The 57,671-nt window shown below is 50.7% G+C and carries 44 protein-coding genes (1 of these 44 running past the window's edge); 40 read left to right on the top strand and 4 right to left on the bottom strand.

Going from position 1 to position 57,671, the window contains the following annotated elements; genetic code table 11:
• The 23 genes from BLQ59_RS07100 to BLQ59_RS06990 all read left to right on the top strand — a co-directional run.
• A protein-coding gene (locus BLQ59_RS07100; RefSeq protein WP_074572180.1) for a transglycosylase domain-containing protein crosses the window boundary here: on the top strand, positions 1 to 931 show its 3' end. It extends 1,175 nt beyond the left edge of the window; the window shows 931 of its 2,106 coding nt (coding positions 1,176-2,106); its start codon lies beyond the left edge, outside the window; the stop codon is at positions 929 to 931.
• A 26-nt stretch (positions 932 to 957) separates the two neighbouring features.
• Positions 958 to 2,166 (top strand): tyrosine--tRNA ligase, encoded by a 1,209-nt coding sequence (gene tyrS / locus BLQ59_RS07095; protein WP_074572179.1) that lies wholly within the window; start codon positions 958 to 960, stop codon positions 2,164 to 2,166.
• Positions 2,167 to 2,544: 378 nt separating this feature from the next.
• Positions 2,545 to 2,994 (top strand): CAP domain-containing protein, encoded by a 450-nt coding sequence (locus BLQ59_RS07090; RefSeq protein ID WP_074572178.1) that lies wholly within the window; start codon positions 2,545 to 2,547, stop codon positions 2,992 to 2,994.
• 104 nt (positions 2,995 to 3,098) lie between these two features.
• On the top strand, positions 3,099 to 4,802 hold the full coding sequence (locus tag BLQ59_RS07085; RefSeq protein ID WP_074572177.1) for a ShlB/FhaC/HecB family hemolysin secretion/activation protein: 1,704 nt from the start codon (positions 3,099 to 3,101) through the stop codon (positions 4,800 to 4,802).
• 15 nt (positions 4,803 to 4,817) lie between these two features.
• Entirely contained in the window at positions 4,818 to 9,542 is a 4,725-nt protein-coding gene (locus tag BLQ59_RS15600) for a two-partner secretion domain-containing protein (protein WP_081342487.1), read from the top strand.
• Between the two features lie 99 nt (positions 9,543 to 9,641).
• Positions 9,642 to 10,370 carry a hypothetical protein gene (locus tag BLQ59_RS07070; protein ID WP_074572176.1) on the top strand — a complete coding sequence of 243 codons (729 nt, stop codon included), beginning with the start codon at positions 9,642 to 9,644 and terminating at the stop codon, positions 10,368 to 10,370.
• A 56-nt stretch (positions 10,371 to 10,426) separates the two neighbouring features.
• Complete coding sequence (gene udk / locus BLQ59_RS07065; protein WP_074572175.1) at positions 10,427 to 11,050, top strand: uridine kinase; 624 nt, start codon at positions 10,427 to 10,429, stop codon at positions 11,048 to 11,050.
• Positions 11,051 to 11,261: 211 nt separating this feature from the next.
• Positions 11,262 to 12,662 carry a sodium-dependent transporter gene (locus BLQ59_RS07060; RefSeq protein ID WP_074572174.1) on the top strand — a complete coding sequence of 467 codons (1,401 nt, stop codon included), beginning with the start codon at positions 11,262 to 11,264 and terminating at the stop codon, positions 12,660 to 12,662.
• Between the two features lie 77 nt (positions 12,663 to 12,739).
• A complete protein-coding gene (locus BLQ59_RS07055; protein WP_074572173.1) occupies positions 12,740 to 14,686 on the top strand; it encodes an EAL domain-containing protein in 1,947 nt (648 codons plus the stop codon).
• A 164-nt stretch (positions 14,687 to 14,850) separates the two neighbouring features.
• Positions 14,851 to 15,339 (top strand): Cys-tRNA(Pro) deacylase, encoded by a 489-nt coding sequence (gene ybaK / locus BLQ59_RS07050; RefSeq protein ID WP_073088341.1) that lies wholly within the window; start codon positions 14,851 to 14,853, stop codon positions 15,337 to 15,339.
• Between the two features lie 30 nt (positions 15,340 to 15,369).
• Positions 15,370 to 16,857 carry a threonine synthase gene (gene thrC, locus BLQ59_RS07045; protein ID WP_074572172.1) on the top strand — a complete coding sequence of 496 codons (1,488 nt, stop codon included), beginning with the start codon at positions 15,370 to 15,372 and terminating at the stop codon, positions 16,855 to 16,857.
• 229 nt (positions 16,858 to 17,086) lie between these two features.
• The gene (gene pckA / locus BLQ59_RS07040; RefSeq protein WP_074572171.1) at positions 17,087 to 18,706 is read left to right on the top strand and encodes a phosphoenolpyruvate carboxykinase (ATP); all 1,620 of its coding nucleotides are present in this window, start codon (positions 17,087 to 17,089) and stop codon (positions 18,704 to 18,706) included.
• A 215-nt stretch (positions 18,707 to 18,921) separates the two neighbouring features.
• Complete coding sequence (locus BLQ59_RS07035; protein ID WP_074572170.1) at positions 18,922 to 19,533, top strand: hypothetical protein; 612 nt, start codon at positions 18,922 to 18,924, stop codon at positions 19,531 to 19,533.
• A 118-nt stretch (positions 19,534 to 19,651) separates the two neighbouring features.
• On the top strand, positions 19,652 to 20,560 hold the full coding sequence (locus BLQ59_RS07030; RefSeq protein WP_074572169.1) for a hypothetical protein: 909 nt from the start codon (positions 19,652 to 19,654) through the stop codon (positions 20,558 to 20,560).
• Between the two features lie 35 nt (positions 20,561 to 20,595).
• Positions 20,596 to 20,778, top strand: coding sequence for a hypothetical protein (locus BLQ59_RS15990; protein WP_176756752.1), 183 nt, complete (start codon positions 20,596 to 20,598; stop codon positions 20,776 to 20,778).
• A gap of 4 nt (positions 20,779 to 20,782) precedes the next feature.
• Positions 20,783 to 21,604, top strand: coding sequence for a hypothetical protein (locus tag BLQ59_RS07025; RefSeq protein ID WP_074572168.1), 822 nt, complete (start codon positions 20,783 to 20,785; stop codon positions 21,602 to 21,604).
• A 3-nt stretch (positions 21,605 to 21,607) separates the two neighbouring features.
• Positions 21,608 to 22,126 carry a hypothetical protein gene (locus BLQ59_RS07020; protein ID WP_074572167.1) on the top strand — a complete coding sequence of 173 codons (519 nt, stop codon included), beginning with the start codon at positions 21,608 to 21,610 and terminating at the stop codon, positions 22,124 to 22,126.
• Between the two features lie 233 nt (positions 22,127 to 22,359).
• Positions 22,360 to 23,130 (top strand): response regulator, encoded by a 771-nt coding sequence (locus BLQ59_RS07015; RefSeq protein ID WP_074572166.1) that lies wholly within the window; start codon positions 22,360 to 22,362, stop codon positions 23,128 to 23,130.
• Between the two features lie 49 nt (positions 23,131 to 23,179).
• Entirely contained in the window at positions 23,180 to 24,271 is a 1,092-nt protein-coding gene (locus BLQ59_RS07010) for a BMP family ABC transporter substrate-binding protein (RefSeq protein WP_074572165.1), read from the top strand.
• Positions 24,261 to 25,361, top strand: a complete 1,101-nt coding sequence (locus tag BLQ59_RS07005) for a BMP family ABC transporter substrate-binding protein (RefSeq protein WP_074572164.1) — start codon at positions 24,261 to 24,263, stop codon at positions 25,359 to 25,361. Before BLQ59_RS07010 ends, BLQ59_RS07005 begins: the two co-directional genes overlap by 11 nt.
• Entirely contained in the window at positions 25,354 to 28,098 is a 2,745-nt protein-coding gene (locus tag BLQ59_RS07000) for a hybrid sensor histidine kinase/response regulator (protein ID WP_074572163.1), read from the top strand. The genes BLQ59_RS07005 and BLQ59_RS07000 overlap by 8 nt, the downstream gene beginning before the upstream one ends.
• An 8-nt stretch (positions 28,099 to 28,106) precedes the next feature.
• On the top strand, positions 28,107 to 28,757 hold the full coding sequence (locus BLQ59_RS06995) for an ATP-binding protein (protein ID WP_074572162.1): 651 nt from the start codon (positions 28,107 to 28,109) through the stop codon (positions 28,755 to 28,757).
• A 44-nt stretch (positions 28,758 to 28,801) separates the two neighbouring features.
• Positions 28,802 to 30,004 carry a DUF6033 family protein gene (locus BLQ59_RS06990; RefSeq protein ID WP_074572161.1) on the top strand — a complete coding sequence of 401 codons (1,203 nt, stop codon included), beginning with the start codon at positions 28,802 to 28,804 and terminating at the stop codon, positions 30,002 to 30,004.
• Between the two features lie 48 nt (positions 30,005 to 30,052).
• Here BLQ59_RS06990 and BLQ59_RS06985 read toward each other — a convergent pair whose 3' ends face one another.
• From BLQ59_RS06985 to BLQ59_RS06975, 3 genes are read right to left on the bottom strand one after another with little or no spacing between them, the layout of a single operon-like run.
• Positions 30,053 to 30,250, bottom strand: a complete 198-nt coding sequence (locus BLQ59_RS06985) for a hypothetical protein (protein ID WP_074572160.1) — start codon at positions 30,248 to 30,250, stop codon at positions 30,053 to 30,055.
• A 3-nt stretch (positions 30,251 to 30,253) separates the two neighbouring features.
• On the bottom strand, positions 30,254 to 31,327 hold the full coding sequence (gene hydE / locus BLQ59_RS06980; RefSeq protein WP_143005308.1) for a [FeFe] hydrogenase H-cluster radical SAM maturase HydE: 1,074 nt from the start codon (positions 31,325 to 31,327) through the stop codon (positions 30,254 to 30,256).
• Position 31,328: 1 nt separating this feature from the next.
• Complete coding sequence (locus tag BLQ59_RS06975) at positions 31,329 to 31,589, bottom strand: hypothetical protein (RefSeq protein WP_014425085.1); 261 nt, start codon at positions 31,587 to 31,589, stop codon at positions 31,329 to 31,331.
• A gap of 118 nt (positions 31,590 to 31,707) precedes the next feature.
• Between BLQ59_RS06975 and BLQ59_RS06970 the strand changes: the two genes are divergently transcribed.
• The 9 genes from BLQ59_RS06970 (at position 31,708) to BLQ59_RS06930 (ending at position 42,583) form a co-directional block, all read left to right on the top strand.
• The gene (locus tag BLQ59_RS06970; RefSeq protein ID WP_176756751.1) at positions 31,708 to 35,106 is read left to right on the top strand and encodes a DNA polymerase III subunit alpha; all 3,399 of its coding nucleotides are present in this window, start codon (positions 31,708 to 31,710) and stop codon (positions 35,104 to 35,106) included.
• 33 nt (positions 35,107 to 35,139) lie between these two features.
• On the top strand, positions 35,140 to 36,003 hold the full coding sequence (locus BLQ59_RS06965; protein WP_074572159.1) for an ROK family protein: 864 nt from the start codon (positions 35,140 to 35,142) through the stop codon (positions 36,001 to 36,003).
• Between the two features lie 134 nt (positions 36,004 to 36,137).
• Positions 36,138 to 37,364 carry a D-alanyl-D-alanine carboxypeptidase family protein gene (locus BLQ59_RS06960; protein WP_256324630.1) on the top strand — a complete coding sequence of 409 codons (1,227 nt, stop codon included), beginning with the start codon at positions 36,138 to 36,140 and terminating at the stop codon, positions 37,362 to 37,364.
• A complete protein-coding gene (locus tag BLQ59_RS06955) occupies positions 37,364 to 38,092 on the top strand; it encodes a pseudouridine synthase (protein WP_074572158.1) in 729 nt (242 codons plus the stop codon). The genes BLQ59_RS06960 and BLQ59_RS06955 overlap by 1 nt, the downstream gene beginning before the upstream one ends.
• On the top strand, positions 38,089 to 39,330 hold the full coding sequence (locus BLQ59_RS06950; protein WP_074572157.1) for a BaiN/RdsA family NAD(P)/FAD-dependent oxidoreductase: 1,242 nt from the start codon (positions 38,089 to 38,091) through the stop codon (positions 39,328 to 39,330). The genes BLQ59_RS06955 and BLQ59_RS06950 overlap by 4 nt, the downstream gene beginning before the upstream one ends.
• A gap of 27 nt (positions 39,331 to 39,357) precedes the next feature.
• The gene (gene aroA, locus BLQ59_RS06945; RefSeq protein WP_074572156.1) at positions 39,358 to 40,656 is read left to right on the top strand and encodes a 3-phosphoshikimate 1-carboxyvinyltransferase; all 1,299 of its coding nucleotides are present in this window, start codon (positions 39,358 to 39,360) and stop codon (positions 40,654 to 40,656) included.
• On the top strand, positions 40,656 to 41,312 hold the full coding sequence (cmk, locus tag BLQ59_RS06940) for a (d)CMP kinase (protein WP_074572155.1): 657 nt from the start codon (positions 40,656 to 40,658) through the stop codon (positions 41,310 to 41,312). The genes aroA and cmk overlap by 1 nt, the downstream gene beginning before the upstream one ends.
• A gap of 10 nt (positions 41,313 to 41,322) precedes the next feature.
• Positions 41,323 to 41,922 (top strand): lysophospholipid acyltransferase family protein, encoded by a 600-nt coding sequence (locus BLQ59_RS06935; RefSeq protein WP_074572154.1) that lies wholly within the window; start codon positions 41,323 to 41,325, stop codon positions 41,920 to 41,922.
• Positions 41,923 to 41,941: 19 nt separating this feature from the next.
• Positions 41,942 to 42,583 (top strand): MBL fold metallo-hydrolase, encoded by a 642-nt coding sequence (locus BLQ59_RS06930; protein ID WP_074572153.1) that lies wholly within the window; start codon positions 41,942 to 41,944, stop codon positions 42,581 to 42,583.
• A gap of 117 nt (positions 42,584 to 42,700) precedes the next feature.
• Here the strand turns inward: BLQ59_RS06930 and BLQ59_RS06925 are convergent, their stop codons facing one another.
• Positions 42,701 to 44,089 carry a pyruvate carboxylase subunit B gene (locus tag BLQ59_RS06925; RefSeq protein ID WP_074572152.1) on the bottom strand — a complete coding sequence of 463 codons (1,389 nt, stop codon included), beginning with the start codon at positions 44,087 to 44,089 and terminating at the stop codon, positions 42,701 to 42,703.
• Between the two features lie 445 nt (positions 44,090 to 44,534).
• On the opposite strand from BLQ59_RS06925, the gene serA reads away from it, so the two are divergent.
• The 8 genes from serA to BLQ59_RS06885 all read left to right on the top strand — a co-directional run.
• A complete protein-coding gene (serA, locus tag BLQ59_RS06920) occupies positions 44,535 to 46,121 on the top strand; it encodes a phosphoglycerate dehydrogenase (protein ID WP_074572151.1) in 1,587 nt (528 codons plus the stop codon).
• Between the two features lie 102 nt (positions 46,122 to 46,223).
• A complete protein-coding gene (locus tag BLQ59_RS06915) occupies positions 46,224 to 46,802 on the top strand; it encodes a helix-hairpin-helix domain-containing protein (RefSeq protein ID WP_074572150.1) in 579 nt (192 codons plus the stop codon).
• Between the two features lie 15 nt (positions 46,803 to 46,817).
• Entirely contained in the window at positions 46,818 to 49,211 is a 2,394-nt protein-coding gene (locus tag BLQ59_RS06910) for a DNA internalization-related competence protein ComEC/Rec2 (protein WP_074572149.1), read from the top strand.
• Positions 49,212 to 49,282: 71 nt separating this feature from the next.
• Complete coding sequence (locus tag BLQ59_RS06905) at positions 49,283 to 49,474, top strand: hypothetical protein (RefSeq protein WP_014425072.1); 192 nt, start codon at positions 49,283 to 49,285, stop codon at positions 49,472 to 49,474.
• A gap of 38 nt (positions 49,475 to 49,512) precedes the next feature.
• Entirely contained in the window at positions 49,513 to 51,648 is a 2,136-nt protein-coding gene (locus BLQ59_RS06900; protein WP_218122875.1) for a transporter substrate-binding domain-containing diguanylate cyclase, read from the top strand.
• Between the two features lie 32 nt (positions 51,649 to 51,680).
• Positions 51,681 to 54,269 carry a 3'-5' exonuclease gene (locus tag BLQ59_RS06895; RefSeq protein ID WP_074572147.1) on the top strand — a complete coding sequence of 863 codons (2,589 nt, stop codon included), beginning with the start codon at positions 51,681 to 51,683 and terminating at the stop codon, positions 54,267 to 54,269.
• Between the two features lie 128 nt (positions 54,270 to 54,397).
• Positions 54,398 to 55,747 (top strand): NADP-specific glutamate dehydrogenase, encoded by a 1,350-nt coding sequence (gene gdhA, locus BLQ59_RS06890; protein WP_014425069.1) that lies wholly within the window; start codon positions 54,398 to 54,400, stop codon positions 55,745 to 55,747.
• A 569-nt stretch (positions 55,748 to 56,316) separates the two neighbouring features.
• A partial coding sequence (locus BLQ59_RS06885; protein ID WP_143005307.1) for a hypothetical protein occupies positions 56,317 to 57,671 on the top strand: 1,355 nt, incomplete at its 3' end.

Genomic DNA, 57,671 nt, shown 5'->3' with positions numbered 1-57,671 from the left:
GAATACGGTGATCAATGACAGCCCGATTGATATCAATGGCTGGCGGCCCCGGAATGACAGCGGTAACTTCAGCGGCAAGGTTACTATGCGGGAAGTGGCCCGTTATTCCATGAATGTACCGACGGTCAAGATTGCGCAGAAACTGGGCATTGACAAACCAATCTATTACGCGCAGGAAATGGGTATTTCCACCTTTGTGCTGGAAGGCCCCTCCAATGACCGTCAATTGGCTACGGCTTTGGGCGGTATGACCAAGGGGGTAACACCGCTGGAGATTACCAGCGCTTATGGTACCTTTGCCAATAAGGGTGTCCATGTGGAGCCAGTGGTAATCGTGAAGGTCCTTGACCGCAACGGCAAGGTGCTGGAGCAGAACGAGCCCAAGCAGCGCAGTGTAGTCAGCGAGTCCAGTGCAGCAGAGCTCACGGACATGCTGGAAGATGTCATCAAGAAAGGCACGGGTACCCGGGCAAATATCGGCCGGCCAGCCGCAGGCAAGACTGGTACGACCAGTAATTACAACGACGCATGGTTCGTAGGCTATACGCCGGATCTGGTAGCGGGCGTATGGATTGGTAACGATGACAATACCCCGACCAGAGGCATCATGGGCGGACATCTGCCGGCGGAAATCTGGAAGGCCTTCATGCAGAAGGCGGTAGCCCAGACACCGGCCCGGAATTTTGATGGTTCACGTTCCAGCAATTATGGTGGTGTCGGTGAACTGGAAGACGACCATAAACAGGAACTTCACAAGAAGGACGACAAGAAAAAAGAGGATAAAAAGGCTGCTGATAAGAAGGATGGCAAAGAGAATGCCGAAAACAAGGCAGCGCCTGCTGGCAATGGCAATAAATCCGGGAATGCACCGGCCATGCCGCCAGTGGTGGCCCCGGAACCCGGTGACGGTGTAGGCAAGGGCCGGAATTGATAGACCAAGTAAAAGGAGAGAGTTTGTTGGCAAACGTATTTGACACATTACAGGAACGCGGTTTTATTGCGCAGTGCACCAATGAAGCGGAACTGCGGGAACTTTTCGATAAGGAGCGCGTGACATTCTATATTGGTTTTGACCCCACTGCTGACAGCCTCCATGCGGGACATTTCATTGCCCTGATGGCCATGGCGCATATGCAGCGGGCGGGCCATCGTCCCATCTGCCTGGTGGGCGGCGGCACGGGTACGGTAGGCGATCCGTCCGGCCGTACCGACATGCGCAGGATGCTGACGGATGAAGACATCGAGCATAACTGCGAATGCTTCAAGAAGCAGATTGCCCGCTTCATCGACTTCAGCGATGACAAGGCCATCATGGTCAACAATGGCGACTGGCTGCGCAAGCTCAACTACATTGACCTGCTGCGCGAGGTCGGTGCCTGCTTCACGGTCAACCGCATGCTGGCCGCTGACTGCTACAAGCAGCGATGGGAAAAGGGCCTGACCTTCCTGGAATTCAACTACATGGTCATGCAGGGCTATGACTTCCTGGAACTCAACCGCCGTTATGGCTGTAAGCTCGAAATGGGCGGCGATGACCAGTGGTCCAACATCATTGCGGGTGTAGAACTCAACCGCCGCAAGAACAACACGGCTGTATACGGCCTGACCAATAAATTGCTGACCAAGAGCGATGGCAAGAAGATGGGTAAGACCGCTGGTGGTGCTCTCTGGCTCGATGCCGAGAAGACCAGCCCGTACGAGTTCTATCAGTACTGGCGCAATGTGGATGATGCTGATGTAGAAAACTGCCTGGCACTGCTGACCTTCCTGCCGATGGATGAAGTCCGCCGTCTGGGTGCGCTCAAGGATGCCGCCATCAACGAAGCCAAGAAGGTACTGGCTTACGAAGTGACGAAAATCGTCCATGGCGAAGAAGAAGCTAACAAGGCACAGGCTTCTGCCGAGGCGATGTTCGGTGGCAGCGGTGCTGGTGCCGATATTCCCGAAGTCAAGGCAGAAGTCGGCCAGAAGCTGCTCGATGCATTGGTGGTTGGCAAGGTATTCGCCTCCAAGGGTGAAGGCCGCCGTCTGATCCAGCAGAATGGCCTGTCTCTCAATGACGAGAAGGTCAGCGATGCCGATTATGTGCTCGCAGAAGCTGACTTCAAGGATGGCGAGGCCATCGTGAAGAAGGGCAAGAAAAAATATTATAAACTGACGAACTAAAGCAATAGAGCGAGGAACAGTTTGTGAAACTGTTACCATCGCTCTATTTCATTTTTATGCAGGATTTTTCATAATTTCTGCGAATAAAAGAAAATATAACAATATTTATGGATTAAAAGAAAACGTGCAGTTTTCTGACAGAAGTTATTGCTTGCTTATTCATTTTAGGCTATAATGAGGGAAAGTAAGGGATAATTACATAACGATATCGCGCAGGCATGAGATGTTTGCGCCAGCAGGAGACACTCTCATTTAGGATGAGGGTTCGCTGGTTTGTGACGGGCTTTGGACTTCCCTGCAGGGCAGGAGGGCAAGAAGTGTGGAGACTTGGTGCTCATAAGGAAGAAGTGACGGCAGCAAACGAAAGAGGCAGGAAAGATGAACCTTTTGCGGCGGATGTTTTCCCTGCTGGTATTTGCGGTATTGGTTATGTTGACATCATCGGCAATGGCTTCCGGCTTGGCTGGGGATGTGCTGAATTGTGTCAATGCAGAACGGCTGGCCGTCGGTTTGCAGCCCTTGGCCATGGACGAGGGCCTGACGGCGATATCTGAAACCAGAGCCCGGGAAGCGGGCGTGCATTTTGCACATCAGCGTCCGGATGGACGCAGTGCACAGTCAGTGATGGAAGATGTTCCTTACTCATGGTTCGGAGAGAACCTGGCAGTCAGCACGGACGCCGAGGCTGCGGAGATCGTTCAGGCATGGATGGCTTCACCGGCACATCGGGCGAACATTCTCAACCGTCATTATACGAAAATGGGGATTGCCTGCACCAAGGGCTTAGATGGCTATTATTATTGGGCGCAGGTATTGATCCGCGATTGAGAAGCGGCATTGCTGAAAGCGAATACCTTGCAAGACTACTTGTGTCAGAGAACGCAGGTAGTCTTTTCTTTTGGGAAGTTATTGCAGAAAAGAGTGTGGATTATTTGAAGAAGAGTTTTAAGTTATTTGTATTGACGGGAGCATTGATTGCTGGAAGTGGAAGTTTGGCTGAAGGTGCGGTGGCAGTACCTCCACCGGATATGCCCGATGCAGGTTCATTGGCAGGTGCACAGCGGGATAAGGAATTTTCGCAGCAGTCACAGAAGGATAAGGGGAAGGCAGAAATTGCCATGCCGGAGTCAAAACGTCCCCCGTTGCATATGCCGGCAGAGGTGAAGATCCAGGTGAACGGATTCAAGCTTAGCGGGCAGGATATTTACAGAGACAGTACACTGCAGGCTTTGCTGACACCCTATAAAGGGAAGATGGTGACCTTTCAGGAATTGCAGGAAGGCGCTGATAAGATTACGGCTTACTTCCGCAAGCATGGATATCTTTTGGCGCGGTGCTATATCCCCGTACAGAAAATCAGCGGCGGCATAGTGGAGTATGTCGTGCAGATAGGACGTCTGGATGAGGTAACCGTAGATAACCGGACAAAAATCCATGATCAATCTGTGCATCGGGAAATCCGTTTTTTGAAGCCCGGTGAACATTTAACCCGTAAAAAATTAGAACGGGCAGTATGGCTGCTTTCGGATTTAGCTGGTGCTGATGCTAAGGCAACTTTGCTGCCGGGAAGGAAAACGGGGACGACCTCGGTGAAGATTGAGCTGTCCAATTACAAAGGCAAGTGTGGTCTTATCACTGCTGATAATTATGGCAACCGTTACACAGGTTACAATGAATATGGCCTGGCTTATGATTTTCTGAATCCCGCCCATGAGGGTGATCAGCTGGATTTCAATGGGAATGTAACGGGCGCAAAACTTTATAATTATGGACTTCAATATCGTTTGCCCATGGGGCGCGATGGTTTGCGGCTGATTTTGGGCTATAATATGCTTTCCTATAACTTAGGAGATGTGTACGAGCATATAAATGCCTATGGTATTTCCCGCCGGGGAACTATGGGATGGGAATATGCTTTACGGCGCAGTCAGTTCCATAATCTTTATACGGGGATTTACTATGAGCAGAATGCCCTGACCGATGAAATGCGGGCGTTTGACTCCTGTGTGCGCAAGCATAGCAAGGGGGCAGTTCTGTCGTTGTTTGGTGATGATATGGACGGCAGAAGCGCTTTCAGCTGGCGGGCGGATTATAAATGGGGTACGTTAGGCTTTGATAATGCGGAAGGCAGGCGGCAGGGACAACGGTCTCAAACCGCAGGAACTTTTCACAAGCTGAATTTGAATCTTTTGGAACGGCAATATCTGGCGCATCGGCTGGAACTGTGGTTATCTGCCCGAGGACAGCTGGCCAGCTCCAATCTGGATTCTTCGGAACATTTTTCCTTGGGCGGAGCCAGTGGTGTCCGGGCGTATCCGACAAGTGAGGCCTCAGGGGATATGGGATACCTCGTGAGGGCAGAACTGCGCTATAGCCTGACTCCGCCAGGGCGGAAAGACAAATGGCAGCTGGCAGGCTCCTTTGATCATGGCGGCGTGCAGATCAACAAGCAAAAACAAGGATTGGGAGAAAATCACCGTTATCTGCAGGGCTGCGGGTTGGGATTACTTTATACCCGCCGCAATGAATGTTTCCTGCGGGCTGATTATGGCTGGGCAATAGGAGCCGAGCAGCCGAAAAGTGACAATAGCCATGCAAGAGGCCGCTTCTGGCTGCGCGGCGGCATTTATTTTTAAAGGGAAGGAATTGTTATGATGAAAAAATCGCGGCATGACGCGTTGAGATTAGCTGTGGCAATTGGGCTTAGTGCTTCGTTGTTGTATGGAGGAAATGTGGAGGCTTTACCGATTGAAAAGGGGGTTCGTTCTGGAACAGTCGATGTTCATAAAAATGCAGCTAATGAGTTGACGATTACCCAAACTACGACAAGGGCGGCAATCGATTGGAAGACCTTTGATATAGGAAAAGATGAGGTGGTGAATTTCAATCAGCCTGATGGTGGTATTGCGTTGAATCGTATTTTAGACACGCATCCGTCAAAGATTTTCGGCAAACTGACAGCTGGTGGCACGGTATTCCTGCTCAATCCGCACGGGATAATCTTTGGTGGAGATAAGTCGATTGATGTGGGTAACCTTGTGGCTTCCACAACGCAGGTTAATACAGATAAATTAAATGCTTTAATGGAGAATTTTGGTAATAGTACGGGCGCTATAGATATTGACCTGCAGTTAGGAAACGACAGTAAAGGTACCATACTGAATGCCAAAAACATTAATGCGAAGGGCGGGCTTGTGGCTTTACATGCGGCCGTGGTGGAAAATACAGGGCACATCGAAACCAAAGGCGGTGAAATAGCACTGTCAGCGACAAAGAATGTACGGCTATCTCTGGATTCAGCTGGCAAGCTGAATTTCAACGCCGATGCTGATTTGGTCCACAATAAGGCCTTAAAGGAGGATATCAAGTCAACCAAAGGTTATGTTTTGTTGACTAAGAATGATGCTGAGGATTTAGTCAGCAACGTAATAAACAACGGTGATTTTCAAGAGGCTAAGGCCATCACAATTAATGAAAATGGCGAAGTGCTTCTGAACGCAGGCGAAAGCGGTAAGGTGATGGTGACTGCAGGTGAGCTTAATACCAGTGGTCAGAATGGCGGCATTATAAAAGCTGCGGGGGATAATGTGGAGATTGGCTCTGCGGCGAAACTTAATGCTGGTGGAATGGAAAAAGCGGGCACGATAGATTTGCAGGCCCGCAGGAATGTTACCGTGAATGCTCCGCTGGTGGTAGAAACGGGAAAAATCAATGTACAGCTGCATGCCGATACTGCTGGTGTAGGCAAGGGCATGGTCGTACTCAATAATGATGTAACGACTAATGGCGGCGATTTTACTTCCGGTACCGGTCAGAAGATAACCGATGGTACAGTGGGTACTTTTATTGGCACCATCAATGACAGGCAGCAGAAGGATGTTACCATCACTACCCAAGGAGGCAATGTCAATTTCTATGGCGATGTGGGCCTAGGAATTGAAGACGGGAAATTTACTATTAATACCACTGGTGGTGCTGGTGACGGCCATATAAATATCAGTGGCAATCTCGGTTCGGTCAATACTTATCGGTTCTTTCAGAATAATAGCAGTGATGGAAGCGGCGGAAGTGTTGTATGGGACGATGCTTTAAAAAAATTGGTAGAAAGCTATTATAATAAGTATCTTAAAAATATTGCCTGGATTGATTCGGATAAGCTGGTGAATGAGACTATAACGACTGCGGAAGGAAAGACCGAGTTAAAATATCAGGCAGCTTATGATCGGGTAAAGGAACATATTTTTGGTGCAGAAAATCAGTATCCGAAAGATTTGTTAAAAGATGAGAAAGCAGCAATAAAGACATATTATGAGAAATATGTTCAGTTGGGAAATTGTGAAATTCCTATGGAATTTTCAGATATAGTCAAGCCAGAAAATATAGCCATATATAATAAATTAGCGGAACATATTCTTTCAACTGCGGATATAACCAAAAAGGATACTAACGGTGAAATAAATAATAACCGTGAAAATATTTTTAACCGATGGGATCGGGCAAGGCTGGCGGCACAGGAAGGGACTGAAGGTGGTATTAATACGGGTGACAAATACCTGGCGACAATCACTACCCCATTGGAAGATTGGGTGATTCGTTCACAACTCGCGCCTTTAGCGATAAGAAAGAATAATGAATGGCTTTTAGGGGGACGTACTGGCTATACAGGAAGTGCTAAAAATAAGGCAAATCGTGTATTCAAGTGGGAAACTGGGCCGGAAGCATGGAAGCAAACAGGGCAGGTATTTTATACAACCGGTGATAAAGGCAAGGGAACGACGGCTATCAATATGTATCAGGGGTGGTCAAAGGATTCAACACATAATGACGCTGGAAATCATTATATATATGATGAGCCCAATAATAATCAGAATGATGCTAGTTATGAGCAGCCTTTTGTGGCAGTCGGTGACAGAGAAGATACCAGCTGGGCTGATGTCAATGACCAGAAGAGTAATGTAAGAGGTTTTGTGCAGGAAACAAACATGCTTCATGCCAATGTTAACCTCATTAGTGACAAGGGAAATATTACAATCGGTGGCAATGTAGGTAAATCAGCTCCTTTGAATAATCTATCCATTAAAACTGCTGGTAAAGTGACGACTGGCGGTGGAGCTAATCCTGGTACGATGGCGAAGAATGTGGATCATCAGTATCAGATAAATCCGGAAACAGATGGAAAATACACTGGTTTGGTACAAGTTGACGGTCAGTTGAATATTATGGGCAATGCTGGTGTGGCGATTGGCGACCATATTACTGCTGACAGCGTTGATGTCCAATCAAAAGGGAATATTGATATTCGGGGGATTAAGGCGAAGCAAAAAGTCAAATTAGTCACCGAAGGTTCCGGACATGCCATTACTATGAACGAGAAACTCATCAAGGATGATGGAGTTATCGAGAATGATGGCATTAAAACCGAATCGACGGCTCCGGATGCTGTAATCATCGACGCCCATGATGGCAAATTGGTCAATAAGTCCACAGGTGCTAAAGGCATAGAGACTGGCTCGGATGCTGGCAAGGTCGGCGGCTGGAAGATATATACAAATGATCCGGCTGGTAATGAGTATGGAGATAATCTCAGCAGCGGCACCTATGCACTGTGGGGGCGGAGTCAGAAGGACACCGGTGAGGATAATGACGAAAATATTTATCGTTATGCAGCTCCGATAGAAGACGAGGCTCACAATGGGCGGTATATTTTCAACTATCAGCCGGTTATGTCCTATACGATTCAAGATATGGAGAAAACTTATGGTGAGGCATTTAGCGAAAAAATTACGACACCGGTAACAGCTAAGCTGCAGGACGTGGACAAGGCGCTGTTTGAAAAATATAAGAATGTGTTTGATGAGTCAACAGTACCGGAGACCGCGGATGCTGCTGTCAACTTATCGAGTAAGGGATTTTCTGCAGAAGCCACGCGCAATGGTGGTGATAAAGCTGCAGCAGATGGGAAGATGGCTGTTTATACTATTGGGGTTGATGAGGCATCTTTTGCCAACAATACGGCAGTAGCGCATGGTTATAAGCCGGAATTGACGGAGAAGCCCAGCTTGACGATTATGCCTCGGGATTTGACTGTGCAGGAAGATCTTGAGGGAGAATATGGCAGTGCTGAATACAGCAAGCGTAAAATTCATGCTTCGGGATTGGTAAACGGTGATGCAGTCGTTGGCTTTAAATTCAGCCTGACGGACGATTATAAGGTGCCGGATGGTGCTGTAACGGCAAATGCAGGCGTTTATAAAAATGTAGTTGAAGTGGATTCTGTAAGTTTTGCTGATCCGGATGATGCAGCAAATTATAATATTATTCCGGATAAGGGGAGGCTGACCATTACGCCTCGTGATGTATCGTTGAAGTTGACTGGTGAGGGAGAGGAACTGACAAGTGACAACATTAAGGTTACAGGCGTCTCGTATAAAGACCAGCTGGTAAATGGTGATACATTGGAAAATGCACCGAAACTTGCTTGGACGATTGGTGATAAACGTTCGGATGGTAAGTACGATATTAAGGTATTGGTGGATCAAAAGGAGATAAAAAATGGAGAGCAGGTAGGGAATTATCGCTTCAACTATACAGGGGAATATACATTAAAAACAAAACCCGAAGTGAAGCCGGAACCCGAGGTGAAGCCGGAACCCGAAGTGAAGCCGGAACCCGAGGTGAAGCCGGAACCCGAGGTGAAGCCGGAACCTGAGGTGAAGCCGGAACCTGAGGTGAAGCCGGAACCTGAGGTGAAGCCGGAACCTGAGGTGAAGCCGGAACCCGAGGTGAAGCCGGAACCTGAGGTGAAGCCGGAACCTGAAGTGAAGCCGGAACCCGAAGTGAAGCCGGAGCCCGAGGCGAAGCCGGAACCGCAACAAACACAGGCGGTGGATCGGCCACAGATTGATTATGTGGATGGGAACCCGCAGGCCGGACAGGGGGCTTATCGTTTGGAAAATGTTTCAGATGAGGGGGCGGTACAGAAAGTTTTAGGTTTGACTGTGGCGAAGATTCCTTTTGGCAAGAAGGTCAATAACCAAATTTATGATTATGGTACTTATCAGGTAACCGTAGAGCCGCAGCAGGTTACTTTGATGCCTGCGGATAAGGATATTCCGGTGCCCAAAATGATTATGCCTGATCAGTATCGGGAATATACCAAACAGCTGGTTACCAAAAGAGGTGCCGCAGCTTTCAAGTTAATCTATGATGGCATGGTCTTTGCAATTCATCCGGTAGATGGATCCGCGTTGAATTTGATAGAAGCCGGTGACAGGGCGCGCAATGTGGATGTTGCCAGCCAGGCGTTGCACACGGCTTTCAAGGAGATGGGGTTGGAACTTGAAGATATAGACGCGGTTTATATCTGCTTCGACTGATGAAATCAAACAGTCCTGCAAGGAAAAGCTTGCGGGGCTGTTTTTTTCTTGCAGGATTTTTGCCTTTTCGCGTGAAATATGACATATGAGGTGAGAATATTGAAAAGATCCCACATCATCATTGGTGCAATCGTGATATATATTCTGATCATGGCCGCGGGCGGCGCAGCATATTACTATGTCCAGCAGGAGAAGCAAATCCAGCAGGAAGCGAAGCTGGCCAAGGAAAAAGAAAAGACACCGGAGGAATTGGAAAGGGAAGCGCAGAAGGCCAAGGAGGAAGAAATACGCCGCCAGGAAGAGGCCAAAGAAAAAGCAGCTGCAGAGGCCCGGGAGAAGAAGACAAGGGAACTCAAGGACAATATGGCAGCAGAGACTGTCGGTGGGCTGACATACTATAAGCATAAGTGGCCGAAAAAACCGGAACCTGGGGTTTATCTGCGCCCCTTTGTGATAGCGGGCAATGGGAAGTGTGTCATAGCTTATGATGTCTACTATTATTATCATATTAGCGATCCGCTGCAGACTGCTTGGATCAAGGGTGACCGTCTGGATATCGTAGCTGGTGGCCAGACGACGACGGTGGCCTTTGATCCGTCAAAATTGAATAAGCATATGGCTTCGGATGCGGAGTGGCTGACGGAAAGCTATTCGCTGAATGCCAATAGATCCGTCATAGATGCGTTCAAGCGGATACTGAGCGTGGGCGGCGGTTATATTGTCTACTATAAGCTTGGCGGCAAGTCACGCCGTCATGAGCTGAGTGCTGTGGAAACCAAACGAATACGGGAGATACTGGAACTCTATGAAATACTAGCGGAAGAATAAGTTTTGTGCTATAATCGTTACTAATGCTGAATTACCCAAAGGAGGTGTTGCGCCAAATGAAGACAACGATTATTGGTATTGCCGGTGGTTCCGGTTCGGGTAAATCCACCTTTACCAATCGCTTGAAGAATTTTTTTGGTGATAACATAACAGTCATATACCACGACAACTACTATCGCGCCAATGATGACCTGTCCATGGAGGAACGCCGCAAGATCAACTATGACCATCCACAGGCCCTGGAAACGGATCTGCTGGTGGAGCATCTTGAGGCTCTGCGCAATGGTGAGAGCATCAAATGCCCGGTGTATGACTTCACCCAACATAATCGTTCCGATAAGACTGTAACCATCAATCCCAGCCGCGTTATCGTGGTGGAAGGCATTTTGATCTTCCAGGATGAGCGCCTGCGGGATTTGTTCGATATCAAGATTTTCGTGGAGGCGGATGCCGATGAACGCATCCTGCGCCGCGTAGTGCGGGATATGGAAGAGCGCGGCCGCGAGCTGCAGGACATTATCGAGCATTATCTGGCAACGGTAAAGCCGATGCACTATCTCTATGTGGAACCCACTCGCAATGTGGCGGATATCGTCCTCAACAGCGGCCTTAATGATGTGGCTTTTGAAGTCATGAAGAACAAGATTGAACGGATCTTGGATAATCCGGATGAAGATTGATGTAAAACATATGTCTTTCTTGAGTGGAATATAAAACAGGCAAAGTCAGCCATAATCCCTGTCCAGCAGGCAAGGATTATGGCTGTTTTTTTTTTCATGAATAAAAACAATGTTGATTCCATAAAAACAAAAGTATATATTTATGATAAAAACCTTTACAAATGACTGTAAAGGTGTATAATATTCTTATCAAGAATTAGAGGTGATGTATATGAATGAGAAAAACAGCAAGGACAGCAGCTTTTCCGGCCAGCTTGGCTTCGTATTAGCGGCGGCAGCCTCCGCCGTTGGCGTGGGCAATCTTTGGCGGTTTCCGTATTTTGCTGCGAAGGATGGCGGCGGAATTTTCCTGCTCACGTATTTGATTTTGCTTGTGACCTTTGGTTACGCACTTTTGTCCTCGGATTTGGCTATCGGGCGCAAAACTCAGCTCAGTTCCATCAAAGCTTATGGCGCCATGAAACCCGGCTGGAAATTCTTGGGTATCCTGACCTTTTTAGTACCGGCAATCATCATGACTTATTATGCGGTTATCGGAGGCTGGATTACCAAGTATGCCGTGACGTTCCTGACAGGCGCAGGAGCAGCTGCAGCGCAGGATGAATACTTCGTGGGCTTTATCACGAATCCCGTGGAGTCCGGCATCTATGCGGCCATCTTTATGCTGGCGACGGCCTTCGTGGTTTACCGCGGGGTGGAACGGGGCATTGAGGCTTCTTCGCGCATCATCATGCCCGTCCTGCTCATCACGGTTATCCTGATTTCCCTCTATGTGCTGACTTTGGAAGTTCAGGATGCAGATGGCACGGTCAGAACGGGCCTGCAGGGGCTGGCAATCTACTTCCTGCCGAATTTTGAAGGCCTGACGCTCAGCAAGTACATCCAGATCGTGCTGGATGCCATGAGCCAGATGTTCTACTCGCTGTCCGTGGCCATGGGCATCATGATTACCTATGGTTCCTATGTCAAGAAGGATGTCAACCTCAATCAGTCCGTGTCCCAGATTGCAATCGTGGATACGGCGGTGGCAGTGCTCGCGGGTATGATGATCATTCCGGCCATATTTGCCTTCTCCGGCATGGACGGCATGGCTGCCGGTCCGAAGCTCATGTTCGTGTCTTTGCCGAAGGTCTTTAACTCCTTAGGCGTCATCGGTATCATCGTGGGGGCGGCGTTCTTCCTGATGGCGATCTTTGCTGCCCTGACCAGCTGTATTTCCGTGCTGGAGGCTATCGTGGCCAACTGCATGGAAATCTTCCAGGCAGAGCGCAAGAAAGTCACGCTGATCGTCAGTGCCTTCTACACCGTCATCACGGTGGTCATTGCTTTGGGCTACAGCCTGTTCTATGTGGAAGTTGGGCTGCCTAATGGTTCCACTGGACAGCTTTTGGACATCATGGACTATATCAGTACGGCCTGCATGATGCCCATCATCGCCTTCCTGTCCGCCATCCTGATTGGCTGGCTCGTGAAGCCGGAATGGATCATCGGCGAAATGGAAGCTGATGGCAGTCCCATGCCGCGCAAAGGCCTTTACCGTCTAGTCATCCGTTATGTGGCACCGGTAATCATGGTCATCCTGGCTCTGCAGGCTTTTGGGATTATTAACTAAATATTGCAGGAATTATAATTCCCCTTGGCGAAAACATAGAACAATGGAAGTTTATGATTAGAGCAAGGGGAATTTTTATGTGGAATTGGCTTAGTAACTATAATTATGACTTTGCTTTGGCAACAATCCCTATACAGCTGATCCTGATGACGGTCTATTACCTGCGGCGGCAGCTGCCTACCCGGCAGAGCCGCAGTTTCTGGTGGGTGATGATCATGAATGTCGTCATGACCGTCACGGATATCTGGGCCTGCGAGCTGAACGAGGTCTGGCAGGAATATCCGCTTTCTCTGTCTTATGGACTGAATATTGCCTATTTTCTCAGCTTTATCCTGCGTGGGTGGCTCCTGTTCGTCTATGCCTCGGAGGTCGTGAATGCGCCGCGGCGCTGGGGCCGGCGGTATACTTGGGGATGCTTCGTTCCTGCGGCCGTGGTCTGCCTGATAATCTTGTCAACACCCTGGACCGGGGCTATATTTACGATGGACCCGGTAACGGGCTATCATAATCTTGCCTACTACAATGCGATTTACTTCAGTACCTGGTTTTATATTATGGCATCTGTAGCGGTGCTGACTGTCTGCCGCAAGGAAGTAGCGCTTAAACTGCAGATAGGCCTCTATAGCAGCAATCTGATTTTGGCGGTAGGGATCTTGGTGCGGCATTCCTTTATGAACACGCTGGTTACGAGCTTCTTCAGTCTGATGGCAATCCTGATCATCTATCTGACGGCACAGAATCCGGACTCCTTCCGGGATCGGATGGTGGATGTCTTCAATAAGTCTGCTTTTGCCGAAATGGCAGCAGAACTGTTGGTCAATGAAGCACAATTTTCCTGTTTTGGCATTGGCATCAAGAATTATCCCTCGTTTAAGACGTTTTATGGTCCGAATACCATGTATAAAAGCCTGCTGGACATTGGCAAATGGCTGGAGAAACAGTTTTCAGGCTTTCAGGTATTTTATCTGGGCAATGGGCAGATGGTGCTGCTCGAGCATGATTCCGACTACAGTGATGTGCAGGGCATGGCCAAGAAAATTGAGGAGCGGTTCCGTTATCCCTGGTCGGACAGTGGCGGGGCGCAGGCTGTTCTGGGGATAAATATGATATTTGTTTCCAAGAATGTGCCTAAGAAAAGCGTCCGCAGTGTAGAGATTTGTTTGGAACAGGCCTTCAATGAAGCGTACCGCCGGGATATGACCGATGTGTATGTGGTGGATGAAGCGCTGCTCGAGCAGATGAAACGGCAGGAGAAAATCCGGCTGATCATGGGCAGGGCCTTGCGGGAAAACAAGCTGGAAATTCACCTGCAGCCAATGTATTCGGTCAAGGACGGCTGCATAAATGCAGTGGAAGTGCTGGCCCGCCTGTATGATGAGGAATTGGGCTATATACCGCCGCAGGAATTTATCCCATTGGCGGAAAATGACGGGGATATCATGGAACTGGGGCGGCAGATATTTGCCAAGACCTGTCATTTTATCAGTGAGTATGATCTGGATGCGCTGGGCATTGATTTCCTGACCATCAATATTTCTCCGGCACAATGCCTGAATTACAACTTGGGCGATGAGCTGGAGCGCATTGCGGTACGGCATCGGATATCCATGGAGAAGATTCGGCTGGAGGTCACCGAGTCGGCCACCGGGGATATGGAGTCTTTGCTGGAGCAGATGCGGCGGCTTAAGAATTGCGGTGTGAGTTTTTTGTTGGACGATTTTGGAGCGGGCACATCGAATATCATACGGGTGATCAATCTGCCCTTTGCCATGGTAAAGATCGATATGCAGCTGGTCTGGTCGTATTTCCGCAGCAGCAGCAATATGCTCTTGCATGTGATGCGTATGTTCCAGGAAGAAAAGATGGCAATCATCGTCGAAGGGGTAGAGGACAAACATATGGCCCAGCAGATGGCCAGCATGGGATGCGAGTATGAGCAGGGCTATTACTTCTCCCATCCGCTGCCGCCAAAAGAATTGATTACGTTCCTGGAAAATCATCGGGATTATCATTGGCTGGATTGATAGCAGAAGAGCTGCTGACTTTGATTTGTCAGCGGCTCTTTTATTTGGCTAGTGTAAACATGGATTTACAATTTGGAAATAAATTTATTTTTTTGTGGTAAAATATGTACAATAATTGTATAATAAGGAACAGAAAGTTTTTTGGAAACAAGGTGTAAGCAAAAATGGCAAAAAAGAAAAAAGAAGCAAAGACCAATGCAGCAAGGATTTTAGACACGCTGGGCATCAGCTATGAGCTGAAAACCTATGAGGTGGACGAAAATGACTTGTCAGCTGTGCATGTGGCTGAGTCCGTGGGTATGCCCATTGAAATGGTCTATAAGACCTTGGTGTGCCGGGGGGATAAGAACGGCGTATTGATGGCTGTGATTCCTGGCGGCGGTGAATTAGATCTTAAGGCATTGGCCGCAGCTTCGGGCAACAAGCGCGTGGAAATGGTGCATCTGAAGGAAGTGTTTGGCCTGACTGGCTATATCCGGGGCGGTTGCTCGCCGTTGGGAGCCAAGAAGGACTATCCGGTCTATCTCGATGCCAGCGCCGAGGCGCAGGAGGTCATTGCCATCAGTGCCGGCAAGCGTGGCGAACAGATCATCCTGAAGCCTGCGGATCTCGTGCAGGCAGCCAAAGCCACCGTGGCAGCAGTCAGCAGATAATATCTATTATATAGGAAAGAGGCGGTTTGATTGAATTACAGCAGTACCCGGGGAGAAAATGTGAAACTTACTTCGGCGCAGGCCATCATCAAAGGGCTGGCTACAGATGGCGGCCTGTTCGTGCCGGACAGCCTGCCAAAGGTTGACGAGTCATTTATCGAGAGCTTGCTGCCTCTTTCCTATGAGGAGCGGGCGGCTAAAGTTCTGAGCCTGTTCCTGACGGATTATACGGCGGAGGAGATAACGGCCTGCGTCAACAATGCCTATGGCCAGGGCAAGTTTGACTGTGAAGGCCGGGCCCCGGTGACAGATTTAGGGAATATGCAGGTGCTCGAACTCTGGCATGGCCCGACGAGCGCCTTCAAGGATATGGCCTTGCAGCTGCTGCCGCAGCTCATGAGCACGGCGCTCAAGAAGACCGGCGAGAAGTCCGATGTGCTGATTCTGGTTGCCACCTCGGGCGATACGGGGAAGGCTGCGCTGGAGGGCTTCAAGGATGTAGATCAGATTTCCATCATGGTCTTCTATCCGGAAGGCGGCGTCAGCCAGATCCAGCAGCTGCAGATGCTCACGCAGGAAGGCAGCAATGTCAATGTGACGGCCGTAAAGGGGAATTTTGACGATGCCCAGAGCGGTGTCAAGGTGATTTTCAGTGACCAGGCTTTTGGCGAAGAACTGGGCAAGGCGAATGTGAAGCTATCCTCGGCCAACTCCATCAACTGGGGCCGTCTCGTGCCGCAGATCGTCTACTATTTCAGTGCTTATGCAGATCTGCGCAAGGCTGGCCGTATCAAGGCAGGGGAAGAAATCAACTTCACCGTGCCCACGGGTAACTTCGGCAATATCCTGGCGGGCTTTTATGCCAAGCAGATGGGCCTGCCGGTGCATAAGCTCGTCTGCGCCTCCAATGCCAACAATGTGTTGACGGATTTCCTGCAGACGGGCCGTTATGACCGCAACCGCGACTTCTATAAGACCATCACGCCGTCCATGGATATCCTGATTTCCAGCAATCTGGAACGACTGCTCTATCATGTGACGGGCAGTACGGAACAGGTGGCCGGCTGGATGGCGGAACTGGCCAAACAGGGCAGCTATGAGGTGGACAAGGATACCCGTGGCAAGATCAAGGAATTCTTCTGGGCAGATTTTGTGGAGGATAGTGCCACAAAGGCTTGCATCCGTCAGGTCTACGAACAGCATAAATACGTGCTGGATACCCATAGCGCCGTGGCTTATCAGGTGGCCAAGAATTACCGTCATGCCACGAAGGATGACCGCGTGATGGTGGTCGTGTCCACGGCCAGCCCGTATAAGTTCAATGGCAGCGTGCTCGAGGCCTTGCAGGCAGAGACGGCAGGTTTGGATGAATTCGCCCTGCTCGCCAAACTGCAGGAACTCAATGACCAGCCAATCCCGCAGGGACTGGTTGCGCTCAAGTCCAAGGAAGTACGACATAAGGGCGTATGTGCGAAAGATGAGATGGCTGATGCTGTATTGAGATTTATCGCTAAATAAATAGCTTACAAGCAAAACACTTGTCAATAATACATGATTGATGAGTGTTTTGTTTTGTTTGTGTAATTTATGTCAAACAATTTAGATAAATAACATTTTTTGAATTAGATAAGAAAATAGTTGACATTTATGGAAAAATAAGTTAATATGATAAGCGTGGTGAGAAACAAAGTGAAAAGCTTCTCAAACTGCGAAAAGTATCTTTTTTACGAAAGAGGTTGAATGTAAAATGGCAAACATCGATCTTAGCCAATATGGCATCACTGGTACGACTGAAATTCTCCACAATCCGTCTTACAAGACGCTTTTTGAAGAAGAGACTAAAGAAGGTTTGACGGGCTACGAACAGGGCCAGGTTTCCGAACTGGGTGCTGTCAACGTAAAGACTGGTATTTTCACCGGCCGTTCGCCTAAAGATAAATTCATCGTAGATGATGAGACTTCCCATGACACCGTTTGGTGGGATTCCGAAGACTATCACAACGATAACCACAGAGCTACGCCGGAAACCTGGAACGCTCTGAAAGAAATCGCTAAGAAGGAACTGTCCAACAAGAAACTCTACGTTGTAGATGCTTTCTGCGGTGCCAACAAAGACACCCGCATGGCTGTGCGCTTCATCGTGGAAGTTGCTTGGCAGGCACATTTCGTAACCAATATGTTCATCCAGCCGACGGAAGAAGAACTGGCTAACTTCAAGCCGGACTTCGTTGTTTACAACGCTTCCAAGGCTAAAGTAGAAAACTATCAGGAACTGGGCCTGCATTCCGAAACGGCCGTAGTCTTCAACCTCACGAGCCGCGAACAGGTTATCATCAACACCTGGTACGGCGGTGAGATGAAGAAGGGCATGTTCTCCATGATGAACTACTTCCTGCCGCTCAAGGGCATTGCTGCTATGCACTGCTCCGCCAACACCGACAAGCAGGGCCAGAATACGGCTATCTTCTTCGGCCTCTCCGGCACGGGTAAAACCACCCTGTCCACGGATCCGAAACGTTTGCTGATTGGCGATGACGAACACGGCTGGGATGATGAAGGCGTATTCAACTTTGAAGGCGGCTGCTATGCCAAGGTTATCAACCTCGACATGGAATCCGAACCGGACATCTATGGCGCCATCAAGCGCAACGCCCTGCTTGAAAACGTAACCCTCGACGACAAGGGCAACATCGACTTTGCCGATAAGACCATCACGGAAAACACCCGTGTATCCTATCCTATCGATCATATCAAAGGCACCGTTAAGGGCTTTGTCAACGACAAGAGCGCAGCTCCTGCAGCTAAGAGCGTTATCTTCCTGTCCGCTGATGCTTTCGGCGTACTGCCTCCGGTTTCCATCCTAACTCCGGAACAGACGAAGTACTACTTCCTCTCCGGCTTCACGGCTAAACTGGCTGGTACGGAACGCGGCATCACCGAACCGACTCCGACCTTCTCCGCTTGCTTCGGTCAGGCATTCCTCGAACTGCATCCGACCAAGTACGCAGAAGAACTGGTTAAGAAGATGGAAGCCAACGGCACGAAGGCATACCTCGTGAACACGGGCTGGAACGGCTCCGGCAAGCGTATCTCCATCAAGGATACCCGTGGCATCATCGACGCTATCCACAGCGGCGCCATCAAGAAGGCTCCGACCAAGAAGATTCCGTTCTTCAACCTCGAAGTACCGACGGAACTCGAAGGCGTAGACACCAATATCCTCGATCCGAAGGATACCTACGCTAACCCGGCTGAATGGGAAGAAAAGGCAAAAGACCTCGCTCAGCGCTTCATCAAGAACTTCGACAAATACACGAAGAACAACGAAGCAGGCCAGGCTCTGGTTTCCGCAGGCCCGCAGATCTAAGATTGCATGATAGAAAGGCTATCGCATTTTGTAGTGCGATAGCCTTTTTTGACATTTGACTTTTGACATGTCAACTTCTAAGGGAAATCTAATGCTGGGATGCTATACTTTCCTGTGGAATTATACGAAAGGCAGGGAGCATCATGACCTTAAGTTTTGAGAAAATATTTCCCACAGAGGAAGAACGCTAAAAAAAATATATCTGGCTGATAAAATTGTCCATCATCGCGAATATTTGCGCCTATATCGCCATCATCTTATTAGATGCAGGTGCGATAAAACTCATGCAGGTAGTCAAAATTGTTTTAGGGGCAGTAATTTATATCATCCTCCTGCAAACAGCCTGGAAAAGCAGAGCCCTTCATTTTATTCTCCGCCTTTGGCTTTGTGCCGCCAGCAGTGCTGCCATAATGGCTGCGCTGATACCATTCTTCGGATTTCTGCCCATGTTGTTAGGATCCGTTATTACCATCTTTGCCAATCGGAAACATCTGAAAATATTTTTAAGGTACAAAGATTTCCTGAAGTATCTTGCCGCTTGTTTTGGAATAGGTATCCTGATGGATATGGTCGGCGATATAGGAGTGCCGGGAATAGATAATGCAACACTCTATCAGATAAAACATCTGTTGCTGTTTTATGTATTATGGCGCTTGCTCAAACACGAATGCGAACAGGGCAGGCCCTTTCGGGAAACTATCCGCATACTCATGTTGATGCCGGTAATCGGTGTATTCCTGCTGCTAGGCTGGCTGACCATTATCCCTATATTCAGAAAAAGGCTGTTCGGTGAAGAAGGATACGACTTTTTTGCTTTGGAGAAATAAATAGGAAAAGTCATTAAAGGGTGAAAGGTGTTTCTCTTTATGAAAAATGAATTGCAGAGGGGGAGCATATGTGCTAACATATTACATTGGAACGTTTTTATAAGGAGGAATTTGATATATGGAAATCAAGAAATCGATAGCCATGCTATTAACAGCAATGGTTATCGCTGGTGTGGGAATCAACGGACAAGAAGCTGAAGCTAGTGATAGTCAAAGAGCACAAGCAACAACAGCAAGGATATTAGCGCAGAGACAAAAACGCTATGAAGAGTTTAAAGCTTGGGTTAATTCCCAAAGTCAAGAATATAAAGATAAATTATGGAAGATTCGCACAGGAGAAGTTGATGGCCCCGATAAAGCGTGGAATATCGCATGGAATGATTTTAATGCATGGAAAAGTGGAAAAACTAGGCCTGCAGTAATGTCACAAAATAATGCAATTTCTCAGCATAGCGGCTCATCTATTAATTTATCCCAATTTCCAAGAGCAGCAGAGTATTCAAATAAGAAAGTAGCATCTTATAGTAATCTTTTTATCAATGCTAGCAGTCACAAAATAATTTCTTTGATTTATGAAACTGAAACTGAATACGCTAGCGACTATCATTCGGGAAGAAAAGATGAGGAAGCAAGAGGGGTGCCTTTAAAGTATCAATACTCTAATCAAGTTCTCACGCCGAAGGATGGTCTTGATGGTTCTGATTATTTCACAGATAATATGGGAATGCCGTCATATTCTAAATATCCGTTGTATCCTGGCAAATATATATACCAAAGTATTGGGAGAGCTTGGCCAGCTAATGAAAATAGACGAGTAATTGCGTTGCTTGATAATAATCAGGTTTTGCAAACACGTTTCTTAATGTGCGAAGATGTTGCATATGTCATTACTGATACTGGCATAGTGCGGTTGGCCATTCCTCAAGGAGATGGCGAAGCAGATTACAAAATGAGAGGTGTTCTTAGTCAGCTCCATTACACAGGGCCGGCAAATTCCTATTATCAAAGTTGGCATGATAATAAATGATGGCTGGTTAACCGTTTTTTGAAACTACGTAGATAATGAAGCAAAAGCTGGTGTCAAATGATACATCAGCTTTTGCTATTTTATTAACAATTACTGAATATGCCGCCATTGGGGCGGCATTTGTTGTAAATGTGGTAGGTAAAAAATCATTAAGGAACAAGAGCTTTTATTCGATATACTCAATAAGAGGGCTTGAGTACTTTTATCAGGGAGGATAAGACTATGCGTATCTTAAGGAATATAACCAGGCAGGAGCTGGACTATTATACCAGCCAACCTACGGCGAAAAAGCTCAATGAGCGCATTAAGCGGGATGGGGTGAGTGTTCCATCTGGCAGTGCAAATTCAACGGCTGAGGACAAGGTGGATATTTCCTCAGCTGGTTATGAACTGCAGCAGGCAAATAAGGGAAAAACGGCTAATGAAAAGGTGGAAGAGGGCCAACGGATTGATTTTTCCGTTTCCCGCCAGGGTGACAGCAATAAATTTGTCATCAGCTTTGCCAATGCGGCTATGGTCAGCCGGGCGGTGAAGCAAGGGTATATTGAGGTAGAAGGTCAGCGGATTGACCTTTCCGATGAGGTGAAGAAGCAGCTGCTGGCCACCAGCAAGCAGATTCAGGACATGAAGAAGGGTGTTACTCTGCATAACTTCCTGCTCCATGAAGCGGCCAATGCCCGCCAGAACAGTGATGCCATGAAAGAAGCCAACGACAAGATGAGCCGCGCCATGCAGACCGCTTCCCGCATCATGCATGGACGCAAGGTATCTCCCGCTGATGAAAAGGAATTGATGGAGTTTAACAAAGACCTTTATGCCATGGCCAAGAATGCCGCGGCTTTGGAACAGCATCGCCGCAGGCGGGACGATAAGGAAGATGACAAGATTTCCGTGGACAATGAGGAAGCCCGGGCACGGGAAGCTGAGCCGAAGGATTACAGTGTAGAAGAAATGCCCATGCCTGACAGCGAAACACAGATGACGGTTTCGCTGGAGGATGGCATAGGGCAGGTAATAGATGTAGGCGCAGGGAAGGAAGTGTGAATCATGGCAGATATGAGAATTGGCGGGAGTTTTAGCTCGCCTTATGATCGCTATAGCAGTTACGGAAGTTATGGAAGCGCGGATAGTGGCTATGAATCAGGCGCTGCCTTTTCGGTACAGGATGATGAGAACGAGGACAAGAATGTAAATGGCCGCAAGTCCAGCCCCGGGGAATGTGAGACCTGTAAACGGCGCAAGTACCAGGATGGCTCCAATGAAATGGTTTCGTTCAAGGCGGCGGGGCATATCGATCCTGGCAATGCTGCGGCAGTGGTGATGAGTCATGAGCAGGAACATGTATCCAACGCCTACCAGAAGGCGGAACTGGGCAATGGTGAAGTGGTACGGGCCAGTGTGCGCCTAAAGACGGATGTTTGCCCGGAATGCGGCCGGACCTATATCTCCGGCGGCGAAACCTCCACCCAGATTCGCTATTACAACGAGGACAATCCCTATCAGAAGGATTTGAAATCTGCCGATGCCAGCAAATATCGAGGAGCCAATGTGGATATTGCTGCTTGATGATGGATATGATTTTTTTAGAAGTTTGAAGGTATGCTTTGCCTTTGAACTTCTTTTTTACATGCAAATGAGTACTGACAGAAAGTGTGCGAAAAATATGGAGTAGAAGAAGGATTTTACAGGGGGGAAGATAGAATATTAAGCATCGAGTGAGTTTTGTTATAGTCAGTTTTTCAGCATCAGTGCTAGGCGTTGCAGTTAGCGAAGACCGGCTGGATAAGGAGAAAAAAGAGATGAGCGAGAATAAAAATGAGTTAAATAAGGGATGCAACCGGAAGATTGTCATTGTCATGTATCAATACAGTGTCATTGTGAAGAGTATTGAGCGCAAGCTGCTGGATTTAAGGTATGAAGTGGAGATCCTGGCAGGAGAGTTTGATAAGATTGCGGAAAAAGCCATGTCGCATCCGCTGTTTTTGGTGTATCTTCCGAAAAATTTTGCGTCCGATGAAAAACACATCACCTCGTTGACTTTTTTGATGGATATCATCAGTCAAAAGGGGGCAGAGATGATCCTGTTGGGAGAGCACAGCGATTATGCGGATGTTATGATGCAGGTGCCGCAGGCTGGCGATTACGAATGGCTCGACCGTCCGCTTAAATTGGATGAATTAGCACTGACGGTGAGACGACATACCCGCAACCATTCCAAGCGGATATTGATCGTGGATGATGATCCTGCTTTTGCCAGGATGCTGCGGGAGTGGCTGAAAGAGGAATACAGCACTTTTGTGCTCACAGACGGTTCACAGGTAATCAAGGCCCTGCGCCAGAATCCGGTGGACCTTATCCTGCTGGATTACGAGATGCCAGTTATGGATGGGCCGCAGGTATTCCGTATGCTCAAAGGGGACGAAGAATTTCATGATACGCCTGTCGTGTTCCTGACCGGGGTGGCAGGCAAGGAACAGGTTGAGCGGGTGGTGGATCTGAAACCGCAGGGGTATATCCTGAAATCCAATACCAAGGAAAAACTGCTGGAATACATACAGTCCAAGATTTGAAGATAGTTTTGCAGGGAGCGTTTTCTGTGGTCTAGAAAAGGAATGAACTATGAAAAGGATCTTTTTTATAGCCTTCATCATCTTACTGGCTGCCATGGCAGGAATCTTGCTTATTCATAAGAGTCAGGTCGATACGGATGTGACAGCCAATACCACCAGAGTCGGCGTGTTTATCAATGGGAAGTGCCAGGATAGGAGTTGGTGCCAGACTCATTATGAAGCGCTGGAGTCCCTGAAAGAAGAACTGAATTTAGATATACTCTACAAGGAAAATGCTCCCGGAGATTGTTACGCGGAAATCAAGGAACTGATCCAAAAAGATGGCTGCCGGATCATTATCGGTTGCAGCTTTGACTATGGTGAGGCTATGAAGAAGGCTGCTGCGGAATATCCGCATATCTATTTCCTGAACGCAGGGGGAGTCTATCATCAGGCAAATTATTCCTCGTTTTTCGGGCGTATGTATCAGGCGCGGTATTTATCGGGCATCGTGGCGGGGCAGAAGACGCAAACCGGAGAACTAGGATATGTGGCCGCTTTTCCGAATTCCCAGGTGATTCGCGGCATCAATGCGTTCACGCTGGGCGTCAGGAGCGTGCGCCCGGATGCCCAGGTACACGTAAGCTATTGTAAGTCTTGGACGGATGATGAACCGGCCCTGACTGCGTGCCGGAAATTATTGGATAACTTTCCCATTGATGTACTGACTGTCCATACCAATTCCTTAACTCCTCATCAGGAGGCCGAAAACAGGGGTATCTGGTCTATCGGCTACCATCGGGATAACCGTGACCTGTTCCCCCATACCTATCTTTCAGCCTGCGTATGGAATTGGCAGGCTTATTACCGTGAGCAGATCCAGACCTGTCTGCAGGGAAAATTTCATGGCAAGCAGGTCTGGATTGACAAGGATAAAGGGATTGTCAGCCTTGCCTCGCTCTCCCCTTATGTGGATATGGACACAGCCATGAAGGTGCGGGCGGCCAATGAAAGATTTGGCAGCCGGGGATTTGATGTGTTTTACGGCCCCATCAAGGATAATCAAGGGAACCTTCGCATCAATGCGGGGGAATCCATGTCGGATGATGAGATGTTGAATGCTTTTGACTGGTATGTGGAGGGCGTGAACGTTGAAGATTAAAGACTGGATTCGGATGAATTTTCCGTTGGCGCTGATCGGCATGCTGGTCGTCCTGCTGGTGATGGTTATCCAGAGTTTTCAGCTGCCGAAGACGGAGAGCAAGACCGTGGTGGGATGCGTTTTGGTCGGCGAAAGGGCGGATAATGGCTGGAACAAGAACCATTATGAAGGCCTGGCGGCAGCCTGCCGTGCCCATGACGTTGCCATCCTGGCGGTAGATGATGTGGCCGAGACAGAGAGTGCTACTTACACTGCGGTCGAAGAACTGATAAACAAGGGGGCCAATGTCATCTATCTGACCAGCTTTGGCTATGGACAGTATGTCGATGAGATTGCCCGAAAATATCCTACGACGGCCTTTTTCTGTATTTCCGATAAAGGCAGGGCAAAAAACTGCACCTCGTATTTTGCCCGCCTGTATCAGGCGCGGTATCTGGCTGGTATCATTGCCGGGCAGGCCAGTAAGACGGGAATCTTGGGCTATGTTTCGGCTATGCCGAATTCGCAGACCAATCGTGGCATCAATGCTTATGCCCTGGGGATGTTGACGGTCAACCCTGATGCGCAGCTCCTGGTTCGGTTCACTGGCAGTTGGGACGATGAAGCCGAGGAGCGGAAAAGTGTTGCCCTTCTGCAGCAGGCCGGGGCGGATGTGATTACCTATCATGCCGATAATCCCTATGCGATAGATGAGGCAGAAAAACGGGGGCTGCTCAGTATCGGCTGTAATGATGTTATCCAACAATATTCTGACCGTTTTTTGACGGCAGTCGTTTATGACTGGCAGGTGGTCTATGAAAAGGTCCTCGGGGATTACCTCAGCGGGCGGGTTAATTTCAACAGCGGTTACTGGCTCGGACTCAGGGAAGGTGCGGTAAAGCTTTATCCCTTATCCGGGGCTGTGGCGGCTGGGGCTGCGCAGGTGGAAGCGGACCAAGAACAGCAGATGATGCTGGCAGATATTGTGTTTTCCGGTGTGATCTATGACAATCACGGGCGGCTTCGCTGTGAGGAGGGGGAACGAATCAGCGATGCAGAGCTTTTCTCCGGTATGGATTGGTATGTCAAGGGAGTAAGGATCTATGAGTAAGCGGATGACGAGGATTGAAAAAGGGACGATTCTCGCCCTGTTGGGCTTTGGCCTGGTCCTGCTGCTGGTGGGAGCTTTGTTCCAGAGTCGCATGGGTGAGCTGTTGTCTGCTTACACTGAGAGCCAGACAAGGCGGCAGGCGGAAACCCTCGCGACACAGGCGGCAGAAAAGCTGGGCACGGAGCTGGAAAATCTGGCCTATGTAGCTGCAAAGATTGAAGCCAACCCTGCCGAAGTGGAGCGGCTCATGCCTTTGGTGCACAATGAATTGGGTGTCCGGCAGGGACTGCTGAATATTGAAGGAAGAGCTGTATACGGCGACTCGATTTCGCCGCGCATCTATAGCGGGATACAAACGGCTTTCCGTGGCAAGAGCGATATATCCTTTGAGACGGAGCAGGGCTTGTTATTTACTTATCCGGTGTTTCGTGGCAGGAATATAAAGTATGTCCTTTATCGGCAGTATCCTTTGACGGCTATCGCTGCCCGTTTTCCCATCAGCTGTTATGACAACATCGGCAGGATGATGGTGGTTTCCCGTGATGGGGAGATCATCATTCCCTTCGCCAACAGCACGGCGGAAGATGTGGCCTATATGAATAGCCAGGAGGTGAAAGACTGCTTCAATTCCATGCATCGGGAGATGGAAGTTTCCGTGGCTGCTGCCCATACGTTTCCTACCGAGCGTGGCGAAATGCTGCTCTTTGAGGCCGAGATTCCCCATACGGACTTCCTGCTGGAAGGTTTCGTGCCGAAAGATAAGGCCAGTGAGGGAATCGGCAGCATTTCCTTGCTGGTCATCTGGGTATTCGGCCTCTTGATGCTGATGGTGGTCATCGGTGCCGTGTATTTGGTCCGTGTCCGCGTCAAGATCCAGGAGAGCGATGAGCTGCGGGCGGCCAAGGAAATGGCCGAAGGTGCGTCCCGGGCCAAGAGTGACTTCCTGTCCAATATGTCCCATGAAATACGCACGCCGATCAATGCCGTTCTCGGCATGAATGAAATGATCCTGCGGGAAAGCGAGGACCGGGATATCCTCGCATATGCGGAGAGTATAAAATCGGCAGGGACAACCTTGCTGGGCATCATCAACGATATCCTGGATTTTTCCAAGATAGAAGCCGGCAGGATCGATATCATTCCTGTGGAATATGACCTTTCTTCGCTGATCAATGATCTGGTCATTATGATCAAGGCCCGGGCTGATAAAAAAGATCTGACCTTGCGGCTGGATTTCGATCCGCAAACTCCCAAACGGCTCTATGGCGATGAAGTCCGCATCAAGCAGGTCATCACCAATATCCTGACCAATGCGGTGAAGTATACGGAGCGGGGCGGTATAACCTTCTCCCTGAAGTTCGAGCGCATTGCGGCAGCGGCAGACCGGGTGATGCTGCTGGTCGCGGTCAAGGATACAGGCATCGGCATCAAGCCGGAGGACCTGGACAAGCTGTTTTCCAAATTCGAGCGTATCGAGGAAAAACGCAACCGCCATGTGGAAGGAACCGGTTTGGGCATGGCCATCTCCCAGATGCTGCTGGACAAGATGGCTTCCAAGCTGGAAGTGGTCAGCGTCTATGGGGAAGGCTCCACCTTCTCCTTCCGTGTCGAGCAGAAAGTGGTCAAGTGGGAACCTCTGGGCGATTATGAAGCTTCCTATGCATCGATGCTCAAGAGTCACAAGAAATACCGTGAAAGATTCACAGCTCTGCAGGCGCAGGTGTTGGTGGCAGATGATAACGAGATGAATCTGATGGTCTTCAAGAGCCTGCTGAAGCAGACAAAGATGCTGATCGATACGGCCGAGGATGGCCGGGAGGCGGTGCTGGCGGCGCGGAAAAAGAAATATGCACTGATTTTTCTGGACCATATGATGCCCAATATGGATGGCATCGAAGCGCTTCATGAAATACGGGAACAGATAGACGGTCTCAATTGCGATACACCTGCTATCTGCCTTACGGCCAATGCCATATCCGGTGCCAGGGATCGATATATAGAGGCCGGCTTTGACGACTATTTGACCAAACCCATTGATGCGGATAAACTGGAGGCGGCATTACTTGCTTATCTACCCGCCGAAATGGTGATAAAGAACACGGAGAACAAGGCAAGAACAGCGGAAAAGGATGAGGAAGCCGCCTCTGTTGGCTTGCCGGCAGTATTGCGACCGCTGCAGGGACAGGCGTGGCTTGACCTGGGCCGCGGCATAGGCAATAGCGGTTCGGTGGATGCGTATCTGCCGCTCTTAAAGATATTCTATGAATCACTGGACGATAAGGCGGATGAAATCGAAGGCTTTTATGCGCATGAAGATTGGCAAAACTACACCATCAAAGTCCATGCCCTGAAAAGCTCGGCAAGGCTGATCGGAGCCGAGGACTTCGGCGAAGAAGCACAGCTGCTCGAAAATGCGGGCAAAGCTGGCGATCTGTCCTATATTCACGAGCATCATAAGGCCTTCATGAGTGAGTGCCGCAGTTTTAAAAATCCATTGTCCGAAGTGTTCAAGGCAGCAGAAAGCGAAGAGAAGCCTGAAGCTGATCCGGAACTGATGGAAGCTGTGTTGGAAGAAATCCGTTTGGCCGCAGAGCGTATGGATTGTGATCAGCTGGAGAGTATCTTGACAGAGATGGAGGCCTACCAGATTCCCAAAGCGCAGGAAGGCGTTTGGAATCAGCTGTTAAAAGCCGCACAGCGTTATGATTATCAGGAAATCTTGTCCATTCTTGCCTGAGACAACCTGTGGCCGTCATTCACACCGCAAAATATGCCGTTCACTCCCAAGCCGTTGAAACTTCCGGTTTCTACGGCGATAGGCGGGGCTGGCGCCATGATTTACGAGGTCATATTGAAAATCTGACCGCCTATGTGCACAATCATCTGGCAGACGCCCAGCCGGAGATGGAACATTATCTGGAGCAGATGAAAAAGACCACGGAGCGGTTGGATTTTGCCGATAAAACCGGCCATCCCATCACGGATATCATCCTGCACCAGATTCGCAGCCAGGCCAAGCGGCAGGGCTGCGAATTTACTGCTAGCTTCCATTATCCCGCAGACGCTCCCTATGATATTTACGATATCAGCGTCATCCTCAACAACGGTCTCAAAAATGCCTTGGAGGCCTGCGGGAAGGTATCACCGCCCGCCAGCATGGAAGTGCGTTCCTATAGCAAGGGCAATCTGTTCTTTATCGAGATTGAAAATGATTTTTCCGGGGAGCTGAACTGGGATAAGGAAGGCGGACTTCCCTGCACTACTAAGGATGATAAACGCCATCATGGTATTGGACTTAGTAATATCGTTCGCTGTGCGGAGAAGTATCAGGGGAGCATGGAGATTGAAGTGACGCAAAAAGAAAACCGCCAGCGCCCTTCCTTGGGCGCTGAGTGACGATAACGCTTTATCTGTTCTTATTTACAAGGAGGTAGATTATTATGCCGGTGAAGGTTGGAGGCAGTTATGTGTCGGAGGCGGCTTATAGTTTTGCTAAGGCGCAGGTTACGGATAAGAGCGAAGATAGCAGCGGCGTGCTGAAAAGTTTGGCGGAGAAGTTTCCTAATTTGAAGTTCAGTGTGGGGACGGCGCCGTTTTCCGGGACGGGCACCAATAATGTGTCCATCTCGCCGAAAATCCTCAAACAGATGGAGAAGGACTCGGAAAAGCGACTGGAGTATGAGGCGTTTATCTATGATATTGCCCATACGGATGTGCAAAGTGGGCGGGCGCCAGAGCATAAATTGAAGTCCCATGGCTTTATCATTGAGGATGATGGCGGCCTGCGGAGTTGGGGGATTTCGCAATATGACGATGGCAATCGCAAAGAGCAGTCTCATGTGAAGCGCTCCAATAAGGGGAACTGGTGGCAGGAGTTGTTGCCGAAGCAGAATGTCAAAAAGAAGAAATCGGCGTCAAAAGCTTTGCAGGAAAAAATAGCCGCCGAGAAAAAAGAGATTTCATCAGCAAAGCAGGAGACTGCGGATAGGTCTGCCAGTTTGTTAGCTGCTCTGCGTGTTCAGGAATCCAAGGTTAATAACATTTCCACAAAAAACGTTGAAAAACTTCAAGGCAATCTTGCACTTGCTAAGGCTTATTTGCAGAATAACAAGGTGACAGGTAAAAGCCTGGCTTTTAAGGATACCAATGAGCTGGCCAATTATCTGCGGGAGAATTTTCAGGTGTACAGCGGCGGCATGACGAAGATTTCCGGCAAGTTCCTGCAGAAGTGTCTGACCGACGAGGAAAGCCGCAATAAACTTTTCGATACCCTGCGGGCGGCGGATGAGGCTTATGCCAGCCGTAAGGATGAAGTAGGTTTTCAGGGAATGCGGGTGATTATTGACGAGGATGGCGAAGTGACCATGGAATCCACCATGCGCACGGTGAGTATCAATGAGGAAAAACGCCGCCGGCAGATTGCGGCGGCAGCGACTCAAAATGATATGCAGGCGGTTCTGGCTATCCTGCAACAGGATTTGCAGGAACTGGAAGATGGTTATCGGCAAAATGCCTGTGATGCTGCCGAGGTGGAGAAGGCCAAGAAACTTATTGAGCAGGCCAAACAGCAAATGGGGCAGTTGCCAGATAGGAAGCCGACACCGGAAGAAGCCAATTCTATGACCGTGAATATGCTGATTTAGTGTGCGGTCTGGTTTGATTGGTCAATTTGACTGGTCAAATGTCAAAAGTCAAAGCAGCATGCTGTTGGCTGCATCACTGAGGGCAATGAGGACGATCAAAACTGTGGCGCCACCAATCAGGTATTCGGCGCAGCCTAAGAGATTCTTGTTCTGCCAGTGGTTTCTGACATTGCTCCAAACGACTTCAAGTGTGATGAACAGGGCGATGAAGCAGATGATGTTGACGATATAGCGTAAGATTTCCATAGATTACTGACTCCTTTTGGCAAAAGTGGGATGGTCGCCGCGGTTAGTGACGATTTGATAGCCGGTGGAAGCTACCCGCCGGGCCAGGCAGTTGACGCATTCGGCGGCTTCTTCGCCCATGCAGATCTTGTTGTCGTAAAGGGCGTATTTCCGGCGGACGGTGGTGGGAGAAAGGTTGGGCATCAGTACGTTGGCCCCCGCCCGCAGGCCTTTTTCCCGGCCTTGCGGATCGATGGTGCCCAAAGCAGTAGTGGCAGGCAGCAGGACCTGGGGAAGCAGCAGGCGGATAATGGCCAGAAGCTTCACGGTCATGGCTGCCGTTCCCGCAGGCTGATCTGCCAAGGGCGTATCATGTTGGGGGATAAAGGGGCCGATGCCCACCATTTCTGGCTGGAATTTCTGCAGGAAGCGTAAATCCTGCAGAAGCTGGGCACTGGCCTGTCCCGGTGAGCCCACCATCATGCCGCAGCCGACCTGATAGCCAATCTCCCGCAAAGCTTGCAGGCATTTCATGCGGTGCGTATAGGACATTTCTGCCGGATGCAGGCTTTCGTAATGGGCTTTATCGGCCGTTTCATGGCGCAGCAGGAAGCGCTCCGCCCCAGCCGCAAAGAGCTGTTCATAACTATCTTTTTCCCGCTCCCCGATGGACAGCGTTACAGCGCATTCGGGGAAGCGTTTTTTTATGGCCCGAATCAAATCCACCAGCCGTTCGTCCGTAAAGTAGGCATCCTCGCCGCCTTGCAGAACAAAGGTGCGAAAGCCCAGCTGCCAGCCTGTTTCGCAGCAATTAAGGATTTCCTCGGTGGTCAGCCGGTAGCGCTGGGCGTGGTCATTTTCCCGGCGGATGCCGCAGTAATAACAATTGTTGCGGCAGTAATTGGTGAACTCAATCAGGCCGCGGATGTAGACGTCCTGGCCGAAGTGTTTTTCCCTTACGGCTCGGGCACGCTGGCGGAGGTATTCCAGACCATCTTCATCATGGCAGGCAAGCAGTGTGGCAAATTCGGCATCGCTTAAATCCTGTTCCTGCTCCAGTTTGTTGATAAGCTTTTGGTAATCGTTTTGCATGCTCATGTCAGTAGATGTGATACTCCTTCCAAGGAATCTGGTCCAGCCGGATGGATTTTAGGAATTCCACGATATCCTTCCGTCCGTAGTAATGGGGCGTGCCGCTGTTATCCTGACTCATGAGGATGATGGGCATATTGGGGAAGAACTGGGCCAGTTCATGGCGTGTCTGCACCATGCGTGCGGTATACATGGTGACGGACTGCTTCACCGCGATGATGGCAAAGGTCACACCCTGTTCGATAATGACGGCTCCGTGTATGGTCATGGCGGGCACCTCCCGAAAACTATTCTTACTGATATTTTAGCAAAGAGCCTGCAAGGGGGCAAGGTTTTATGCTATACTAAAGGATAAACGTTTTTCAATTATTAGGAAGGAACTACTTATGGAAGCAGTCAATACGATAGATTTTGCCCATCTTCATGTGCATACGGAATTCAGCCTGCTCGATGGTGCGGCCCGCATCAAGGATCTGGTGGCCCGGGCCAAGGAATTGGGTATGAAGCAGCTGGCCATCACCGACCATGGCGTGATGTACGGCACTATTGATTTTTATAAGGAGTGCAAGAAGCAGGGCATCAAGCCGATTATCGGCTGTGAGGTCTATCTGGCGCCGGGTGACCGGCGAGAACGGCAGGATGTCAATGGCACGAAGTATTACCATCTGATCCTGCTGGCCGAGAATCAGACGGGCTATAAGAATCTCGTGAAGCTCGTATCGCTGGCCAATATCGAGGGCATGTACTATAAGCCCCGTGTGGACAAGGAGCTGCTGCGCCAGTATCACGAGGGCATTATCTGTCTGTCGGCCTGTATTGCCGGTGATGTGCCGCGGGCACTCATACAGAACAACAAGGACAAGGCTGACCGGCTGGTACAGGAATATATCGATATTTTCGGCAAGGACAATTACTTTTTGGAAATCCAGAATCACGGCCTGCCCGAGGAACGCGTAGCCAATGAAGGCCTGATTGAGCTGGCGGAAAAGTATGGGCTGGGCTTGGTGGCGACCAACGATAGCCATTATGTGCGGCGGGAGGACAGCGAGTTCCACGATATCCTGCTCTGCATTCAGATGAGCAAGACCGTGGATGATCCGGAGCGTATGCGATTCAACAGCGATGACTACTATCTGAAGTCCCCGGAAGAAATGGCCGCCTTGTTCCCGGACCATCCGGAGGCCCTCAGCAATACGGCCAGGATTGCGGAACGCTGTCAGGTGGATTTTGAGTTTGGCCATATCCAGCTGCCGTATTATCCGATACCTGAAGCCTACAAGGATGATGAGGCTTACTTGCGGGCGCTCTGCGAGCAGGCACTGCCGTCTCGTTATCCAGAAATCACGGACGAAGTAAGGAAGCGATTGGACTATGAGCTGGGCATTATCCATCGCATGGGATATGACAGCTACTTCCTGATCGTCTGGGATTTCATCAACCATTCCCGGGAGCAGGGCATTTCCGTCGGCCCCGGCCGTGGTTCGGCAGCCGGCAGTATTGTCGCCTATCTCTTGGGCATCACCAATCTCGATCCCCTGAAATATGACCTGCTCTTTGAGCGCTTCCTGAATCCGGAGCGCGTGACCATGCCGGATATCGATATCGACTTCTGCTATATCCGTCGCGAAGAGGTTATCGACTATGTAAAGGAACGCTACGGCTACGACCATGTGGCGCAGATCGTCACCTTCGGTACCATGGCGGCCAAGGGCGCTGTGCGCGATGTGGGCCGGGCCTTGGGGATGACGTATGCCCAGGTTGATGCCATAGCCAAGCTGATTCCCAATGAGCTCAAGATGACTTTGGACAAGGCCTTGAAGGCCTCCACGGAATTCCGCAATATGTACGAATCCTCCGAGGAAGCCCATCGCCTGATCGATTTTGCCCGCAAGGTGGAAGGCCTGCCCCGTCATTCCTCCACCCATGCCGCCGGCGTGGTTATCGCTAAGCACCCGTTGACGGATTACCTGCCGGTTTCCGTATCTGAGGGCACTTTGGTTACGGAATTTGACAAGGATCATGTGGAAGAACTTGGCCTGCTCAAAATGGACTTTTTGGGCCTGCGGACGCTGACGGTTATCAGCGATACGCTGGACAATATCCAGCGCACTCGCGGGGAAACGGTGGATATCAATGCGATTCCGCTGGAAGATGAACTGACTTCCAAAATGCTCTGCGAAGGTCGCACGGGGGCCGTGTTCCAGATGGAATCGGCCGGCATGACCAACCTCGTGAAAAATCTGGCGCCACGCAATTTTGCCGATTTGATTCCGACTGTGGCACTTTATCGTCCGGGGCCGCTGGGCAGCGGCATGGTGGATGATTTCATCGATGGCCGCCATGGGCGCAAGGAAGTCACCTATATGCATCCGCTATTGGAGCCCATCCTCAAGGAAACCTTTGGCGTGGTGCTCTACCAGGAGCAGGTCATGCAGATTGTGCAGGTATTGGCAGGGTTCTCCCTTGGACAGGCCGACCTCCTGCGCCGTGCCATGGGCAAGAAGAAGCATGAGATCCTGATGGCCCAGAAGGAAAACTTCCTCAAGGGATGCGCAGGCAACCATATCGATGCAGAACTGGCCAATACCATCTTTGACTTGCTGACGCACTTTGCCGATTATGGCTTCAACAAATCCCATAGTGCGGCTTATGCTTTGGTCGCCTGGCAGACGGCTTATCTCAAGGCTCATTATCCGGCAGAATTCATGGCAGCCATGCTTACGAGTGTCATGGATAACAGCGCGAAGGTGCCGGTCTATATTGAGCTGGCGCACCGCATGGGGCTCAAGATCCTGCCGCCGGATATCAACGCCAGCGATATCATGTTCGGCGTGGACAAGGGCGATATCCGCTTTGGTCTTGCGGCCGTGCGCAATGTGGGTGAGAATGCCATCAAGCTTATTACGGCGGCCCGGGAAAAGGAGGGGCCGTTTGAATCCCTGCTGGATTTCTGTACGCGGCTGGATATGACCGCGGTCAACAAGCGTGTGCTCGAAAGCCTAATCAAATGTGGAGCCTTTGATTCCTTGGGGGCCAAGCGCAGCCAGCTGCTGGCTGTGCTCGAAAAGGTGGTCGGCGAGGCCCAGCGGCGGCAGAAGGATTTTGCTCATGGACAGTTGGGGCTCTTTGGTGATGTCATGGAAGACACGGCCATGGATATGAAGCTGCCGGATATGGAAGAAGCGCCTGTGCTTACCCGGTTGGGCTGGGAGAAGGAAAACACCGGTTTTTATATCACGGGCCATCCTTTGGACCAGTATCAGGATAAGATCGGGCATCTGCCCCGGCTGGAAACCCTGCAGGAAAGCGGCGTCAAGGACAAGCAGACACTGCGGGTGGCTGGGCTGGTCAGCGAATGCAAGCGCATTACCACGAAAAAAGGCGAAACTATGTGTTTCGTGACCTTGGAAGATTACACAGAGCAGATGGAAATCACTGTTTTCCCCCGGCTGTTCTATCAGTGCATGAACGCACTCGTGCCCGATACGCCGGTGGTCATCCAGGGCAAGGCTGATCTGAAGGATGATACGGTCAAAATCCTGGCCGATAAGGTCTGGTCCATGGCAGAGTATAATCCCGAATACTATCTTATGCCTAAAGCCGGCGATGAAAAGGCTGTTGCGGCAATCAAAGAGATCATGGCCGCGCATCATGGGGAAAATGCGGTCTATCTTTATCAGGGACGCTGGCAGAAGCTCGGAGAAGGCTTCTGGCTGGATAATAAGGAAGAAACCCTGGCTGAATTGGAGAAGATATTAGGGAAAAACGGCGTAAAAAAACGGTGAAGCAGGGGCGTATGTTTTAGGGGAGGTTTAGATATGCAGTATGCTTGCATAGATATTGGTGGCACAGCCATCAAATACGCAATGATGACAGAAGCCGGTCAAATCTTGACACAGGGAAAGGTCCTGACAAAGGTTGAAACCGATGGCAGCGGGGATATCCCCCGGAAAATAGCAGCTATCGTCCGTGAACTGCAAGAAGAATGCGGTCAGGCGGCCGGTGTGGCCGTTTGTTCGCCGGGGCTTATCGATGCGGAAAAGGGCGAAGTCATTTTCGCAGGGCCAAATTTTCCCGGCTACAGCGGCATGAAACTGCGGGAAGAGATTGAAGCCCTGACCAATTTGCCCTGTACCGTGGAAAATGATGTGAATGCTGCCGGGCTCGGGGAAAGCTGGCTCGGCGCTGGCAAAGGGGCCAAAAGTACCTTCTGCGTATTTGTGGGGACGGGCATTGGCGGCGCACTGGTGCTGGATGGGCACTTGGTCCATGGCGCAGCTGCGGCGGCCGGCGAAATCGGCTTCCTGCCCCTGGCGGGAGGCTCGCTGGAGCAGCTGGCCAGTATGCCGGCTCTGCTGCGGGAAGTGGGGGCAGTCACAGGTGAAGAAGTCTTCCAGCGTGCCGCTGCCGGCGAGGCTAAAGCGCAGGCAGCTTTGGAAGAAATGACCAAGCGGATTGCCAATGGCCTTGCCAGTATCTGTTGTATCGTAAATCCGGAGGTATTGATTATGGGCGGAGCCGTGATGGCCCAGCGGGATTTCTTTGCGCCGCGACTGAAGCAGCATCTGGCCGCAATCCTGCCTCCGGCCCTGCTGAAGAATACGCGCATTGTCTTTGCCGAACTGGGAACGGCCGCAGGTTTTACCGGCGCGTTGCGGTATTTCCTGCAAAATAATCCGTAAAAATAATACTGCCTGCTCCTGAAGGGGCGGGCAGCTTTATTTTTTACCGGCCTTTTTTCCCTTCAGCCTTGCCCTATACGGGATAACAGTGATAAAATAGTAACGTTATTATGTAAGTAAATGGAGTGTATGTTTTGAGACGAGCGATCGCCTATAAGAGTCTGGCCGCGTTGATGATTGGTGCCGCCAGTTTTTCATTGTTGAATTTGCCGCAGGGGACACCGGCTTCTGCCGAAGTGCAGGATAAGGTCTATGTACAGCCGGAGCGGCCGGAGATTCCGGGGCTCGTGGTAAGCACTGCTGATCCACTGCAGAAGCTTACGGCCCGTTCGGCCATCGTGATGGATGCGGTGACAGGTACGGTACTCTACGAGCGGGATATCGATGCCCGCCGTTATCCGGCCAGTACCACGAAGATGATGACCTTGATCGTGGCGCTCGAGCATGGCAATCTAAACGATATCGTGACGGTCAGCAAGAATGCCGAAGGAGTGGAGGGCTCCACCCTCTGGCTGGTGCAGGGGGATAAGATTCCCTTGGGAGAACTGCTCGCCGGCATGATGATGCATTCCGGCAACGATGCCACGGTGGCCGTAGCCGAGCATATCGCAGGCTCTGTGCCGGCCTTTGTGCAGATGCTGAATGAAAAGGCCGGCGAAATCGGGGCCTACAATACGCATTTTGTGAATCCCAACGGCCTGCCGGACGACAATCACTATACGACGGCCTTTGATTTGGCAAAGATTGCAGCCTATGGCTACAGCATCCCGCATTTTGAGGAAATCGTCAGCAGGCAGGAAGCCACCTATGAATGGGTGAAAGATCCGTCCAAGCAGCTGCGCAATGAAAATCAGATGCTCTGGCTCTATCGTGGTGGCAATGGTGTAAAAACCGGCTATACGGAGGCCGCAGGCCGCTGCCTGGTTTCCGCTGCTCGCCGCGATGGCATGCAGCTGGTGGCCGTGGTGCTGGACAGCTATTATATGTGGAATGACTCCATCGCCCTGCTGGACTATGGCTTCCAGAACGCCCGCCCCAAGAACTTGGTGAAAAAGGGCGAAGTGGTGACCAAGGTGGACGTAGCCGATGGCCGCCAGGATGAACTCGAACTTGTGGCTTCAGAGTCCTTAGTGGCCGCGGAAAAAGTGGGCGAAAACGGCAAGGTCGAGAAGAAAATCGAAGTCCCTGATGAAGTGGCTGCGCCCATCAAAAAAGGCGATGTTGTCGGCAAGGTGGTATGCTACTATGATGGCAAGCGTCAGGGCGCCATCAATCTGCTGGCCGCCAATGACGTGGAATACTACTCCTTCTGGGACAATGTATGGAACTGGCTGCGTGATTTCTGGAAAGGACTGTTCTGATGGCAGAACGCTTGCAAAAAATTATTGCGAAGGCTGGAATTGCTTCCCGGCGGGCGGCAGAAGGCCTGATACTGGCTGGAAGGGTTACTGTTGATGGTCAGGTTGTCACGGAACTGGGCGGCAAGTATGAGAGCAGCCAGCGCATCTGCGTGGATGGCAAGCCCCTGGACTTGGCGGAAGAAAAGGTCTACTTCCTGCTCAATAAGCCCAAAGGGTATCTGTCCACCGCTAAGGATGAGCGCGGGCGGCGCACGGTGCTGGACCTGCTGCCGGAGGTCAAAGAACGGGTTTATCCCTTAGGAAGGCTCGACAACAACACCGAAGGGCTGCTGCTGATTTCCAATGACGGCAATCTGATGAACGGCCTGTTGCATCCCCGATACAAGGTCAATAAGACCTATATTGCCCGCGTGACGCCCATTCCCACGGAAAAGGCCTTGGATAAACTGCGTCAGGGCATTAAGCTCGAAGACGGCCTGACGGCGCCGGCGGTGGTAAACTTGCTGGATACGGCTGAAGACGAAGCCAAGGTGGAAATCACCATCCACGAGGGCCGCAACCGGCAGGTGCGCCGGATGTTTGCCGCCATTGGCTCTGATGTGCGGGCCTTGAAGCGGGTGAAATTTGCAGAGCTGACCTTGGCAGGTGTCAAGCGTGGCCATTATCGTCCTTTGACCTCTGAAGAAGTTGCAGAACTCTATCGTATAGCAGGAATAGAACAATCATGAAAAAAATCATTGTAATCGGTGCCGGTCCCGCAGGCATGATGGCGGCCATCAAGGCGGCGGAGAACGGGGCCGATGTGACCATATTGGAAAAGATGAAGCGTCCCGGCAAGAAGATGCTGATTACGGGCAAGGGGCGCTGCAATATCACCAACGCCGCCACCGTGCCGGAAATCATCAAGAACATCCACGGCAACGGAAAATTCCTCAATAGCTCCATGCGAGCCTATGACAACGAGGATGTCATTTACTTCTTTGAGTCCGCCGGCGTGCCCACCAAAGTGGAGCGGGGCCAGCGGGTGTTCCCGGTCAGTGACAAGGCCCAGGATGTGGTGGATGCCATGGTGCATAAACTCCATGAGCTGGGTGTCAAGATCGAAATCGACAGCCCTGTCAGCGAAATCCTCGCCCAGGATGGGGAAGTCAAGGCCGTGAAGCTGCAAAGCGGTGCCAGCGTAAAAGCCGATGCGGTAATCCTCTGTACCGGCGGTGCCTCCTATCCTGGCACCGGCTCGACAGGTGATGGCTATAAGATGGCCCAGAAGCTCGGGCATACGCTGGTGGATATCCGCCCGTCCCTGGTGCCTTTGGAAACCGAGGAGGACTGGGTAAAATCCGTACAGGGCCTGTCCCTGCGCAATGTCAAGGCCACACTGTTGGTGGATGGCGAGAAAAAGACGGATATGTTCGGGGAAATGATGTTCACGCATTTCGGTGTCACGGGCCCCATTATCCTGTCCCTGAGCCGTGCGGCTACCGAAGCCCTGGCCAATGATGCCTTTGTGGAACTGGAGCTCAACTTAAAGCCAGCTCTGGCCGAAGATGTGCTCGACGCCCGTTTGCAAAGGGATTTTGCCAAGTATCAGCGCAAGCAACTGGGCAATGCCATGGTGGACTTGCTGCCTCATAAGCTCATTGAGCCGGTGTTGGATGCGGCCTTCCTGGAAATGGATAAGCCCGTCCATCAGATCACGGTGGAAGAACGCCACCGCTTGGGGCAGGTTTTACAGCATTTGCCTTTGACCATCACCAAAGCAAGGCCCATAGCCGAAGCCATCGTGACGGCGGGAGGTATTTCCGTCAAGGAAATCAATCCCAAGACCATGGAGTCAAAACTCGTCAAAGGCTTGTACTTTGCCGGCGAAGTGGTGGATGTGGACGCCTATACCGGCGGCTACAATCTGCAGGCAGCGTTCTCGATGGGCGCCGCCGCCGGCAACTGGAGTGTGTGGAACGATTAAATCTATATAAATAAAGGGGTTGTCTGAATGGAAAAAATCCAGATTGAAAAAGCCCGTCAGGGCCTGCAAGGCGAAATCGTAATACCCGGTGACAAGTCAATTTCCCACCGCAGTGTCATGTTCTCTGCGCTGGGCGATACGCCGGTGCGCATCAAGAACTTTTTGCACGCTCAGGACTGCATGTCCACCGCAGCCTGCATGGAAGCGCTCGGTGCCAAAGTCGAATTTATCAGCGACACGGAGCTCATCGTCACGGGTAACGGCCTGCATGGCCTTAAGGAACCGGCAACCATTCTGGATGCGGGCAACTCCGGTACCACCCTGCGCCTCCTGATGGGTATTCTGGCCGCCCAGCCATTCCTGTCCACTTTCACGGGAGATGCTTCCCTGCACAAGCGCCCCATGGGCCGGGTTATCAAGCCCTTGTCTAAAATGGGCGCGCAGATTTACGGCCGGGAAAACAACGCGAAACTGCCCATCACCGTAGTACCTGCTAAAGAGCAGCTTCATGGCACGCACTACGACAGCCCCGTGGCCAGCGCCCAGGTGAAATCTGCCATCCTGCTGGCCGGCATGTTTGCCGATGGGGAAACTACGGTTAACGAACCCTTCGTATCCCGCGACCATACGGAACAGATGCTCTCCGCCTTCGGCGTAGAGCTCAAGCGCGAGGGCACGGCCGTAACCATCCAGCCCGTGGAAAAGTTCACGGCACCCCAGGAAATCGAAGTGCCCGGCGATATCAGCTCTGCCGCTTACTGGCTCGTAGCAGGCAGCATCGTGCCCGGCAGCAAACTGCTGCTCAAGAATGTGGGCATCAACCCCACCCGCACGGGTATCCTCGATGTGCTCAAGGATATGGGTGCTAAGATTACCCTGCAGAACGAACGCACAAGCGGTGGGGAAGCCGCAGCGGATATGCTGGTGGAATACAGCGAACTTAAGGGCGTGAACTTTGGCGCTGAAATCATGCCCCGCCTGATTGACGAAATCCCCGTGATTGCCGTAGCGGCTCTTTGCGCTAAGGGCGATACCGTGATTACCGGCGCCGGGGAACTGCGCGTCAAGGAAACCGACCGCCTGATGGCCATTGCCAAAGAGTTCAACAAGCTGGCTCCCGGCGCGGTGGAAGAACGTGAGGACGGGCTGGTTATCCATGGCGGTGCCAAACTGCAGCCGGCCACGGCCTTTTCTTATGACGACCATCGCATTGCCATGTCTTTGGCCATCCTGGGCACCGTGGGCGCTGGCGTGGAGATTGAAAATCCCCAGTGCGTCAATATCTCGTACCCTGAATTTTATCAGACTTTGGAGGAAATACAGTAATGAAGAACTTAGTAGTAGCAATCGACGGCCCTGCCGGAGCAGGCAAGAGCACGGTGGCACAACTGGCCGCCAGGAAGCTGGGCTATACCTATATCGACACGGGCGCTATGTACCGCGCCGTAGCTTGGAAAACCCTGCAGCAGAAGAAGGAAGTCACCGACGAACTGATTCTCGAGGTGGTCAAGGATATTGATGTGAACCTTCAGTACAAGGACGGCAAGACCACGGTAACCGTGGACGGCACCGATGTAACCGGCGAAATCCGCACCCCGGAAGTCAGCGCCATCGTATCCCAGGTGGCCGCCCTCGGTCCTGTCCGTGAAAAGATGGTTGACCTCCAGCGTAAGATGGGTGAGCGGGGCAGCGTGCTTATGGACGGCCGCGATATCGCTACCAACGTCCTGCCCAATGCGGACGTTAAGATTTTCCTGACTGCTTCCATTGAAGAACGTGCCCGCCGCCGCCACAAGGAGCTGACGGAAAAAGGTTACACCATCGACATGGAACAGATGAAGGCCGATATCGCTGCCCGCGACAAGGCTGACAGCGAACGGGAAATCAGCCCACTGGTGCAGGCCGAGGACGCAACCCTGCTCGATACCACGGGCCTTTCCATTGACGAAGTGGTTGAGCGCATCCTCGCCATGTGCAAATGAGGTGCGTTCCATGTTATATAGTCTATTGCAATTGATATTTGGTCTGTTTTTCAAATTATTCTTTCGCGCCGAAATCTATGGCCGGGAGAATATGCCTAAGGACGGCGCAGTAATCCTGGCCGCCAACCATATGAGCAACTGGGACCCGCCTTTGGTGGCTACGTTCCTGCACCGGCCGGTCAGCTATATGGCCAAGATTGAACTCTTCAAGAACCCCATCTTCGGTCGGGCCATCACCGCCTGCCATGCCTTCCCGGTGAAGCGCGGAGCCGCTGACCGTGGCGCCATCAAAGCTGCCATGCAGGTCTTGAAAGAGGGCAGATGTTTAGGCCTGTTTCCCGAAGGCACTCGCAGCCGCACGGGCAAATTGGGCAAAGCCGAAGCCGGTGTCGGCCTGATCGCCGCCATGAGCAAGGCGCCAATCGTGCCGGCCGCCATCATTGGCACCGATAAGATCTTTGCCAACGGCGGACACTTTCCGAAGCTCAAGGTCATCTACGGTGAGCCCATGAGATTTGAAGGCGACCATAAGGACAAGGAAGCACTGGCTGCTTTCTCCCAGAGCATCATGGATAAGATCGCCGCCATGAAAGCCGAATACCAGGACTGACGAATATGAGGTGAGAAACATGATTTTGCAGGTTACGGTCACGGAATATCTGCCCACAAATGTCTACTTCTACGTGGATGAGGAAAGCAAGCATGGCTTCATCATCGATCCGGGTGCCGAAGCCGCTAAGCTCAAGAAAATTGCGGAGGAACGCGGCTTTGTCATCGAAAAGATCCTGCTGACGCATGGCCATTTCGACCATATCGCTGCTGTAAATGAATTGCAGGCAGCCTGGGGCGCAGAGGTCTATATGCAGGAAAACGGCAAGATCTATGCCGAAAATCCTGCCTGGAATCTCTCTAATCAGCTTGGGGCAGGCATTACCCTGCATGATGTGAATTACCTGTCGGATGATGCCGTAATCACCTTGAAGGACAAGCCTGATTTCCAGCTGCAGCTCCGCCATGTCCCCGGTCATACCAGCGACGGCTGCATCTATTACAGTGAGCAGGACGGTATTGCCTTCGTCGGCGATTGCGTCTTCCGCGAAAGCTACGGCCGCACGGACCTGCCCGGCGGCGATGAGGAAACCCTGCTGAGCAAGATCACAGAGCGCATCCTGACACTGCCCGAGGAAACGATACTTTTGAGTGCCCATTCCGAGGAAACTACCGTGGAACATGAAAGAAACATGCCCTGGTACGCAGGGCGTCTGAAATAATTAATGCCATCTGACTGTCAAAATGACCGGTCGGATGGCATTTTTTGTCCAATAAAAGGGCTGACCAGTCGGTGTTCTGGTCAGCCCTTTTTGTGACATGGCAGTATTGACTATATGTTAGGAACGCTTGTAAGCCGTTACCTTCTGATAATGTTTCTGGAAGAATTCCTCGGCAACCTGCGGGAACAGGGCATAGGAGAGGACATCTTCTTCAGACGGGTTCAGGAAGCCTTTTTCCTTGAGTTCGGCTTCGAATTCAGCGAAGGTCGTAGCCTTAGCATCTTCCACGGAGCAGTCTTCGATGATATCTTCCGGTGCAATGCCCAGCGTCTTGGTGAGGAAATCTTTCTCCACAGGAACAGGCGTGCGGCCGAACTTGCCGCGAGCCAGGTCTTTGAATTCCGTCGGTACCATCTTGTAGCGTTCGCCGCTCATGACATTGAAGGTTGCCATGGTGCCCACGATCTGGGAAGACGGCGTAACGAGCGGCGGATAGCCAAGGTCTTTGCGGACGCGTGGCATTTCGTCGAGCAGTTCCTGATATTTATCTTCCATGCCGGCTTCCTTGAGCTGGTTAGCCAGGTTGGAGAGCATGCCGCCCGGAATCTGGAAGTCCAGAACATTCGGGTTGATATCGAAATAACCTTTGAGGTTGAATTCGTTGATGACGCGTTTCTTGACTTCGAGGAAGTGTTTGGAAATCGGCGTGAGCTTCTGTACGTCAATGCCCGTATCATATTCCGTGCCTTCCAAAGCGCGGACCATGGTTTCGGTGCAAGGCTGGGAGGTGTCAGAGGAGAACGGAGCCAGAGCCGTATCGATGATATCGACACCAGCTTCGACAGCTTTGAGGTAAGTAGCATGGCCAAAACCGGAAGTGCAGTGCGTGTGCAGTTCAACAGGGATGTCCAGAGCGGCTTTGAGTTTCTTGACCAGGTCTTCAGCAACGTAAGGTTTCAGCAGGCCGGACATATCCTTGATGCAGACGGAATGGCAGCCCATTTCCTGCAGTTCCTTGGCCAGTTCAACGAACTTTTCATTAGTGTGGACCGGGCTGATGGTGTAAACGAGGCAGCCCTGTACTTCCGGCTTTTCCGGGCAGGCGAGTGCTGCTTCGATAGCGACCTTCAGGTTGCGGACATCGTTCAGTGCATCGAAGATACGGAACACGCCAACGCCATGTGCGGAAGCATGTCTGACGAATTTTTCCACAACATCATTGGAGTAGTGGTTATAGCCAAGAAGATTCTGACCGCGCAGGAGCATCTGGATTGGCGTCTTGAGATTAGCCTTCAACGTGTCCAAACGTTCCCAGGGATCTTCACCCAGGAAACGCAGGCAGGTATCAAACGTAGCACCGCCCCATGCTTCCAGGGCTTTGTATCCCACTGCATCCAGGGCTTTCAGCTGAGGAAGCATATCCTCAATGCGCATGCGAGTGGCACACAAAGACTGGTGACCATCACGCAGGACGGTCTCCATGATTTTTACGGGTTTCTTTGCCATAACTAACACTCTCCTCTGAATTATTTACGCATAAATATTAGTTATGCGTCTTTATCCGTGACGAGCTGGAAAAACATAGTATGAAAACTTTATGAGTCAGCGTAGATACTAAGTTTTTGCAGCATCACAAAATTTAACATCACAAGCATAGTATAGGTGCTAATTATGGCTTTGTCAATGAATAACGTGATTTTTTTCCCATACCATAACTAATTGGAATAATAGACGTAGATTATCGTAAAATATGGACAATTTACGGAAGGAAGCCAGATAATAGGTATGATGAGTCGGGATTTGTTGTTATACTGTTTATATTTTACACGAAAAAGTTACAAAAGATGGTAAAAAAAATAAATTGTGTTTTTCTGAAAAACACACTTGATACTACAAAGTGGATAACTTATAATGGAATAGTGATTGATTTTGATTTTAAGGAGCGATTGATATGAAGGTTTTGGCTGCTGATGGTATTTCGCCGAAGGGCATTGAGCTCTTGCAGAAGGAATTTGAAGTGGATGTGCGGGACAAGCTTTCCGCCGAAGAACTGCTGGAGATCATTCCTCAGTATGATGCCCTGATGGTGCGTTCAGCTTCCAAGGTGACCGCTGAGGTCATCAATCGGGCAGAGAATCTGAAGATTATCGGCCGTGCGGGTGTCGGCGTGGATAATATTGATATCCCGGCAGCTACGGCTAAAGGCATTATCGTCATCAACTCCCCGGGCGGCAACACTATTGCTGCGACGGAGCACACCATGGCCATGATGCTGGCGATGTCCCGTAATATCCCCATTGCCAATGAAACCATGCAGAAAGGCGAGTGGAATCGCAAGAAGTATGTGGGCGTGGAACTGCGGAACAAGACGCTCGGCGTTATCGGTATGGGGCGTATCGGTTCCGGCGTGGCTAAACGCGCGATGGCCTTTGATATGAATGTCATTGCTTATGATCCCTATATCAATGAAGACCGGGCCAAAGATTTGGGTGTGACCGTTGGCACGCTTGACGATGTCATCACCCAGTCCGACTTCATCACGGTGCATATGCCGCTGACGCCGGATACCAAGGGTATGATCGGCATGGAACAGATGAAGAAGATGAAGAAGGGCGTGCGTCTCGTGAACTGTGCCCGCGGCGGCATCATCGTCGAAGAGGATCTGGCCGAAGCAGTCAAGCAGGGCATCGTGGCTGGCGCGGCTATCGACGTATTCACGAGTGAACCGGTGGGCTCTGACCATCCGCTGGTTGGTGTGCCGGGCATCGTACTGACGCCGCATCTGGGTGCTTCCACGGTTGAAGCACAGGTTGGTGTATCCCTCGATGTATCCGAAGGTATCCTGGCTGCCCTCAAGGGTGAGCCGGTGGCTACGGCAGTCAATATGGCGCCGGTTTCCCCGCAGGTCATGAAGGTCATTGCCCCCTATCTGCCCTTGGCAGAGCGCTTGGGCGGCACGGTGGCTGCTTTGGCAGAAGCTCCGGTCAAAAAGGTGGAAGTCACCTACAATGGCGAGATCACTGAAGTCAATACCGGCATGCTGACCACGGCTGTGATCAAAGGCCTGCTGAATCCCATCATGGAAAACGACGTGAACTACGTCAATGCGCCTGGCCTGGCTAAAGAACGCGGCGTCAAAGTCACGGAAGTCAAGAAGAAGGAAGCCGAAGATTTTGCCAACCTGATTACGGTCAAGGCCGATATTGGCGGTGGCAAGACGCTGACGGTACAGGGCACGCTCTTTGGCAGCGAAGCCCGCATCGTGCGCATCAACAAGTTCCGCGTGGACGTAGATCCGCAGGCCCGCATCCTCGTCTGCCCGCATATCAACAAACCGGGCGTTATTGGTACGATCGGTACCTTCCTGGGGGTTCATGGCATCAATATTTCCGGCATGCAGGTGGGCAAGACGGAAGTCGAAGGCAAGAGCCTGATGGTACTGACCATTGACCATGATATCCCTGCCGCAGTACTCAAGGACGTCAAGGGCATTGACGGCATTTTGGATGCCAAGCTCGTGAACTTCTATGCGGTTTGATTAAAATAATAGGCAGAAAAACTCCTGTTGCGGCAGGAGTTTTTTTCTTGCCCGCGAAGTAGCAGGTGTATAGTTACAATGGATAAAAGGCGGTGAGGTACAATGCCAATGTACAAAAAGGCAATGTTTATCCTGCTGATTATCGTGATTGCAGCAGCGAGCGGCACCTATTATGGGCTTTATCAGGAAGAGCAGTCTGCGGTGCTGGAGTCAGCAGGAACAAGTGACGGTGATCTGCCGGCAAAGGAGATTACGGTTTATGTGACAGGGGCGGTAAACAAGCCGGGCTTGGTGAAGGTGCCGGAGGGAGCGCGGGCGGCCGATGCAGTCAATGTTTGCGGCGGTCTGCTGCCAACTGCGGACAGCGAAAAAGTCAATATGGCACAGGCCTTGAAGGATGGCCAGCAGCTGAAAGTGCCGGAGAAAAATCCCGCCGCAAATGGCAGTCAAAATGACCGGTCAGACAAGTCAAAGTCAGCGGACAATGGAGAAAAGGTCAATATCAATACGGCAGACGAGAAGGCACTCGACACCTTGCCGGGAATCGGCCCGGCCATGGCCAAGCGGATCATTGAGTACCGGGAAACAGAAGGGGCGTTCCAGTCCATCGAGGATATCAAGAAAATCCGCGGCATTGGGGACGCGAAATTTGCCAAGCTGAAGGATAAGATCTGTATTTGAGAAAGCGTGAAGGCCATGCATATTGGTCAAGGGCAGGAAGCTTTTCTGGGAATATTGCTGTTTTCTCTTGGTGCAGGGATTTCTGCGGCGAGTCTTGTCCATCTGACATGGGGCATGATACTGGCAGGCATTATCGTATTGGGGCTATTGTCAGCTTATGGTTGTTATCGTGCACAGAAATGGACAGGACTGGCATTGGCGCTATTGTTTTTCCTGCTGGGCATGCTGCGTTTTTTAGCGGTGGATACCCTGCTAGCAGCGGATATTTCCCATTTGGCCCGGGAAACGGTCAAGGTGGAGGGGATATTGCGCGAAGAGCCGCGTCTGAGCGAAGATGGTCAGGGCGGACAGAAACAGCGTTATCTCATTGATGTGACGAGAGTAAAAAAGCAAGGGGAGGATTGGCAGAAGGGCAGTGGCGGCCTGTATATTTATGCCCATAGCCATAAGGCCCCGACGGTGCAGATTGGAGATAAGGTAAGTGCAACGGGCAAGGTGCGTTCCCCGCACGGCTACCAGAATCCCGGCCAGATTGATACAAAGATGCTGCTGAAAAGCCAGGGCATCACAGCGTCACTTTCAGCGGGAAAACAGGGGATAAAAGTCACCGCAGTGGATACGGCAGTATTCCAGCGCAAGCTGGTGGAAATCCGCCGACATTATCGGGAGCGCATGGAGCAGGTCATGCCCAAAGCCGATGCGGCGGCTATCTTTGCAATGCTGTTCGGCGGCTATGATGGCATCAAAAGAGAGCTGGTTGAGGATTTTACGGCCGTTGGTATCGTGCACATATTATCCGTGTCAGGTTCCCATATCAGCCTGCTGGCAGCGGTGATGGCCGTGCTCGGCACGTTGTTGCGTCTGCCCAAGGCAACTACAGCGGTGCTGGTGGTGGCCCTGATTATCGTCTACAGCCTGCTGGCCGGGGCAGTGCCACCGGTAATCCGCTCGGCCATTATGGGCGCGCTGGCTTTTGTGGCACTGGCTTTGGACAGGGAACGGGATGCCCGGCGAATCTTGCTGTTGACCGGGCTGGTGATGTTGATTATCTCGCCGTTATTGCTCTTTCATATCAGTTTTCAGCTCTCCTTTCTGGCCACGGCAGGGCTTTTGTATCTGGCTCCTGTTTGGCAGAACTATATGCGGGAGCACGGCTGCAGTAAGTATCTGGCCGCAGGCATCTCCATAACCATGGCCGCGCAATTAGCGACATTGCCGATACTGGCCTGGTATTTCAATCAGCTGTCCCTGTCTTCCCTGCTGGCCAATCTGATTGTGGTGCCTTTGGTGGAACTGATGATCGTGCTGGGGCTGTTTGCGGGCGTTGTTGCCTTTATCCTGCCATTTGTGGGCAGTGTAGTATTTGTCTGCGACAGCCTGCTTTTGGGCATTGTCACGGAAATGACGGCCAAGATTGCCGCCCTGCCCGCTAGCCAGGTTTGGATTCCTTCCCTGAGTTTTGGCTGGAGTGCTTTGTATTATGTTGGTTTGGGACTGTTTTTGCTGACGGAGGAGCAAAGGGAGAAAGCTGCTGCCTGGTTGAAACAGAGGCGGAAACTGCTCGGGATAGGCGCATTGGTATTGCTGGCCTTTGTCATCAGTATGCATCTGGCAAAGCCAAAGGAATTGCAGGTGCATTTCATTGACGTGGGACAGGGAGATGCGGCGCTGATCATTACGCCCCATGGCCATGCTTTCATGTTCGATACGGGCGGCACACGGGATGGCAATTTTGATATCGGCGCAAAGGTGGACGTGCCATATCTGCTTCATTATGGCGTGTTGCGGCTTGATGGCATCTTCCTGAGCCATGCCCATGAAGATCACGCGGCCGGCTGTGGCTCCATCCTGAAGAAAATCCCGGTGACGCAGGTGATAACGGCAGATGAAGGCGTGCTCGATTATGCCCGCAGCATGAAGCTCGGAGATAATGATCCGCTGCTGCATAAATTCCATGTTGGCCGGCAGGGCGAGCAGCTGGTGGTGGACGGCGTGACCATTGAGGTCTTGTTTGCGCCGCCGCTTAAGGAAGGCGATAATAAGACCGGCAACGAAGCCTCCAATGTCTACCGCTTGAGTTATGGCAAGGCCAGTGTCCTCTTTACGGGAGACCTGACCAAGGAAAGAGAAGTGCAGTTACTGTCAGAAGGCATAAATCCTGTCAGCACCGTGCTGAAGGCCGGCCATCACGGCAGCGACACCTCAAGTTCACCTGAATTCCTGCAGGCCGTGAGGCCAATATATGGTGTATTTTGTGTGGGGGCGGACAACAGCTTCGGCCACCCCAAGCCTGATGTGGTCAAACGTTTTGCAAAGCAAGGGATCAAGACATATCGGACGGATGAAGATGGGGCTGTGGTGTTTTATACGGATGGGGAACATATAAGAGTGGAAAAATATATAAATTAGCAGGATTTTTTCGTAAAAGGTGGAAATATTATAAACAGTTAGTAAAAAATGTGCAGAAGGGATGATTTATTATGACAGCTGAAGAATTCAGAGCAGAAGCAGAAGCAATCGGCATCACGCGGGCTGCAATCGATCAGACCATCGGACTTCATGAGAAATTCCTGCGCATGGGCATGACGCCGGCCAGCTATGAGGAGATACTGGCTGCAAAACAGAAGAAATCCTGCGTGGAAGTGTTTGAGGCTTCGCTGGCAGCACATTGAGCCATAAGGAAAAGGGTGTAGGTTTGGTTAAACTTTGTTTGCGTGTTTTTTTATGTCTTGTCCTGCTCTTAGGCATAACCGGCAGGATGGGGGAAGTTGAAACAGTTTTTAAGGAGGTATGGGCCTCAGGAAATACAGTTCCAGACACGAAGCCGGTTCGGGTTGGTTATGTGGAAGCGCCCTGCTTCATGCAGGGTATGAGTGATGATGCGGCCAAATCGGGCATGGCTTATGACTATCTGCAGCGTGTGTCCTATTATACGAATTGGAGCTATACCTATGTATATGGGGACTGGGCGACTATCCTGGATAAGTTGTGCAAAGGGGAAGTGGATGTCATGGCCGGCGTTTCAAAGACGCCGGAACGCGTTGGCAAGATGCTCTTTCCCGATTATGCTATGGGTTCGGAGAACTATTATATCTATGTCCATGCAGATCATCCTCTGGCAGGCAGCGGCCTTGAGGGACTGGCAGGCCACACGGTCAGTGTCAATGCAGATACGATCATGTATGACCTGCTCCAGCGCTGGAATGAGGAGGGACGCTATCAGCTGAACATCCTTACCTATAGCGGCAATGCGAAACGCTATAAGGATTTTAAGGCACAGCGGGCGGATGCCACAGTGGATACGGACAATGCGGTTCAGGATGATGAGAACCTGATTCCCCTGGCACAGATTGGGCAGTCGGATTATTATCTGGCCATCAATAAGGACCGTCCGGATCTCTTGCAGGACCTCAATGCAGCGCTTCGGAAAATAAGTGCAACGAATCCCAGATTTACCGATATGCTGGCCAGTGCGTATTTTTCCAAGTTGGCCGTAGTGGCCAATCTGCCTGCGGACGAACTAGCCTGGCTCAGTGCGCATCCGGTGATTACGGTGGGGTATATAGATGACTATCTGCCCTTGTCGGATTGTGACGATGAAGGGCAGATAAATGGTATTCTGAAAGATATCCTGCAGGAAATTGCGCTGAAACTGAACATCCAGGATAAAGTGCGTTTTCAAGGGGTTCCCTATGACAGCTATGAGGAGCTGATTCATGCGCTGGCGGATGGTTCTATCGATGTGGCTTTTCCCATCAATAACGATGTACAACAGGCGGAACGGGATGGTCTGTTCCTGAGCAGTGAGGTTATCACTACGCCCATGCATCTGATATACATGGGCGATTTTTCTGCGCTGAATCTGCGGCGTATCGGGGTGAAACGAGAGAATTCGATTGGCGATACCTATGTAAAGGCTTATTATCCTGAGGCGGAAATCGTTTATTACGATAATGTCGAGGAAATGCTTACTGCCGTCAAACGCGGAGAGGCCGATGGTTGTATCCTCAATCAATTCCGCAAGGATGCTTATCTGCTGCATGCAGGTTATCGGGAATTACAGACGATTCCTTTGAAGCATTACATCAGCCGTGGCTTTGCTGTAAGACATGGGAATAGCGAGCTGTTATCGATATTGAATCGCGGCATATCGAGGCTGCCGGCTGATTTCAGTCTCACTTCCACTTATGCGTATACGGGCAGGATGGCACCGATGACCTTCAAGGATTATCTGGTGGAGCATTTGCTGGCCGTTTGGCTGGTGGCGGGAATCATCATTGCGATTTTAAGCGTCTTGTTGGCCTACATTTTTTTCATTCGTCACAATAAGAAAAAAATACAGTATATCGCCCATCATGATAATCTTACGGGCCTGCTCAACCGGAACAGTTTCAATATTTTCCTGAGTGCCCATAGCAAAGGTTATCCGCGGGATGATCTGGTGGTGCTTTCCATGGATCTGAATGGGCTAAAAGCTGCTAATGACAATCTGGGGCATGAGGCTGGGGATGAGCTCCTGATCGGGGCTGCCGGCTGCATGAAGCAGGTTTTGTCGCCCTATGGTTCTGTATACAGGACTGGCGGGGATGAATTTGTGGCCATCATAGAAGCCGTGCCGGAAAGCCTTCCATCGATTGTACAAGCGCTGAAAGTCGCTTTTGGCCATTGGCAGGGCGACAAGAATAAAGTTCTTTCGGTGTCTTTGGGAATTGCGCATAATGGTGAGACGCAAAAGCTGAGTCTGAGTGAGCTGATTGCCTTGGCTGACCATGAGATGTACAGGGACAAAGCGGCTTATTATAACCGTCAGGGTGCCGATAGAAGACGGCAGCAACAGCAGGAATGAATGAACCAATGAACCAAGGTGACACAGGAACTATGGAATTACAGGAATTGAACAAGGAACAAAAAGCAGCCGTAGAGGAACTGGAGAAGAATATTCTCCTGCTGGCACCGGCTGGGACGGGCAAGACCAATACCCTGGCCTGTCGCATTGCACATATCATTGAAGAAAACAGGGCCATGCCCGAGGAAATCCTCTGTCTGACCTTTACCAACAAGGCCTGCCGGGAAATGCGGGAGCGGGTGGAGGCCCGGGCCGGGGAGAATGGCCGGCGGGTGATGGTCAAGACCTTCCATGGCTTCTGCTATGAGGTCATCAAGGCCGAGGCCAAGCGGCATGCGGATCTCTTTACGGATTTTACGATATTTGACGAGTCAGACTGCCAAGGGCTATTGAAGGAAATCGTGGATGAGGAATGGCCCCTGCGAGCGGTGCAGAATCTCGTGAACCAGCTCAAGGAGAAAAAGGCCGAGTACGCCATTGCCAGCGGCAATCTGCAGCAGGATTATGAGGAAACTTTGCGCAAGCTGGTTAAAGAGGATGCGCAAAGCGTGAAGAACCTGGCCATTGATGATTCCTATCACTTCCATCAGCGGCTATATGAGGGATGGCAAATTTGGGGGGCGGAGAAGACTGCCCTTTATGATGAGCGACTCCATGAGCTGCATGGGCTGGATTTTACGGATCTTTTGGTGCAGGTGGATGAACTGTTCCGGCAGGATGAGGTGGCGGCAAAATGGGCGCGGCGCTTTGTCTATATCAATATCGATGAGGTGCAGGACACGAGCTTGCTGGAGTACCGCATCATTTCCCAGATTTTCGGCACAAGCCGCTTGCTTCTATGCGGGGATTATTTTCAGACCATCTATGAGTGGCGAGGCTCTCATCCGGAGGTTGTACTGCGCAGGTTCCAGCAGGACTATCAGCCCCGCCGCATTGTGTTGCACGAAAATTATCGGGCCACGCAGGTGCTGTTGAATGCTTCCTTTGACTGGCTGCGGAACTATTTCCCGGAGCGGGTGAACCTGCTGTATCCGGATGGCTTGCAGGCGGTGAGCCGCGATTATGGTCAGCCAATCGTGCTCAAGGGCGCGGCCGATTTCAGCGAGGAAGCGCAGTGGATTTACTATACCATCCAGCAATTGCCCGTGGAAAATTATTCCCGGGTGTGCATCCTGACGCGCAGCAATCGCTATAACAAGGAACTGTCGGCACATTTCCGCGCTTTGGGGCGGTTCCTGCCCGATAACGAGCGTTTGCCTTTCATGCTGATTGACGAGCAGAAGTTTTTCCGGCGGCAGGAGGTCAAGGATGCGCTGGCGGTATTGAAACTGGCGGTCAACAAGCACGATGTGGCCAGTCTCGTGCGGGTGCTGAACCGTTTTGCCAAGGGCATTGGCCCGGCGACCATCAAGAAGCTGTCCAGTGATGAAATCCGCAGTGCGGGCATCCGGCTCACGGATTTTGTGGAGGCTGAGGCCCGGCAGACCGGCGATCCCTATGCAGGGCTTTTGCAGGCCATCGAGGCAGAAAATGTGATTGTCTTCGATGTGGAGTCCACAGGGGTGGACACGACGCGGGATGAAATCGTGCAGATTGCGGGCATCCGACTGGCAAAGGATGGCTCGGTGAAGGAAAAATTCGTGCGCCTGTTGAAGCCTCTGACCAAAGTGGGAGATTCGTTCAAGGTTCATGGGTTTTCCGATGCGCAATTGGCGGCCGAAGGGGAAGATCCCAAAAAGGTCTTACAGGAGTTCTGCGACTTTGCCCGCGGGGCCGTGCTCGTAGGGCATAATGTCACCTATGATCTGCGGATCCTGGGCAGCGAACTGTCGCGGCTTGATATGCCGCAGCTGGATTATCCGCAGTTCTATGATACGCTGGATATCTTCCGGCGCTTCTATCCGAATCTGCCCAACCACAAATTGGAGTTTTTGGGCAAATACTGCCAGGTCAGCCACCCGTCTTCCCATGATGCCTTTGACGATATCATGGCCACGGCGGAAATCCTGCTCTATGCCGTGGAACGGGATTTGCGGCCGCATGCAGCAGAACGTCGGGAAATCATGGGCAAATATCAGGATCTGTTTACCGAATGGACGGAAAAACTGACTGAGGTCCGCCATCAGGCAAGCCGTCTGCGGCCTTGGCAGCTCTTGGGGAAGATCGTGCTGGATTTTGGCATGAAGGATTATTATGAGGCCCATAAGGAACCACAGCGGGTGGAGCATCTGCGGGATTTGTTTCGGCAGGCCCGTGACCTGGATGATGAAGCCATCCGCCCCTTGGATGCCATTGAGCGCTTCCTGCGCTATACGACGCTGTCCAATACGGAACTCGATACCCTGACGAAAAAGCCGCAGATTCCCATTATCACCATCCATCAGGCCAAGGGTTCGGAGTTTGACTACGTGTTCCTGGCAGGCTTACAGGAGGGGACATTCCCAAGCATGCAGGCGGAGAAAAGCAAGCGGCTCGAGGAAGAAGCACGGCTGTTTTATGTGGGGCTGACGCGGGCGAAGAAACAATTGTTCCTGTCGTGGTCGCAATCACTCTACGGGCATTGGCGGCATATCAGCAGGTTCTTGCAGGTTTTGCCGCGGAAGTATGTGCAGAATGCTTAACAGTTAGCTTGGCTTTTAAGGGCATTTTCTCTTTTTTGATAAAATTATGTACATTCAGGCAAGATTGTAGTATAATGGGCTATGGTAGACAGAATTGTATAAGTTTTATAGACAAAGGAGCGATTACTTTGGCAGACATGAAACAGTATGTACAAGATACGTTAGACCTGATTGCAAAACGCGATCCGGATCAGCCGCAGTTCAAGAATACGGTGTCCAAGGTTCTGGAGAGCGTTATTCCCGTACTGGAAGCCCATCCTGAATTTAAAGAACAGAAGATCCTGGAGCGCATCATCGAGCCGGAACGCGTAATCACATTCCGTGTTCCCTGGCAGGATGACAAGGGTGAAGTTCATGTGAACCGCGGTTTCCGCGTCCAGATGAGCAGCGCCATCGGCCCCTACAAAGGCGGTCTGCGCTTCCATCCCAGCGTCAACCTCGATATCCTGAAATTCCTGGCCTTCGAGCAGGTGTTCAAGAATGCCCTGTCCGGTCTGCCCATCGGCGGTGCCAAGGGCGGTTCCGATTTCGATCCCCATGGGAAATCCGACAACGAAGTCATGCATTTCTGCCAGAGCTTCATGACCGAGCTCTATCGCCATATCGGCCCGGATGTGGACGTACCGGCCGGTGATATCGGCGTAGGCGGCCGTGAAGTTGGCTATCTCTATGGCCAGTATAAACGCATCCGCGACAGCTATGATGCCGGCGTCCTGACGGGCAAGCGCGTGGATTATTGGGGCAGCCTGGCCCGTACGGAAGCTACCGGTTACGGCCTGCTCTACTTTGTCAAGAATATGCTGGATGCCAAGGATATCAGCCTCAAGGACAAGACCGTGGTCGTATCCGGTTCCGGCAACGTGGCTACTTACGCCATCGAAAAGGCCCAGGCCTTCGGCGCGAAGGTTGTGACCTGCTCCGATTCCAACGGCTATGTCTATGATCCCAACGGCATTGACCTGGCCGCTGTCAAGGAAATCAAACAGGTGCGCCGTGGCCGCATCAAGGAATATGTGGAGACTCATCCTCAGGCTGAATACCATGAAGGCTGCAAGGGCGTCTGGACGGTCAAATGCGATGTGGCCCTGCCCTGCGCAACCCAGGGTGAGATTGATCTCGAAAGCGCAAAAGCCCTCGTGGCTAACGGCGTAATCGCCGTGGGCGAAGGCGCCAACATGCCGTCTACGCTTGAAGCTATCGCATACTTCCAGCAGAACAAGGTGCTCTTTGCCCCGGGCAAGGCAGCCAACGCGGGCGGTGTATCCGTATCGGCCCTCGAAATGGCCCAGAACTCCGAACGCCTGCAGTGGACGTTCGAAGAAGTTGATGGCAAACTGCAGGATATCATGGCCAATATCTACAAGAACTCCAAGGCCAATGCCGAAAAATATGCAGATCCTGATGACCTCGTAGCCGGTGCTAACATCACTGCCTTTATCAAGGTAGCCAATGTCATGCTGGCCCATGGTCTGGTATAAGAAAATTTGACTGTTGACCAATCGGTTTCAGTTGGTCGATGGTTTATAGACGATTTTAAGATACTTTCCCTCAAATATAAGAGAGACGAATATTGCCAAGCGGGCGGTCTGATAAGTCAGATGTTGACAGTCAGGCCGCTCGCTTTGTCTTTTTACTGAAGACAATGAGAATAAATTCCAGTTCGGATTTTTAATTTATTTTTAATCTAAGTAATCAATTTCGCCCTATTATATGTTATAATCTTGTCTATATGTGTATTTCGTAATGGATGATGGTATATAGAAGTGTTAAACTTTGATCAGATTCTTGCTGAGTACTGGCAATGAGAGAGGGGGACTGGATATGGTAGCCCGCAGTGAATAGCTTATGCGGGCTTTTATGAAAACGTTTCCTGCTTATCGCGGACGATTTGATGTGGAACGAATTTTCCTTTTGCAAGGATTTTGACGGTAAGATCTATCAGGCACCCCTCATTATATCTTCGCCTAGCTTTATAAGGTTATCTTAGAAGCTAAATATATAATTTATACACACAATATATTTACTTTTTAAGGAGAGATATTTTTATATGGATTTACTTAGGCAATACGGGTTAACAGTTCTTACTGTAGGTTTTATGTTGTGGTGGTATTTTTGTAAAGGGAAAAAGACATTTTGTCATGAAGTTGATAAAAATCCTTTTGGCGATTATCCTCAACCCAAACAAGCACAAACCTTTGGTGTACTAGGGACCTTTTTCGGTATTGCAGTAGGACTTTTAACCTTTAATGCTGATCAAGATGCTATGCACGATAGTGTAATGAATTTATTGGGAGGTATGTCCACAGCTTTCATTACATCTATTGCGGGTATGGTAATGTATTTGCTGCTTAGTAATTATCAGGATGAGGCGCAGAAAACTGCTGAACTAGCCAATGAAGATATTGTTGATGATGATGCCAGTATAGCGGATCTTATTCGTTATCTGCAGGAAGACGGTCAGCAGCAGCGGCAGGAAAATGCGTCAATACTGGCTTCTATGCAGGAACTTTCCAAATGCGTACGGGAAGAAGGAGAAAAGCGCCGTGAAGATGGTCAAGCAATGTTGGCTGCTATGCAGGAAAATAATAAAGTTTTAGGCGACACCATTTCCAAGGCGATTGCTGATGTACAGCGGTCTGTCGTTGGTGATGGTGATTATACGGTTATCGGACAGATGAAGCAAATGCGTTTGGAGAGCAGGGATGAAATCGGTAAACTTCGAGATGAAGCCCGTCAGGCTAATGAGGAACTGATTCGAGAGTTCCGTGAATTTGCCAAGACTATGGCTGAAAATAACACCAAGGCCTTTATCGAAGCACTTAATGAAACCATGAAGGACTTCAATACTAAACTTACTGAACAGTTTGGTGAGAATTTCAAACAGCTCAATGAGGCTGTGGGAAGATTGCTTGACTGGCAGATTCAGTATAAAGAAACGGTAGAAGAAGTTACCGCTACCCAGCGTGAAATTTTTGCTGGCATAGAAAGTGTTCGGGAGTCCATGCAGCACATGGAAGATTCTGCCGCCAGCATGACCGAAAGTGCCAATAAGATGGCAGACCTTATTGTTACTGCCAACGCTTTTAATGAAAAGTTAGAACAGGCCCTCACGGAACTGAAAAAAATTGGTGGAGAGGCGCAAAATGCCGTACCGAACATTATTTCTCTGGTAGATACGTCAAGTACCGAAATTGCTGGTTTTACCAAGAGCACCATGGAAACCATGCAGGAATCGATGCAAAAGACCAGCGAAAATCTGCAACAGATGGCAGACAAGGGAATTGAAGAAGCTAACCGTCATTTTGATGAAATTGGCCAACATATCAACACATCTGCTGATCAGATAGCTAATCATGCTAAGAGCGCCATGGAAACCGTACAGGAATCGACGAAAAAGACCAG

Source organism: Pseudoselenomonas ruminantium (genome assembly GCF_900104055.1).
In the GTDB taxonomy this organism is placed as follows: Bacteria; Bacillota; Negativicutes; order Selenomonadales; family Selenomonadaceae; genus Selenomonas_A; species Selenomonas_A ruminantium_C.
The sequence above is the reverse complement of the archived record's forward strand: the minus strand, read 5'-3'. Positions and strand labels throughout refer to the sequence as shown.

Bases quoted from the DNA above. Each gene is read 5' to 3' on its own strand.
- BLQ59_RS07090 (WP_074572178.1), top strand. From the start codon at position 2,545: ATGAACCTTTTGCGGCGGATGTTTTCCCTGCTGGTATTTGCGGTATTG.
- BLQ59_RS15600 (WP_081342487.1), top strand. From the start codon at position 4,818: ATGATGAAAAAATCGCGGCATGACGCGTTGAGATTAGCTGTGGCAATT.
- udk (WP_074572175.1), top strand. From the start codon at position 10,427: ATGAAGACAACGATTATTGGTATTGCCGGTGGTTCCGGTTCGGGTAAA.
- BLQ59_RS07060 (WP_074572174.1), top strand. From the start codon at position 11,262: ATGAATGAGAAAAACAGCAAGGACAGCAGCTTTTCCGGCCAGCTTGGC.
- BLQ59_RS07055 (WP_074572173.1), top strand. From the start codon at position 12,740: ATGTGGAATTGGCTTAGTAACTATAATTATGACTTTGCTTTGGCAACA.
- ybaK (WP_073088341.1), top strand. From the start codon at position 14,851: ATGGCAAAAAAGAAAAAAGAAGCAAAGACCAATGCAGCAAGGATTTTA.
- pckA (WP_074572171.1), top strand. From the start codon at position 17,087: ATGGCAAACATCGATCTTAGCCAATATGGCATCACTGGTACGACTGAA.
- BLQ59_RS07030 (WP_074572169.1), top strand. From the start codon at position 19,652: ATGGAAATCAAGAAATCGATAGCCATGCTATTAACAGCAATGGTTATC.
- BLQ59_RS15990 (WP_176756752.1), top strand. From the start codon at position 20,596: ATGAAGCAAAAGCTGGTGTCAAATGATACATCAGCTTTTGCTATTTTA.
- BLQ59_RS07025 (WP_074572168.1), top strand. From the start codon at position 20,783: ATGCGTATCTTAAGGAATATAACCAGGCAGGAGCTGGACTATTATACC.
- BLQ59_RS07020 (WP_074572167.1), top strand. From the start codon at position 21,608: ATGGCAGATATGAGAATTGGCGGGAGTTTTAGCTCGCCTTATGATCGC.
- BLQ59_RS07015 (WP_074572166.1), top strand. From the start codon at position 22,360: ATGAGCGAGAATAAAAATGAGTTAAATAAGGGATGCAACCGGAAGATT.
- BLQ59_RS07010 (WP_074572165.1), top strand. From the start codon at position 23,180: ATGAAAAGGATCTTTTTTATAGCCTTCATCATCTTACTGGCTGCCATG.
- BLQ59_RS07000 (WP_074572163.1), top strand. From the start codon at position 25,354: ATGAGTAAGCGGATGACGAGGATTGAAAAAGGGACGATTCTCGCCCTG.
- BLQ59_RS06990 (WP_074572161.1), top strand. From the start codon at position 28,802: ATGCCGGTGAAGGTTGGAGGCAGTTATGTGTCGGAGGCGGCTTATAGT.
- BLQ59_RS06985 (WP_074572160.1), bottom strand. From the start codon at position 30,250: ATGGAAATCTTACGCTATATCGTCAACATCATCTGCTTCATCGCCCTG.
- hydE (WP_143005308.1), bottom strand. From the start codon at position 31,327: ATGAGCATGCAAAACGATTACCAAAAGCTTATCAACAAACTGGAGCAG.
- BLQ59_RS06975 (WP_014425085.1), bottom strand. From the start codon at position 31,589: ATGACCATACACGGAGCCGTCATTATCGAACAGGGTGTGACCTTTGCC.
- BLQ59_RS06970 (WP_176756751.1), top strand. From the start codon at position 31,708: ATGGAAGCAGTCAATACGATAGATTTTGCCCATCTTCATGTGCATACG.
- BLQ59_RS06965 (WP_074572159.1), top strand. From the start codon at position 35,140: ATGCAGTATGCTTGCATAGATATTGGTGGCACAGCCATCAAATACGCA.
- BLQ59_RS06955 (WP_074572158.1), top strand. From the start codon at position 37,364: ATGGCAGAACGCTTGCAAAAAATTATTGCGAAGGCTGGAATTGCTTCC.
- BLQ59_RS06950 (WP_074572157.1), top strand. From the start codon at position 38,089: ATGAAAAAAATCATTGTAATCGGTGCCGGTCCCGCAGGCATGATGGCG.
- aroA (WP_074572156.1), top strand. From the start codon at position 39,358: ATGGAAAAAATCCAGATTGAAAAAGCCCGTCAGGGCCTGCAAGGCGAA.
- cmk (WP_074572155.1), top strand. From the start codon at position 40,656: ATGAAGAACTTAGTAGTAGCAATCGACGGCCCTGCCGGAGCAGGCAAG.
- BLQ59_RS06935 (WP_074572154.1), top strand. From the start codon at position 41,323: ATGTTATATAGTCTATTGCAATTGATATTTGGTCTGTTTTTCAAATTA.
- BLQ59_RS06930 (WP_074572153.1), top strand. From the start codon at position 41,942: ATGATTTTGCAGGTTACGGTCACGGAATATCTGCCCACAAATGTCTAC.
- BLQ59_RS06925 (WP_074572152.1), bottom strand. From the start codon at position 44,089: ATGGCAAAGAAACCCGTAAAAATCATGGAGACCGTCCTGCGTGATGGT.
- serA (WP_074572151.1), top strand. From the start codon at position 44,535: ATGAAGGTTTTGGCTGCTGATGGTATTTCGCCGAAGGGCATTGAGCTC.
- BLQ59_RS06915 (WP_074572150.1), top strand. From the start codon at position 46,224: ATGCCAATGTACAAAAAGGCAATGTTTATCCTGCTGATTATCGTGATT.
- BLQ59_RS06910 (WP_074572149.1), top strand. From the start codon at position 46,818: ATGCATATTGGTCAAGGGCAGGAAGCTTTTCTGGGAATATTGCTGTTT.
- BLQ59_RS06905 (WP_014425072.1), top strand. From the start codon at position 49,283: ATGACAGCTGAAGAATTCAGAGCAGAAGCAGAAGCAATCGGCATCACG.
- BLQ59_RS06895 (WP_074572147.1), top strand. From the start codon at position 51,681: ATGGAATTACAGGAATTGAACAAGGAACAAAAAGCAGCCGTAGAGGAA.